This is a genomic window from Acinetobacter sp. ANC 4173, assembly GCF_004331255.1.
Taxonomy (GTDB): Bacteria; Pseudomonadota; Gammaproteobacteria; order Pseudomonadales; family Moraxellaceae; genus Acinetobacter.
In genome coordinates, this window is record NZ_SJOF01000015.1 from 57,672 (window position 1) to 110,935 (window position 53,264).

The window sequence follows — 53,264 nt, forward strand, 5'->3', positions numbered from 1 at the left end:
ATGTCCCCATCATATGAAAAATCCTCGTAGTGGCCTAGACGCAATGCTCCCTAATTGATGTCAGCCTGAGCGTACAAGACTGCTCAAAACTTACCCCAAGGTTTATCCACAGAAATTGCGGATAGTTTCCGAAGTGCAGGCATTGAGTTATCAGGGAAAAGTTAAAATATGAGCGTTTTTTGATCTATTTTATGGGCATGAAATATCAAAATTGCTCATAAAAAAACCGACTTGTTTCAAAGTCGGTTGAACGAGATCGTTCCAGAGGGTATGAAGCAAGATAAGCTGCTGATCTTAAAGTAATATTAAAAATGTGTTTCGTATAACCACCATTATGTTAAATGGGATATGATTTTGTTTAAAAAAAATCAATAAACGATGTAATATATTAAAATCAAATAAACAAGATGACTAATAAAAAGATAGATTTTGTATAAAAATTTAGCATTATGTTTATTAAAAATAATTAATAAATCAATAAATTAGAGTGTATAAATATGCGTAAAATCACGTTTGTCAAAGCAGGAGACAATGATGTCTCCGAAGTAACTATCAGTTCTGGAACTCATATTGCAAAAGTTGCACCAATTGTTGCCCGCGAAACTTATACAATTTCATATCCAGGCGGTGGTGGCGCAGTAGCTCTCAAGGAAAAATTTGCAGCGGCCGCACAGGCGGTGATAGATGATGCTGCTGCCCGCAATGTAGAAATTGGTGAGGAATGATCATGGAGTTTTCTGGTATTAGAAAATTATTTGGGAACACTGAATTACCAACAGTAGTTAGTGATTCCTCCTATGTTCTTACTAGGTTTTCTGGGTCTGGATTCTGTGTACTTCATATGGATGAAGTGACTAGTAAAAAAATCATTCCACCCACTAAAATCTTACTTATTCCTGCTCTTCCATCAGTTCATCCAAACGAGAATCTTCTAGAGGCATTGAAGCAATCTGCTGTATTGGTGGTACCCTTACTTGCTTTTTCCTCAGGCAATAAAGATGTTGATTATTTACTTGATAGGCTTTCAAGCCTATGTTTTGAATCAACAACTAAAAAAAATTTAGAATTAACTGAATTTATCCAATATTTAGATACTCCAATTATTGTGGAGTCATCTAAATGTAAATTGATGGTAGAGTTGGGAGATGATGTTGATATTATGGTACCAAAGGTTGAAGCCAACATTGCTATTGGGCAATGGGTTAGTATTATTCAATATTTGGAGTTAGGATTGGTTCCTAATGCTAATAATAACTCCTTTAAAGTAAATGGGACTTTGTCTTGTGATGGAGTCACTATCGCTCACCACTTACATTCACATTTTACAGCTGGTCCCTTAGCTTTACAGGCTTGGCAAGTATTTGAAGAGTTACGTGCGAATAATCAATTTCCCCTTATACTTGAAATTGAACAATCAATATTAAAGTCTATTTTAACTAATGATGGTATAGAAGTACTTCACCGTATTTTACCTCTTACTGATGAAATAATGAGAGGAAGTTTAACTGAGGTTGCATTTGCTGCATTATCTGCAAGTGGAGATACTGACTGGAGCATAAATTCTCAGTTAAATGAGCCAGCTGGTGGATTTCATATCGGTATAGGAGCAGGTGAACAAGCTGCCCATATTGATTTTGTTTCACCTAATGCAATCTATCAATAATTCCAACTTGTGTAGAGGATTGTATAAAAGTGCTTTAAGTATTTTTAGATTTACTAAAATTAACATAATGCACGTTATACGAAATCAAAAATGTAAGCCCCAAATAGAAATGTCCGGTTTCTCCAAAGAAAAAATGTCCGCTTTTAGAATATGCGTATTTGCAATTTTCTTAGCGGACTGTTTGAAATGTTGGACTTTATCTAAAGCTGTTAGAGGAGTCATTTGACTGTTAACTTAATTAATCAATTTTCTTAACCATCGACGTACAATACCCCCAAAAACCGGTTGTATCTGATGGCTTTATAGAGATAATTGGCACTGTTGCAAATAACCACGAATGGTAAGCTGAAGACTGTTTTAGCTAAATGTCCACCAGACCTTGAGCACAGGCAGGTTAAGTACAAAATTAACGTGATCGAATGTGATCATGGCAAGCTAAAGCGAATCATCAGGGCCATGTTAGGATTCAAATCCATGAAGACGGCTTATGCCACAATTAAAGGTATTGAAGTCATGCGTGCACTACGTAAAGGACAGGCTTCATCGTTTTATTATGGTCAGCCTCAGGGTGAAGTGTATCTAATCAACAGGGTTTTCGGTCTCTAAGCTTTTTTGAAGGGAATATAATTGTCTTAGATGTCTATTTGCAACAGTGCTAAAATCACTGACAATTAATTTCATAGTTTTAGCCTGAAAATTATTTCCAAATTGGCTTTGAATAATGATTCAATTTCCAAAGTCTCAAGCGGCTTTAATATACCATTATGAATCATTCCCATCCAAATTGGTGCTAGGATTAATACAGCCACTATACGAGGTTCATAATTAATAAAAAGCTCTTCTCTCTGAATTGCGATACAAATTAATTTTGTAATTTCATCCAAACTCGGTTCATATATCTTAGTTACATATAATTCTCGAATGTCATCAAATTTTTTTCCCTCGCTTAAAACTAAACGAGCAATATCTGCTCGACCAGCCGACTCAATATTATTAATACTTTTCCTCATCTTATTCCATATAAATTCCGACACTTTTTCATCGTTTTTTAATTCTGAGCTTTGAATGGGGTGATAAGTTTCGTTAATCAAATAATCAATTACGCCCTCAAATAATTTTTCTTTAGTTTCAAAATATGAATATATTGTTCCTTTCCCAACACCAGCAAGTACTGCAATTTCAGCAATTTTACTTTGAGAAAAACCGAATTTTTTAAATTCACTTAGAGCAGCAACAATGATTTTTCTTTTTGTTTCCGAAGTCTTTGCTAATGAAGGGCTACGCTTTCTCATCCCACTATCTCAAAATAAAATTGACTCAAAGTTCAATTTTATTAATCCAAAATGCGCCCCTCCCTCGCACTAGTTGACTATGTGATTCTAGCCATAAGTCTTTGTTTAGGAACACTAAGTACAGCTTTAGCAAGTCCATTATACTCTCTCTATATCCTAGATTGGCATATTACAACCACACAAATTGGTTACGCATTTATCGCATATATGTTTGGTGTAGTCTTTACACTAATGTTCTTCAACCATTTAACACTTAAATATGGTTTTAAAAAAATCGTCATCAGTGGGCTAGTCCTCATTGTTCTCGGATTGATTTATTCAGCTTTAGCACAGAACATTGTTGAACTTTCCCTCGCTAGATTTATGCTTGGAGTAGCATCAGGATTTATAAATACAGCGACTATAGTCGGACTGAATTTAAACTACCCTTTTCAAAATAAAATGAATTCTGCAAAGATTTCTTCAATTATTACTGTTTTTGGCTTTGCCTTAGGTCCAATCATTGGAGGCATTATTGCAGATAATACTCAATTTCCATTAAAGACCCCCTACTACATCATTTCACTAGCATCAACGATCACCCTTATTTTCTGTTTTTTTATTCGTGAAAAGAATAACTTAGAAACCAATAATATTAGTCTAAAGTATTGGAACTATCCTAAAATTAAATCTAATAAAAATTTATTTTTAGTCAGCAGTTTAAGTGCCTTTTGTTGCTTTTCCATATTTAGTTTATATGCAGCTTTAGCTGGTACATTTCTATCCAACTTATCTTTAGAAAAAAATGCAACATTTACTGGCTTATCTATTTCAATAATTTTATTAATTTCAGCAATCACTCAGCTTTCAAGTAAAAAAATGCAAGAGTTTTTTAGCTTGAAGTTTGGCTTAAAATTGATAACCATAGGGTGCTTCCTACTAATACTCTCTTTAGTCACACATAATATTAAATACCTTACATGCAGTATTTTATTTATTGGAATTGGTCATGGATTAGCCTTAGCGCCTTCATATTATTTTATAGAAAAAATTGTAAATCATGAAACTTCTTCAATTTTTTCAACATTTTTACTCATAAGCTATCAAGGAACTATTTGGCCCATTTTAATTACAAGCTACTTGTTTGATAAAATTGGAAATATATATGCCTTAACTATATTTTCATTATTTATTCTCGCAATTGTCATTTTTTTATTGCACCTTATTAAAAAGACAGGCTTAAAGGCATAAGAATACAAAACAAGATTGTTTCAATCGATATATTCAAAATTACAAAATCTATAAGCTTTATCTCAGTTTAACTTTCCTACCTCAACAAGAAGATCCCTAATAATATTCTTTAATTCGGAAGAAATAGAATAATACACCCATGTCCCATGCTTAGTATTTTTGATGATGCCAGTTTTTCTCAGGATCGCTAGATGATGCGAAACCGTAGACTGTTTCAACTTTAGCTGATCCGAAATTTCCGTTACTGAAATCATCTCACTTTCCAAAACAACTTCAACAATAGTCATTCTTATTTCATTTGACAAACATTTAAAAAAATCAACAGAATTCATATTTTCCTTTTATAACAACAAATTAAATATAAAATAAACTAAAGAAACATGGCTAGAAAATCTTACCAAAGCAAGAATATCACACCACATTAAAATTATATATTGTGCAAAGCAATTGTATATTGTATAAGTATATAAGTTTAGCTAGTTTCTTAGCTATTCATTATTTAGTCTTCATATTTGGAATTTGAAAAATAGATAAGGAGTATTTCACAATGACTATTGTAATGACTAAGCCATTTGCATCCTCAGCAGATCTGACAGAAAAAAAGGAAACTCTAGAAATACTTTCTGAAGGAGTGTTTGCACTGACCGCTGAAGGTGATCCAAATGTTGGCGCCTTTGAAGGAGAGGATTTTATTGTCGCAATTGAAGCACGTGCTACTCCATCTGCCGCTCAGGACTGGTTAAAACAATTAAGACAGCATACCAATAAGCCAATTAAATACCTCATCCTGACTCACTATCACGCAGTACGCGTATTAGGTGCTGCTGCTTTTGAAGCAGAACATATTATTGCTAGTGAAACTACCAAGAAGCTTATTGATGAACGTGGTATTGAAGATTGGAAAAGTGAGTTTGGTCGGATGCCTCGCCTTTTCAAAGAGCCAGACTCAATTCCAGGCTTGACTCAACCAACGGAAACATTCAAAGATAGCTATGAAATCGATCTAGGTGGCGATAGAGGAAAACTAGAACTAAAATTCCATGGCCGTGGTCATACCGCTGGAGATATTGTCGTTTGGCATGAGAAAAGTAAGACTTTGTTTGCAGGTGACTTGGTAGAAGCAGAAGCTGCATTATATACAGGAGATGCTTTCCATTTTGAATGGTCATCGACTACCCTAGATTCTCTAAAAGAATATAAAGCAGAATATTTAATTGGTGGTCGAGGAGCCGTAGCTAAAGGTGTTGAAGCAACTGATGCTGCGATTGAACAAACACGCTCATTCCTAAAAGGTATGATTGATAACGTTGGTGAAGTTCACAAACGCGGTGGAACTTTAAAAGAAGCTTTTGAAGCAACATATACAGCTTTAGAGCCTAAATTTGGCAAATGGCCTATTTTTGAACACTGTTTACCATTTGATGTGCAACGACTATGGGATGAATTTGATGGTATTGACTGGCCACGAATTTGGACAGAAGAGCGTGATCGTGAAGTTTGGGCAGAACTACAAGATTAATTTTTTTGCATATAAAATAGTTTAAGCACTACTTAAAAAGTTATCCATTATGATTAGGTTATTAACTCCTACTCAAAAATGGGTAACTTTTTTGCTATATAACCGGATTAATATGATCACCATAAAGAGCCTCGCACACTCATGAAACATCACCTTTACTAATAATCACCATGATTTAATCCCACCACCTACTGGCTTTTTTGCACAAAGATTTAAAAATTAAAACCAGCCCATTCTGTTCAAATTTAAGTTACAACTCGGGTATGAGGTCGGTCTAATTCCGTAAATTTATTCAGTACGGCTATACGGGCATGTATCTCATTTACTTAACTTGAAAAATGCCTAGCTGACAACTTATCGCCTAATAATTTAATGCAATGCATTTTGGTTTCGACCAAACTTCGGCGATGATAGCCTGACCATTTTTTCCAAATCGTTCTCCCTAAACGTTTGACCGTTTTTAGTAATTCATTTCTCTCTATAGATCTCGCTTGCTTGTCTTTCCAAGGCGTTGCATTTTTTTCTTGGCGGAATCACTGCATTCGCTTGTCGATCTGCAATGACCTGTCAGCATTGTTTTGTGTCATAAGCCCCGTCTGTATAAACTGAATCAATTTGCTCACCCAACGGGATTTGATCAAGTAAATGCCCAAGGACTTACGAATCACTGATATTATTCGTCGTGAGCTGAACTGCCCGTATTTACAAGGTTTTAGCATCTATACCAATATGTAGTTTACGCCATTGGCGACGATATTCAGGTTGATGTTTCTTAAGTTTCCATTCACCTTCACCTAGAAATTTCAAACCAGTGGAGTCGATAAGTAGATGCAGCCCAATCTAATCCGCAAAGTTTAATCAGGCTTTGTACAAAGCCAGTGACCATACGTAAAGAAAGTCGAAATATGGCTTTAATCATTAAGCAGCATTGGATGGCTGTGTCAGAGTAAGTTTGATTTCGACCATGTTTGCTTTTTGATTGGGCGTACCATTGTGTTTTGGGATCAAACTAAATGGCAATATTCCCACAATTAATGAGAGCTCAGTTGTATGTGGACCAATTGGTTGTACGGTAGACTTTAGGTGTAGGCTTATTCATCTCAAAATTATATTGTGGAATAAGACTTTAGAGATAGGTTTGTGCAACAAAGCCACTAAAAAATAAAAACTGCTCTAATTATTAAACCAATCAAAGATGACTCGCCACAATCACTTAACTCACTTTTATTACAATAAATACAATTAAAACAATAATATAAAACACATTAAGTTAATTTGCATATAAATTACAACAAAGCACCAAGCGTCATAATCAATCAAATAAAAAGGATTAATAGTTCTAAAAAAAAATTGCAAAAAAAAATAAAGCTCAACCAAAATTGAGCTTTATTTTTAGAGATATCTGAATTAGAAGCTTAGTGGATATTCAACGATAAATCGAATCTCATCAATATCGACATAACGATATCCTTTTGTTGCACGATGTGTTGCTTGTCTTAACTTCACATCTAAGCCCTTAGCAAATCCATGTTGAATTTTATATTGCAAGGTAAAGTTCCGCTCCCAATGCTTATTATCAACACTTTGATCATAAATATGTCTTTTTGTATAAAATGGGTTAGTGCTATCACTATTATCCATATCCCAACCATAGAGATACCTACCCATAAAGCTTAAACCTTGAGCACCATATTTACTAAAATCGATTTCATATTTGACTTGAATTGATTTTTCATTTGCCTCACTAAAAGTTGCATACTGAGCAGCATTTAGTAAAGATACATTCGCACCCATTGTCTTAAACGCTACCCAATCAATGGGTTCATCACCTAAGACTTGTTGATACCCCAAAGAAAATGTGTGTGCATCATATTGATAACTTCCCAATACTGAAATTGCAGTAGTATCAATACTCCCACCTTTACTTGCCCCCTCATCTTTATTTGAATAATTTGCTGTAGCTAACTTAGCTGAATTTTCATTTGAAAATTTATATTGATAATTTCCTCCTAGATAATATTGCATCCAAACATCATCTAATTTAGAAGTATAAACTGTTACTGAGTTTTGCTTATTATCAAACTTATAACTCCCTCCTAAAAACTGAATATTATCTGCTTTAATACCTACAGCATAATCTGTAGTAAAGTAATTCAGATCTTTTGTTGAATCCACTGGATTCATACTATAAAAATAACCAGCATTTAATGCTAAGTTATCAAAGCTTTTATCTTCGATACTTAAGCCAGTGGCGACTGAAGGAAGTAACCTAACAGTGCTTGTAGCAATTACAGGAACATTAGGGAACTGATTACCATATCGAAGCACGGTATCTTTGTATCTAACTTTTAGTGCGCCACCTATTTCACCATAAGCATTTTTTGTTTTACCAGTAACTGGATCAAACTCTAAAAGATTAGTCCCTGTAGTATATTCATCACTATGTAGCTTCATTCCAAGTAATCCGTAGGCATCAAATCCGAATTCCAAAGGGGTATCAGTATAACCAGAATTGTAATTTACTATTACGCCATGAGCCCATTCATTTCGATATCCTTCACGCTCCTCAAGCGGTAAAGTTGAATTTATTCCAGATGGATTTGCCTCACCATTACGGAAATCTCTGTAAAAATAGAAATTTCTATTTAATACTTGTAAGCTTTCTTCTTGATCGCTAGTGAAAGGTCCTGCATAAATTGTTGGTGATAAGGCATAAAAGCTCCCTATCACCAATGATAAAAACATTGGCGATTTCATTTCATTCTTCCATAAATGATGTTTAGTTTTTTAAGAATTATTCTTGACTTACATGAATTGCAGATTTAGGAACAAGCAGCGCCATAATGACAGCAGATAAAAACATGATTAAAGCAATGACTAAAAAAGCATAATTATTGTTATGAGTAGCTTCTCGAACCACACCAATAATCCATGGTGCAAATAGACCAGCCATTGTCGCTAAAGTACTGACCATGGCAATACCAGCAGGAGCCTCTGATTGTTTAAAGTAAGCTGCTGGTAATGACCACGCCACAACCACAGCTCCACTGAATCCAAAACCAGCTAATCCAAGCAAAATAAGTTTTAGAATTAGACCGCCTTCGATATATGCTGAAGCAACAAACATTAAGCTACTAAACAACATACTAATCGTATAATGCCAGCGTCTTTCTCTAAATTTATCAGAACTTTTACCCACAAATATCATGCCGAGACCAGCAAGAGAAAAAGGAATGACAGAATAAAATGAAATATGTGCGATGTTAGTAATACCCATTTCCTTAATGATTGTTGGCATCCAAAAATTAAATGCATATGACCCACAATATGCTGCAAATGCCAATGAAGCCAATAAGTAAACTCTAATATCAAGTAAACATTTTAGAATGAGTGATAGTGAATGGGAGTTATGACTTTCATTACTATAGCGATTATCCGCCATCATGATTTTACGGTGAACAGATTTTTCCTCTTGGCTCAACCATGACGCTTCACTTGGATTATTTGTTAGATAAAAGATACAAAATATACCTAAAAGCACCAATGGGAAGGCTTCAAGCATAAACATCCATTGCCAACCAGCTAAACCGTGAAACTGATCCAAATTAGTCATAATTAAGCCTGAAATTGGACCACCTACAATTGGAGCAGCAAGTGTTGCGAGTAATAAAAATGAAATGACTCGTGCACGCATATAACTAGGAAACCAATAACTTAAATAAAGCATGATTCCTGGAAACCAACCAGCTTCAAAAATTCCAAGCAATAGTCTTAATATATAGAGTTGATTCACTGTGCTTACAAATAATGTAGCCATTGAAACCAAGCCCCATAAAACCATAATGCGGGCTAATGTTTTTCGAGCGCCAATTTTATGCATTAAAATATTACTGGGAATTTCAAAAATTGCATAACCAATAAAGAAAACACCCGCAGCTAATGCATATTGTGAATCAGTAAAACCAACTGCATCTTGCATTTGTAGTTTTGCAAATCCGATATTCACCCGATCAAGAAATGCAAAAAAATGGCCTATAAAAATAATTGGTAAAATTCTAAATAAAATTTTACGCAAAATCCTTTGTTTTTCCTCTTCCCTTACTTGAAGAAAATTAACGTCTCTATCCAATAGGTTTTCCATACCTTTTTCCTTATGCAGCAGACTTCCTAATCTTTATTTAAATTCTAAATAATACAAAATATTTGTACTATGATTAAATTATCACAACACATTACACCAGTAAATATGTTTAAATAGAAATAATTACAAAACAATAATTCATTATATATCAACATTTTATCAATTTCTAATTTAGATATTAACAAATTGTTTTGCACAGTATGTAAATTATGATTAGTATGATAACTAGGATTTTATGAGCCAAATAGGGAGTCAATATGAATAAAATTATCGAATGTGATGTACTTGTTCTTGGATCAGGAGCATCTGGCTTAGCAACAGCTGTTACCGCAAGTCACCAAGGTCTGAAAGTCGTAGTGCTAGAAAAATCGGATAAGTTTGGTGGTACAACAGCTCGTTCTGGTGGGTGGCTCTGGATCCCTTGTACAAAAGAAGCAAAAGCTTGGGGGCATAATGATACGCCAGAGACCGTCAAGACCTATTTAAAGCATGAAGGTGGCGATGCCTATAATGAGGAACGGGTAGATTCTTTTTTAAAACATACCTCTGATGCTTATGATTTTTTCACACAGAAAACAGCTGTTAAATTTGATATGCCTTTGGTATTTCCTGACTACCATGCTGAAGCCCCTGGAGGAGCACAAGGTGGCAGATCAATGGTTACAAGACCATTTGATGCAAAAGAATTAAAAAGTGAATTAAAGCATTTAGAACCTCCCTTACCTGAACTCACTATCTTCGGCATGATGATGGGATCTGGTGCTGAAATCCGACACTTCATGCGTGCAACCCGATCATTTGAATCATTTATCTATACAGTTAAACGATTCGGTAAGCATTTTCTTGAAGTATTACGATATGGACGCGGTATGGTCCTAACAAATGGTAATGCTCTCGCTGGTCGACTCATGAAGTCGGCAATGGATCAAAATATAACAGTCATGCGCAATACAGCGGGCAAAGAGTTAATTGTAGAAAATGGCGTAGTAACTGGTGTAATTGCTCAATCTGAGAGTAATGCGATTACCATAAAAGCGAAAAAAGGTGTAGTACTTGCAGCTGGAGGCTTCCCTCACAATCTAGAGTTAAGAAAGAAATATTATCCGCATGCTGTTACAGGTAAAGAACACTGGTCTCCAATGAAAGAAACCAATACTGGTGATAGTGTTCAATTAGTAAAACCATTGAATGTAATACAAGATACACATCTACCTCACCCAGCCGCATGGTGCCCTATCTCTATACTACCGAGAAAAGATGGCTCAACTGGAATTATGCCGCATTTTATTGATCGTGCTAAACCTGGTGTTATTGCGGTTAATAAAGAAGGACAGCGCTTTGTTAATGAAGCAAACTCTTATCATGACTTTATGCAGGGCATGATGAAGAGTGCCAATATAGGAGGAGATCTTACATGCTGGCTAATTTGCGACCATAAAACATTAAGACTTTATGGAATGGGATCTGTACCACCACAACCACTTCCAATTCATAAATATCTTAAATCTGGTTATCTTAAAAAGGGAGCAACCCTTGAAGAGTTAGCGAACAAATGTGGAATTTCTAGCAATGGCTTAAAAAAATCAGTACAACGCTATAATGAGCTTGCTAAAACTGGAAAAGATCAAGACTTTGGAAAAGGATCTAAAGCATATAATAGATATCAAGGTGATGCTCTTCTAGCACCTAACCCTTGTCTCGCATCAGTTTCTGAAGGTCCTTTTTACGCCATTCTGATTCGACCTGGCGATATTGGAACTTATGCAGGGCTTCCAGTTGATAAACATAGTCGAGTCTTAAATAGCAGCGGTCAACCAATAAAAGGGCTATTCTCCGTAGGAAATGATGCAACTTCAATTATGGGAGGGAATTACCCAGGTGCTGGCATTACACTTGGCCCAGCTCTTGTTTTTGGTTATCAAACAGGTCTCTTTCTCGCTAAGAATAAAGACAATAATCAAGATTTAGATACTGATGTAAATAAAGAAGTAGCATAAAAGTCAAAAGAAAGGATTCTACCCATGATCAATTTATCCGAAAAAATAATTGTAGTGACAGGTGCAGCTCAGGGAAATGGGGCGACTATAGCCAAAGGTTTAAGCAGCTTAGGTGCAAACTTGATTTTAGTCGATCTCAATACGACCAAACTGCTTGAAGTTAGAGATGAAATAATTCAATCTGGCCGAAACGCTCATGCATATACATTAAACATTGCGAATCATGAAAGTTGTTTTCATCTTGCTGAAAAACTAACTTCCGAGTTTGGTAAGGTTGATGTTCTTGTTAACAATGCAGGTATTTTAAGACGTAGTACTTTTGAATCGAGTTCTACCTTTCAAGATCTTGAAGATACCTTAAATGTTAATGTTAAAGGTGCTTATTATTTAACACACTCCTTATTGCCTTTACTTAAAGAAGCCAAAGGTAATGTGGTAAATGTTGCCTCTATTCAATCTTTTGTAGCATCACCAACAGCCACAGCATATTCCATTTCTAAAGGTGGTATTGCGCAAATGACAAAGACTCTAGCAGTTGAGTTAGCACAATACAAGATCCGAGTGAATGCAATTGCCCCTGGTATTATTAACACGCCTATGTCTGAAGTGACTAGAAGTAATAATGATGCACTGCAAAATTTTCTTCGGCATGTCCCGTTATCCAGAGAAGGTCAACCTGATGAGTTAATTGGTCCAGTTGCCTTTTTATGTTCAAATGCAGCATCATATGTCACGGGTTGTATTCTTCCAGTAGATGGAGGTTACTTAACAGTCTAATCGTTTTGAATTTAATTTGGGGAGAAGCATATTGGAGAACAAGCGCGGCATTCAGAGTGTAGAAGTAGCTTCGGAAATCTTAAAAGTTATTTGCTCCTCCCCTAAACCATTATCCTTAAGTGAAATTGCGGATATTCTACAAATTGTGCCTGGCTCAGTTCATATTTATTTAGTGAGCCTAATGCGAACAGGTTTATTAAAGCGCGATGAAACCACCTTAGAATATGAACCAGGTGCATTAGGTCTTCGCTTGGGGATATCTCATTTTAATAAAAATCAATTAATTATAAATGGAAAGATCAGGCTTTCAGCATTTGCCGAAAAGTATGAATTAAATGCTTTCATTTCAATGTGGTCAAATGAAGGACCATCTGTCATATTCTATAAAGAATTTGCAGGTTTCTTAAACATTAGTTTTAAACTAGGTCTAACATTATCACTATTAGAGACTACTGTTGGACAACTTTATTGTGCTTATAAATCTCCTGAAGAAGTATTAAACATCATAGAAAAAAAACCTCAAAAGAAGTACAAATCCTCTCATTATTCAACTGCCGATTTTCAAAATATGCTCAAAGACATTAGAAAAAATAAACATCTTATGTTAGACAACACACCTACAAATGGAATCACAGCGATAGCTGTTCCAGTATTAGACAAAAGTAACTCAATCAGCTTGGCTTTGACAGTATTTACAGAAACTGAAAAATTGAAAACCATCTCAACACCAATTAATCAGTTAATTGAAGAGTTAATTTATATTTCTGAAAATTTATACGAGTAATGTTTATGGAAGATTTAAAACAAAGTAGAGGAGTACGTTCTGTTGACTATACAGCTGAAATTCTAGAATTATTCTGTGGAAAGTCACCAACATTATCTTTAAAAGAGATTTCTACAAGTATGGGAGTCAGCTCAGCTAAACTCTATCCTTATCTTGTAAGCTTAGTAAGATGTGGCTTATTAAGAAAATGTGATTCTAATAACTATGATATTGGTCAACTTAGTCTAGATCTTGCATTTAAAGCATTAAACTATCTTGATCCATTTGAAGAAACCTCAAAAGTTGCAAAAGAGATTAATCAAATCACGTCTTACCCTGTTGTTTTAAGTACCTGGGGTTCTTTTGGCCCTACAGTCATACAAATTAATGAAGCAAATAGCAATTTATCTTCTAAAATACGTGTAGGCTCAGTTATGTCTATTGTTAATAGTACGATTGGAAATACTTTTGCTAAGTTCTTACCTCTTAACATCATTCGTGATGCTCTAAAATTTGAAGAATATAGATATGCTGGCTATAAGTTTTCATCAGCTGAAAGAAAAAAATTTTTAGACGATATTAAAAACAATGATCAAGATATTATTACAATCATTGAAAATCGTCCAGTTAAAGGCCTAACTTCTCTGAGCATACCAATTTTCAATATTTCAAATGAAATACAGTTTGTTATTACCATTTATGAAGATACAGAAATTTTATTAGAGAATTTAGATTTCATAAAAAATATTTTATTTGTTAAATTAAATGAACTTTCACGAACATTAGGCTTTAAGTAAAGAATTCAATTATATCAATGTAATCTTACTTTTAAGAGGCTTTGTTGTATAAACATTCAAAAGCCGAATTTTTTACCAAGGCGTACAAGTTTAACAGACTGGACTGCCACCTCTCTCCTAGACAAATATGGTCTATTCTTTTTGCATAGGAGAAAACATTATGAGTGGACAACGTTATACCCCAGAATTTAAAGATGAAGCTGCCTAACTTCTACTTTCAACTTAGGTTTTTTAATGGGAGAATTACCAAGGACAGGATTAAAAAGGAGGATAGAGCAACTTAAAATTTAATTATGAATCCTACTAACATTGGATATAAATTCCATTATGTTAGTAGGAGTGACCTTAATAGTTAATTCTTATTCGTCTTAACTGCATTATTTTCTAGCTCGGCAGCATGCAAAAAATGTGTATGGTGAGGAGCACGCTTAGTTTTAGACCATTCTTCAAGCATTTCTTTTTTCATACCTTCTGTAATCATTGAGATCTTTTCATGAGAAGTTTCATCATCATAAGTCAATTCAATACGATGTCCATTAGGATCAAAAAAATAAATTGAATGAAAAATTCCGTGATTTGTTACGCCTAAGACTTCAATACCATTATTTTCTAAGTGATCTTTAGCTGCCAATAAAGCAGAGCGATCTTTTACTTTAAGTGCTAAATGTTGTACCCATTTAGGAGTATTTTCATCACGCCCCATTTCAGGCTGATTTGGTAATTCAAAAAATGCAAGAACATTACCATTCCCAGCATCGAGAAAAATATGCATATATGGATCAAAAGCTTTAGTAGAAGGAACGTAATCTTCGGCAAATGCTAAAATAAAATTCATATTTAAGTTTTTGCTATACCAATTTACAGTTTCTTGAGCATCTTTGCATCGATATGCCACATGATGTATTTGTTCGATATGAAAAGTCATGTTAAATGTCCTTATTTAAATTTCATCAATTTGTACTTCAGGAGAAGCAGTATTAAATTCTGGTAATGCTATACAATGGTTGTAAATCGCTTTAATCATAGGAAATTGAGTTAAATCAATATTAAAACGCTGTGCATTATAGACTTGCGGAATTAAGCAACAATCAGCCAATGAAACATTATTACCAAAACAATATTTTTTATTTGACTGAGATAACTGTTTTTCTAAAACGTTAAAACCTGTAATTATCCAATGTTCATACCATTTATTTATTTCTTCATCAGATATGCTTATAGTTTTTTTTAGGTACTGTAGAACCCTTAAATTATTTAAAGGATGAATGTCACTGACTATAGTTTGACAAAATGAGCGAATCAATGCGCGGGATTGGATATCTGATGGTAATAATGGAAAAGATGAGTATTTTTCCTCCAAATATTCTAGTATGCTCATGGACTGAGTTAATGTAACATTTTCATCAATCAATGTAGGTACTAATTCACCAGGGTTGATTTTTTTATAGTTAATACTATGTTGTTCACCACCATTTTTTAATAAATGAATTGGAATAACATCAAAAGGTAAATTTTTCAAATTTAAGGCTATTCGTACTCGATATGAGGCTGAGCTTCGAAAATAACTGTAGAGTTGCATAATTAATTCTCTCAATATTTATGTTCAGAATTAAATTGAAATGCTGAAGTTATTTTTCCTGAAACTTCACCAAAACCAACTCTAATACCTTCTTTTTCACAATAGCCCTTGATAATAATGGTATCTCCATCATTCAGAAAACTGCGCTGTTGCCCATTTGATAATGTTATCGGCTTTGTTGTATTCCATGTAAGTTCAAGTAGAGAACCATAGGAGTTAGGTTCTGAACCAGATATTGTTCCAGAACCCATCAAATCACCAATTTGAACATTACAACCACTAATTGTGTGATGTGCTAATTGTTGAGCCATTGACCAATACATATATTTAAAATTAGTTTTGCTAATGACATCGGCAGTATCAGAATCTTCAGTTTTAAGTTCTACAGAAAGATGGATATCGAAACTATTATGAATATTATCTTCTACTAAATAAGATAAGGGCTTAGGCTCTTGAATTGGACATTGGGTTCTAAATGGTTCAAGTGCTTCTAGTGTAACAATCCAGGGGGAAATTGAAGAAGCAAATGTTTTTGAGTTAAAAGGTCCAAGAGGTACATATTCCCATTGTTGAATATCACGGGCTGACCAGTCATTAAATAAAACGACACCAAATATATGATTCCAAGCACGTTCAACTGAAACTGGTTCACCCAAATTACTTGGTTTACCAATAATAAATCCTGTTTCTAATTCAAAATCTAATTTTCGACTCGCAGAAAAAATTGGCCTTTCTGAATCTGGAAGTTTAATTTGGCCAGAAGGGCGTACAACATCAGTTCCGCTAATCACTACAGAGCTTGCTCGACCATTGTAACCTACGGGTAATTCTGACCAATTTGGTAATAGAGCATTTTTAGGATCACGGAACATACATCCAACATTGGTGGCATGCTCTTTTGAAGAATAAAAATCTGTATAACCAGAAATAGATACTGGTAAATGCATAATTACATCAGATTGTTTAATGAATACTTTTTCACGTAATTCTAAATTATCTCGCAAAATAGGGTTTTGCTTCTTAAGTAAGCTTTGTAGTTCTTTTCGAATTTTAGACCAAAAACTTTTACCTGTGCCTATGAATTTATTGAGCGTAGGTTGATTAAAAAAAGTTTCATCAGGTTCAATTTGTAAAAATCCATTTTGTTCTAAGATTGCAAGATCAATGACGTAATCTCCTAGAGCGACTCCAATATGACGTTCGCTATCATAGAAATGACTGAAAACACCGTATGGAAGGTTATGTAAGGAAAAATCTGAGTTTTGGGGAATAGTGATATAGGTTTCCATTTTTCACTTTTAATTATCTATAGTGCAAATATTTTATACCATATATAAATTAAAGTAGAAAACAAATTTTAAAATAACAATTTAATATATTGATATTAATATATATTTTATCAAATGGTTTTATATTTTATTTAAATTTGTATTTCTACAAGGTGGACTTCTCCCAGTATCCTAGACATGAGACAGCCTCATTTTGAAGCTGCTTCAAAAGCTTCTGGACTCATCCCATCGAGATGCGAATGACGCCTGATTTGATTGTAAAACATCTCGATATAATCAAACACATCTGCACGTGCCATTTCGCGTGTTTTACAGATTCGCTTTTTAATTCTTTCCTTCTTCAAGCTGCTAAAAAAGGATTCAGCAACAGCATTATCCCAACATGAGCAGTGTACTGCGCAAGGCTGCGGCTCATACTGGGAACCAAGTTATGCTTCTGACAGAATTTCTGCCAGTCTCCACTGCTGTATTGTGAGTCTTGGTCTGAGTGTATGATCACAGGTTCATTAGGCCTGCTTCGCCACACTGCCATGAGAAGTGCATCTAAAACGATATCCTTGGCAAGCGTAGGTTTCATTGACCACCTGATGGCTTTTTTTCGAAAATAAATCAAGAACCATAGCCAGATATAACCAACCTTGCCATGTGCGAAAATAAGTTATATCGGTCACCCAAGAGGTATCAGGTGTGTTTACAACAAACTCTCGATTTAAATGGTTAGATGGTACAATCTGAGGACGACCACGACCATAGCTTTTATGCTTCTTATATCCTCGAACAGCAGCAATACCATTGTTCTTCATGATCTTTAGCACACGGTTAGGTCCACAACTTTCACCTAACTCTTTAAGATCCAGCGTAATGCGACGATAACTGTAGATGCCATAACTAGCATCGTAAGAAGCACGGATGAGCTGTAATAACCTCTTATCTTCAATTGTTCTGTCTGATTCGGGTTCATGCAACCAGGCGTAATAGCCAGCACGAGCAATCCTAAGAACCCGACACATCGTTTTAATTTTAAATTGATGGCTATAATTCAAGGATAAACTGATACTTTACTCTGGCAGGCTTGCAAAGTACCTTGCTGCCTTTTTTAAGTTATCCCGTTCGTCTTCAGTTTATTTAAGCTGACTTTTAAGGCGAAGGATTTCTTTCTTTGCCTCGAGCAGTTCATGTTCATCAGCGTTGTTGTGTAATGGATGTACAGCTTTAAGCCATTTATAATTTATAAATTCTGCGCTGTGATACTCTCAAGCGTTCTAGGACATCTGGGACAGAATAACCGTGTTCAGTAATCAATTTAACAGCTTCATCTTTAATTTCTGGGGTGTATCGTTGTCCACTCATAATGTTCTTTCCTATACAAAAAGAATAGACGAAATTTGTCTAAGAGAGTTTTGGCAGTCTACCTTTTAAAATTCCAGAACGGTGTGAGCTTTACCAAGAGAAATTGAACAAAAATAATCACATATTAGATGTGTAAAAATAGGTCTATTCTAAAACTTTAGCTTCTATGGATTAAATCTAGAACCCTGTTGCCCTGCGACAACCTGTAACATGTCAATCACCGCACGAACTTTAGGTTGTAAATAATGTGACTTCGGCCAAATCACATGAATTGGCATTTCCCCACCGGCAAAGTCATCGAGCAATGAAATCAAACTGCCTCGCTGTAATTCAGCATGCACCAACCATGTTGGCATTTGCATAATGCCACAGCCTGCCAAACCTGCTGCAAGCATCGCCTCACCATCACTAAATTCATGACGCACCCGAATCTCTTGCTGCATAAATTTCCCTTCTCGGGTACGCAGCAGCCACGTCTGTTTTTGCTGTCGGCGCGAACCAATAATACAATCTCGATGTTGTAACTCTTCAGGAGTCTCGACAGTACCATATTTTTGCAGATAACTCGGTGCTGCACAGATCACCAAACGCTGTGTTCCCAGTCTTTTGGCAACCAGATTACTGTCATCAGTCAACTCGCCAATTCTGACCGAAAGGTCATAGCCTTCCTCGACCAGATCCATCGTTCGTTCTGTAAATGACACAGTTAAATCCAGTTTCTCAAATTGGGTGGCCATATTCAGCAGACTGGGTAATACATGGCGTCGCCCAAAAGCACCAGGCACGCCAATATGTACACGCCCCTGTGGTACCCAGTCTTTCGGCACTAATCCTGTTTCTGCGGCATCCAACTCATCAATCGCCCGCAAACACGCAGTCAAATAGACTTCGCCTTCTGGTGTCAGTGTCAACTTTCGGGTGGTGCGATGAAACAGTTTCAAGCCTATGCGAGCCTCAAGTCGTGTCACACTCTTTGCCACCCCTGATGGTGTCATCTCCAGTATTTCCGCAGCCAATGTAAAACTGGCAACTTTTGCAGTGGCAACAAAGGCATCAATCCCTGCAAAACGATCTAGTGAATGCTGCATTTTGTCCTCTGAGTCTTAAATCATTGGAATTTTTCATAGATTATCTTTGATTTAAATCATAGTAAAGTCATTCTCAATTGCTGATCTAGATCAGCCGCTATCGAATTGCAGCTAGCACTCACCCGATATTGTAGAGAAAAATATGACACAAACTTTGTTTCACACACATGATTTAGCTGGACTTGAACTCCCAAACCGCTTGGTGATGGCACCGATGACCCGTTCACGTTGTGCCAATGGTGTTCCCGATCTGTTGACGGAACGCTATTACAGCCAACGTGCTTCAGCAGGTCTGATCATTACCGAAGGGATTAATATTTCACAACAAGGCACAGGCTATTTATTTACTTCGGGCTTGTACACCGATGATCATGTCGAGGCGTGGAAGCGTGTCACCGATGCGGTTCATGCCAAAGGTGGACGTATTTTCGCTCAATTGTGGCATGTCGGTCGCCTGTCGCATGTGTCGATTCAACCCGATGGCGCTGCGCCAGTTTCTTCGGTTGATCGTCAACCCAACAATGTCAATGCCTATGCTTGGGTGTCGGCAGGCGTACCAGGCAATGTTGCGACCAGCGAACCTCGTGCGCTCAGTACAGATGAAGTACAAGGCATCGTTGCACAATTTGTTGCTGCGGCACAACGTGCTATCCAAGCAGGTTTTGATGGTGTTGAAATTCACGGTGCAAATGGCTATTTGTTTGAACAATTCATTAATGGTGAACTCAATACACGCCAAGACTGTTATGGCGGCTCAATTGAAAATCGTCTGCGTTTGGTTTTAGAAACTGTCGATGCGGTCAGTGCTGCGATTGGTGGTGAGCGCGTGGGCATTCGTATTTCGCCTTTTGGACGCTTATATGATATGCACCCTTACCATGATGAAAAACAAACGTGGCTAACACTGGCTGCCGAATTGGGTCAGCGTCAATTGGCGTATGTACACCTGAGTGACCAACGCACGATTGGTGCAGATTGTGAAACATCATTCTTCATTGACTTCCGTAAAGCCTACGCTGGCACATTGATTGTGGCAGGTGGCTTCGATCAAGACAGCGCAGAAGCTGCATTAAATGTAGGCAAAGCAGATCTAATTGGTTTTGGTCAACCGTATATTGCCAATCCTGATTTGCTAGAGCGCATGGTTAATGGTTGGCCATTGGCAAAAGCGCAACGTGAAACCTTATATGGCTTACACGGCGCACGAGGCTATACCGATTATCCAACCTACCCTGCAAGCGTAGACACCCATGAGTGATCATGACTTACACCATCGCTTAGCGATGTTCACGGATCACTTTTTGCAGGCGTGGTCTGAGGGGAAATGGGATGCGCTTGCCCCTCAACTCAGTGCAGATGCCACACTCATCAGCAGCCAACATGGTCAAGCGCAGGGTCTAGCACACTGGCAACAGTGCTTAGCACAAGATACGGCACTGCTGGTGTGGATGCGTAGCAGCAATCATGCGCTTGTGCTTGGGCAAGAAGGTCAAGCTGTCGGCAGTGCCTATGTGATTGGTTTATTTGAATATGAGCAACAGCAGTTTTTATTTGGTGCCAGTCTAACCCTACGCTTTGAAGCTCAGCAAAACACAGATTGGCGTTTGCATGAAGTTCGAATTCAAGTGCAATGGTGCAAGGGTCAATTGAGCTTAGCCCGTCACTGGCAAGCGCCGCCAAGCGATGCGGGTTGGCAACTCGGTGATGTCGCCCCCGTGATTGTCAGCGAACTGGATTCACCATGGGCACAAATTCGCAATGCCGTGCCACAGCAAGATGCCATGATTGCGGTACAGCAACTGTATAGCAAATATTCATGGGCGATTGATCAAGGTGACATTGCCCTGCTCAGTGACAGCTATACCGAAGATGCCGCAGGTGGCTTTAGCCCTATGGGACAACTCCACGGACGACATCAAATTATTGGTCAACAAAAGAGTTTCCGCAGACATTGGCCGTGGATGCAGCACTTTGCCGATGTACTGCGGATCGAACTTGAAGATGATGGTCAACATGCACGCATGATCGTTGGGCGGATTATTCCTGAACGTTCAGTGGATGAAACAGGACAATTGCTCTACGGCGCACATTATCAGCTTCGCACTCGACTTGAGCAGGATCAACAATGGCGAATTTGTTGGTTTGACTATCGCTCAGGTTGGTTCAATGCCTCGCAAATTCCTGAATTTGAAATTGGCATTACCCACGCCTGAACGTGATTGCCCACTCTCTATCTTGTGAAAAGGTTAAAAACATGAACAGTGAAAAAATCCAACAACTGATTGATTACGAAGAAATTCGTAACTTACGCACCCTTTACTCGCATTATCTCGACAGCAACAACATTGCCAATCTTGATCAAATTTTCTCAGCCGATGCCGTGGTCGAAGTGACTGTCGGAAAAATGCAAGGCATCGCTGAGATTCAAGCAGGTTTGCAAGATGCTTTTGCATTATTTGACCGTGATCATCGTGGTCACTACCCATTTATGCATGTGATTGCCAATCACTGGATTCAACTGACTGGCCCAGACCGTGCTGAAGGTCGTTGTTATTTGGTGGATTTCGAAACAGCGTCTAAGCCTGATCCAAATCCATTGTTATTGCTCGGACTCTATCACGACGAGTACCAACGTATTGATGGTCAATGGCGTATCACCCGCACCGCATTGCAAGTGGTGTGGCCTCAAAGCCCTGAACCTGAAGCCTAAATGATGACCGTATTGGAGTTTAAAACATGTCTGATGCTAACTTGCAACTGAGTATTTTAGATTACGCCCCTGTCGATGAAGGTCTGATGGCCAGTGATGCTTTGGCTGCCAGTGTGCGTCTGGCGCAATCTGCTGAACAACTTGGGATTTATCGTTATTGGGTGTCGGAACATCATGGTATGCCTGCGGCTGCCAGCAATTCACCTGAAATTTTAATGTCTCGAATTGCCTCTGCCACTCAAAACATTCGCGTGGGTTCTGGCGCAGTGTTATTGCCGAACTATAGCAGTTTGAAAATTGCTGAAAATTATCAACTGTTAGAATCCTTGTTTCCAAACCGTGTAGATTTGGGCATTGGGCGTGCGCCTGGTGCTGACCCTCGAACAGGTGCGGCATTGAATGAGGAAAAAGGCAGATCAGTTCCTTACGGACAAAAAGTATCGGATTTGATGGGCTTTATTACAGGACAGCATCCTGAAAATTCACGTTATGCAGGAATGCGTGCACATCCCGAAACCCAAAGCCAATTGCAACCGTTTGTCCTCGGTGCATCGGGTTCTACCGCAGAATTTGCCGCTGAAATGGGCTTAGGTTTTACTTTTGCACACTTCATCAACCCTAGCAGTGATGGACCGAACGCAGCCGATGCCTATCGTGATGCCTTTAAAGCCCGTCATTTTGCAGCACAACCGACCGTTGTCGCATGTGTATTTGTTGCAGTCGGTGACACGGAGGCGGAAGCCAAAGCCTTCGCCGATGCTTTTCATCTATGGTTGATTTATGCAGAAAGTGCACATCCTTTTGATCGTGTGCCATCGCTTGAAACCACTGCTGCTCATACATGGACAGCCAGTGAACTGGCGATACGTGAACGTAATCAAGGGCGTTTGATTTCGGGCACACCTGATCAAGTGGCTCAGCAACTGCGTCAGCTTGCACAAGATTATGGAACCAATGAAGTCATGATCAATCTCATGATGCCGAATGAAACTGCCCGTCTTCGTGCACTGGATACATTAACAACCGCACTCAAGATTTAAGCCACTTCCCCCATCCAACAACTGCATGGGGGAATGCCCTTTTAGACTCAATTCAACAACAGGGTAGCTATCCTTATGCTTGATTTTCAACGCCAGTATATGGCTTTGCATTTGGCACATCGTTGGTTTGCATTTCTCGAAGCCCCTGTGGGTGATCTGCATAGCCATCTGTCCATCTTCCATCCCCAAGTGAGATTGTCAGGTCATCGGGGGCATCATTTATTTGCCCATGACCACGACAGCCTAATCACTTGGTTTGCAGCCGTCCCTGATGAAATCAGTTCACATCATATTGTGCATGCAAATTTTGCCACCGCTCAAAATGGCGAAGGTCACTTGAATATGGTGATTGCTTATCAGACCCCAACAGCATCAGGGGTACATGGTTCGATCATCAGCTATGAAACACGGATTGAGTTTAGTGCTGAAGGTGCTCGTTTCATCGCACTCGATAAAACCCCAATTCTAGCTAACACCCGACCAGAATATGAAACGTCATGGGCAATGAACCGTGTCTTAGCGCGTGTTTATGCTGAACTGGCAGTTATTACTGAATCTGATGGTCAGCTGACTCAGATATTGGGTGAAGCGGTAAGCCAAGTCACCGTCCATGCACCTGTAGCCGAAGCCAGCACCGACTATGTGGCGCAGCTCAGTTGTATCAGTGGTATACCTGCAAGCCAGCATACCCTACAACTGACAGTGCATGATGATGGTCATAGCAGTTTGCCAAGCTTTGTTGAGATACAACGCTGTTTGCCTGTGCCCTAAGCAACGGTATAGGCAAGATTTTTTCTAGTTCTCTAGTCAATCTCTTATAATTACCAAAATTCAAACACATTGAATGAAAAGGAACTTTTGTTCCTTTTTAGGCTTTGTTGCCTAAAGCTTTAAAAACTATATCCAGCCCATTGCAACTCTTTTCATAGTTAATTTGAATATCAATATGCGTTTGTCTTCTGTAAATGGTCGAGTAATCTGGTGCAGCCCAATCTAATCCGCAAAGTTTAATCAGGCTTTGTACAAAGCCAGTGACCATACGTAAAGAAAGTCGAAATATGGCTTTAATCATTAAGCAGCATTGGATGGCTGTGTCAGAGTAAGTTTGATTTCGACCATGTTTGCTTTTTGATTGGGCGTACCATTGTGTTTTGGAATCAAACTAAATGGCAATATTCCCACGATTAATGAGAGCTCAGTTGTATGTGGACCAATTGGTTGTACGGTAGATTTTAGGTGTAGGCTTATTCATCTCAAAATTATATTGTGGAATAAGCCTTTAGAGATAGGTTTGTGCAACAAAGTCTATCACGTGGTAAAAGTTCGATCGGCTGGTTTTATGGCTGTAAATTGCTTATCGCGATGAATCAATTGGGTGAAATCGCTTGTTCTGCCTTGTCTAATGGACATGTGGCTGACATAAAAATGGTAGAGCATTTAGTTGATGGTTTAGAAGCAAAACTTTATGCGGATCGTTGCTATATCAGCCAATAATTAAAAATTCAAGATATTGATTTTATTGTCTATTATCGAAAGAATATGCTGTCTGTTCAACTCTGTGAATCAGATGAATATCATTTAAAACAGCGTAATAAAATAGAAACGTTATTCAGCTTATTGAAAGGTCAATACAATTTAGTGACGAGTAAGGCACGTAGTATTCATAGATTTCTAAGTGGGATTTACGCAACGTTATGCGCATACCAATTAACCTAACGAAATAAACCAAAAATTCAAATTATGGAATCATTGCCTTAAACAGGATTCGGGTTAACTAAGCTACTAAGATTAACCCACTTTGTTTATGCAAAAAGTGGACTGCCACCACTCTCCTAATCAAATATGTTGAGCCATTTTATAAAGACCTTTGCCGACCTTTTAGATTTGAAAGTATCATATAATTCTATGCAATATATTGAGGTATAGATTCCCCAATGTGCTCAAATTACCTATTTCCAAGTAAAAGAAATTTGACACGCTTGGGTGTCGATACCAGTCAGTTTGATCTAGAAATTAAGGATCATGTATTCCCTTCTTACCATGCCCCAATCATCCTGAATGGAGCTGACCACTTAGAACTTGATATCGCAAAGTTTGGATTACTGCCGAGCTGGGCGAAAGAATTACGATTTAGCAACCACACTTATAATGCTCGGTCAGAGTCTGTAGCGGATAAGCCAAGCTTTCGCCATGCATGGAAGTACAGTAAGTTTTGCTTGGTGCCGGTTCAGGAGTTCTATGAACCCAAATATATTAATGGGAAGCCACATTGGTACACCATCAAACGTGCAGATGATCAACCTTTTACGGTTGCAGGGATCTATGATGATGCTGTGATTGATGGGAATAAAGTTCGCTCGTTTTCTATGCTGACCATTAACTCAGATCATCACCCCTTCATGAAGCAGTTCCATGCACCTAAGGATGAAAAACGATCCATCATCGTCATTCCAGAGCAGTACAGAAAAGATTGGCTGACTGCTGATCATGAACACGCGCATGAATATTTCTTTCAAATGCCAGATGAATTCGTCACATTTCCACGCGATGAGCAGAAACAAAACGTCTTATTCTGACGCGCCCTTGTTTATTCACAATTTTTTGTATTTGAATTTTAAACACTGTTAGTAATATCCTATTTATACAAATTCTACTTCCAAACACGCCTCGTAGCGTAGGAGTATCACATGTCTAAGAAGTTGCCTATCTACTTCTCTGACGACGCATGGTCATCTTTACAAGAGCTCATGGGTCCAGAGGGTAAGCCAAGCCCAACAATCAATACCGTTCTAGAACAAATCGCTGTTCAAAATGAACTTGTCGAGAAATTGGGGCTTACTGCAGTACTACCAAAATCCAAAGTTTCTATTCCAGTCTCTTTAGAACGTATCCCTGCTGGTCCCGCTTTCAGCACCAAGGATGAACAAGACAAAGCGCTTGATCTCAATGAATTCCTGATTCATAACCCTATTTCTACATTCATTGCATATGTAGACAGTGAATCCATGCTGGATGCAGGGTTTGAAATCAATGACCCGATCATTGTCGATCGCAGCATCGAAGCTAAACATTACGACATTGTAGTTGCCTTAATCGATAATAGTGCTTCAACCATTAAGCGGTTAATGATTACAAGCAAGATGTTTAAGTCTGAAATCAAAGAGTTTTTTGGAGACGAAGACTACCCGCTTCCACAATTTTGGTTAAAAGCCGAGAATTCTAACTACAATCACATTATCCCCGATGACAGCCAAACGATATCTGTCTGGGGTGTAGTGACTTTCAACTTAAAACGTATTCATCACCGCTCATAAAAAGAAGAATAAAAATGAAAAGTGAAAATGAGATATTCGCGTTAGTCGACGTGAATAATTGCTACGTCTCGTGTGAACGTGTGTTTAATCCTGCCCTAAATGATCGCCCGACCATTGTGCTCAGTAACAATGACGGTTGTGCTGTAGCTAGAAGCCAAGAGGCCAAAGATCTAGGCATCAAAATGGGTGTTCCTGTATTTCAAATTCAGGATCTGATCAAACAACACAACATTCAGGTTTTATCGAGTAATTTCTCTTTGTATCGGGAAATGTCCAGACGATTTATGGAACTGCTTGGTGGCCATGTAGCACCAGGAGAACAAGAGGTCTATTCGATTGATGAGTGCTTTCTAAAGCTAACAGCCTATGAACACTTATTCGATCTCACTGAATACGCGCAAGATATGAGAATAAAGGCATTTCAGTGGTTGGGCCTACCCTGCTGTATTGGGATTGGCCGCTCGAAAACCGAAGCCAAAATTGCCAATCATCTCGCCAAGAAGAATAAATTCTTCAATGGTGTATGTAATCTAGTGCATACGGATCCATGTTCTACTGAGACACTACTCGCGCAAGTTGATGTGTCTGAGGTCTGGGGTGTCGGTAGACAAAACTGTAAGAAGCTCAATGCTATGGGCATCCAATCTGTTTTGGATCTCATCAATGCCAATCCTAAAGAAATTAAAAAGCAGTTCAGTGTCGTGATGGAAAAGACTGTGCTTGAGTTACAGGGCCTTTCCTGTATCGATCTGACTGACGATGCAGTAGCGAAGAAGCAAATCATCAGTAGTCGCTCATACGGCACCCCTGTGTATGAAGTGGATGATATTAAAGCTTCGGTACGACTCTATGTAGCCAGAGCCGTAAAGCGAATGCGAGATGATGGTTCAATCTGCAAGATGATTGGGGTTTATATTCAAACCAGTCGATTTGATAAGACTCAGCGCTACTCGCCCTATATCGTCGTTCAGATGCACGAACATACAGATGATTTACTGCAAATTACCAAAGCCGCGATGAAAGGTATCGATCAGATTTTTAAGAAGGGTTTTAAGTATAAAAAGACGGGAATCGTGCTGCTTGAAATTACAGATAAATCAAAGTTTGTACCCGACTTATTCACTGACTATTCACACAAGCAAGAACGCGAAAAACTTTCAGATGCAATCGAAGCCATCAGTGAAAGATTTGGGAAGAATCTCCTCACGTTAGGTATTGCCAACAGTCAAGAAGCCTCATGGCATATGAATCAAAACCTTAGATCACCATCATATTTAACAAAATGGTCTGACTTACCAAGAATAGGATAAAACATGCACTTATTTAAACTTACTGACGAACAACTGGCTCAGATCTTAATCCCGAAACGATTTGTGCCACCGACACCGACTGAACTTGAAGGCAAGAACATGGTTTATGTTTTTGATAGTGAAGATAAGTTTGAACTGACTTACGAGGAGTTGGTGGAAATTATCAGCAAAGCGAGGATGGCTGGACCAAAATTGATTCCTGTGCTGGGAACAGTAAATTAAAACTTATTTTCATAACCGAAAAAGGCAAAAACTGTGAAGGGATTTTTTTGATGATGTTTTTACTCTTTTAAAATGAATAGTATTCAAGTAGCTCTGCTTCTAGCCAAAGTTGATGGATTTAACGTACTTTCGTGCAGGACATTTTTTTTGTTATATAACCTTTAATATGTTAGCTATATAGATAACTTTATATATCTTATATAGAATATATTAGCCATATGGCTAATATATTCTAATCAAAATACTATGGCAAGCAGAGCTGAAATTGGCAAAAAAGTGCGTATAGCGCGTAAATCCCTTGGTTATACGCAACAAAAGTTATCCGAATTGACTCGAATCAATAAGACCACAATTTCAGAGATTGAGAATGGACGCTTTACGGGTTCTTTTGACATATTTGAACGTGTAATTGATGCTGTTGAGTTACAGTTTGATGTATCTGCAAAGCAACACACACTGCCCCATTGGGATGAGATTGAAAATATGTTTGCTGAGGAGGATGAATGAATATTTCGAGTAATCTTCCTACAAAAATTACCAATATCACAGTCTATGCTAATCAGACTGAATTAGGCGTATTGACCTATGGTTCAGTGCACCACTATCAACCAACACAAGAACAACAACATGTGTCACTCACCATGACCCAAAAAGGCATGGATGGGTATTCATCAGACTCAATTCACCCAATATTTGCTCAGAATATACCAGAAGGCGTTAATCGTAGATTTATTGCTGAAAAGCTTGCCAGATATGCCAAAGTTAATGACATGTATTTATTGGCACTTCAAGGAGATCAAGGCATCGGCATGCTCTCATACAAAAGTGAGCTAAATCTTCCTGAAGTTGAATCCTTGAGTCTAAATGAAATTTTATCCTACCGTAGCAATACTCCCCTTTTTCCTCAGCTTTTAGATAAATACTATCTCAGGACTTCATTGGCTGGGATTCAACCTAAAGTCAGTATTCCTAATGCAGAGACTATTCAGACCGATCAAACAATTCAGCAAAGAGATTTGATTGTAAAGTCATTTGAGTCTGAATTTCCATTACTCACCGTTAATGAATTTGTCTGTATGCAGGCTGCACAGTATTGTGGGCTTGAGCCTCCACGGACTTACTTATCTGATAATTTAGAAACATATGTCGTAGAAAGGTTTGATAGATCCAGTGATGGTACAAAACTAGGCTATGAAGACTTTGCGACGCTCATGAAAAAGTCAAATGACCCTTATGCCAAATATACCGGTAGCTATGAAAAGTTATTGAAAGCGACCTATCTATACACTGGTAGCGTGGCTGAAGTTGAGAAAATGTATAAATACATTGTATTCAACTGTTTAATCGGCAATGGTGATGCACACCTTAAAAACTTTGCACTGCAATACACCTCAGATATGAAGAGTATTTTTGTGTCACCACCATTTGATATTACGCATACGCTGATCTATGACTCAATTGATCATAAAATGGCACTCAAACTGGCTGGTAGTAAAGCATTTCCAGATCTTTCACATCTCATTAAATTGGCTGAAAGCGACCACTTTAGAATTAGAAATCCTAAAGAAATCATAGAGTCCTTGAGTGAAAATATATTGATCTATCTTCGAACCTCAAATGAAGTTCAGCTATTTGATGGATTACGAGCATCAATTGAACGTTCAATATCAGATATTATGACTTCAAGCTCTGAGAGCTTCAAACTACCGAAATGATAAAAAATGAAATAAGTATTATTTATCTAAATTACCTAAGACAAAGTTCAAAAGAACTCCTCATCAACTCGCTACCAATTATATTAATCTACAAAAATAGAGATAACATAATTTAATCCACTGATGTTATGCCAACAAAAATGGCAGAATAAAATTTATGTAAACTTTATAATTAGTTATGAAGTTTTAAGTATTAGAAAATCATTTTTTCATTTTAGGCTATTATGGATATACGACCAAGTTTACTCAGCTACATCTTTGCAGGATCTACCAAGTGGCGAATTAATTATACTTTTCCTGAGCTGATACTCGAACTGGATACCAAAAACATAAAGCTTAATCCAGAACAAGTGCTAGAAACACATATTCATAAAGGTTGGGTATGGTCATCATTGACACTAAAAACCCTCGATCAAAATTTTCAGTTCAAAGGTATATTCAATTCACAGGCTGAAGAGTTTCAAATCAAACTTCATAATGATGCAGAATTCCTAAGAAATAAAAGAAATGCTGAAAAAATTAAGGAAACTTTAAAACCATTCTTACTCGAATACCAAAATTTTATCCAACAAAGTATTTACCTATCCTATCATCTATGCAACCTGTTCAGATCAGACTTATCACAAAGATCAAAAGCCTTAGTAGAACAATTTAGCAGCCTCATTCAAAGGGATAGCTATTTGGAATTTGAGCCTGTACTACAAAATCAGTTTGAACAACTTCGACAATTTATTGAGTTATCGATTCAGGCAAACTACTCTATTGATGCCCAAAATAAGCGCTTCGTTGAAAGTGAATTAAAAACTCATAAGAAATTTTTTGATCAGGTAGAAAGTACCCCCTTAACTAATGAACAACGGGTTTCCTCCATCATCTTCGAAGACCGCAACCTATTGGTTGCTGCAGCGGGTTCGGGGAAAACATCCACGATTGTTGGGAAAGTGGGATACGCCCTATTAACTGGGCTCTATAAACCAGAAGAGATTCTTGTTCTGGCATTCAATAAAAATGCAGGCGAGGAACTGAGTGAACGCATTAGCTTTAGGCTAAATGATATTCTCACCCAGTTTAATACTAGTGTTGAAGCACTTAATTTCCATAAATTTGGTGTCAAAATTATTGGGAAAGCTACTGGTAAAAGCCCATCTGTATCCAACGATGCAGGAAATCCTCGAGCCCTCCTGAATCGGATTATTCAACAATTATTAGAAACAGACCCTGACTTTCAGGAGAAGTACCGTTTATTTAAAACAGCTTATTTAAGACCACCATTATCACCTTTCGCTTTTAAGACCAGAAATGATTGGGAGAAGGCACAGAAAAGATCATTTGACAGATTTAAAGATGGTTTCGAAACCTATCAAGGAGAGATTGTTAAATCCCATGGCGAAAAAGCAATAGCCAACTGGTTATATAGCCAAGGAATTCCTTATCAGTACGAAAGAAACTACGAGCATGAAACAGCCGATGAAGCTCACCGCCAATATAAGCCTGATTTTTACCTTCCTGAAATAAATCTATATCTAGAACATTATGCTGTAGACCAGCATGGTAAAACACCCGCACATTTTGGGCAAAAATATCTGGATGACATGAAATGGAAGTCAGAAACTCATCAAAAGTATAAAACTGATTTAATCAGTACAACCTTTCATGAATTTATTACAGGTACTATTTTTAAGAAATTGGAACATGAGCTGAAATCAAGGGGACAAGCATTTAAGCCACGTAGTCTCGCTGAGATTAACGCCAAGGCACAGTCTATTTATGAATTTGATGCTAATGATCTTTATGCCAGCTTTTTAAGTCATTACAAGTCAAATCAAGCCAATATTACCAGCCTATTAGCCAGAACATCCCTCACCCTACGCGAAAGTCTTTTTTTACAGTTATTTTCTAAGGTTTACCAAAAATATGAACAGTTCTTGAAAAATAACAATGAATACGACTTCGATGACCTGCTAATTGAGTCTGCTCAGTTAATTAATGAAATGAAATACCAAAGCCCTTTCAAACTTATTATAGTTGATGAGTTTCAGGATACATCTCAAGCTAGAGCCAGACTCATTCTGTCCTTATTGAATCAGGTACCAGAAGCAAAACTGTTTTGTGTTGGGGATGATTGGCAAGCTATATACCGTTTTGCAGGCTCGGACATCAGTATTTTTACTCAATTTGAAAAGGTCTTTGGCTACACAAAACAAACTCAACTTACTCAGACATTCCGCTCAAATCAGGGTATTGCCAATGTCGCTAGTGGCTTTATCCAAAAAAATAAATCCCAGCTTCAAAAAGTGGTCAATGCTGTTGATCAGACCAGCCGTAAAGTAGTCGAAATAAACTTCTCCACTAAGAATCAGGAAATTAATGAATACCTGATTAAAACCATTATGGAAATCAATAATGCCAATACTGGTTCAGGCAGGAAAAAATCTATTTATATTTTGGGTCGCTATAAACACCACAAACCGAATTTAGACAGTATTTTGCCATTTCTTAGAAATTGTACTTTTGAGTTTAAAACCATCCATTCTTCCAAAGGCTTACAAGCAGACTATGTCATTCTTCTAGGCTTAAATAGTGGTGGTAGCGCATTCCCTGCTGAAAAAGAAGATGATCCATTACTAAACTTAGTCTTACCACAGCCAGAAACACATGCTTTTGCGGAAGAACGCCGTTTGTTCTATGTTGCACTGACTCGTGCAAAGGAAAAAGCTTATTTAATTGGCGAACGTGGTTCAGTTTTTCTTGAAGAAATTACCCAAAATCCTAATTTTAAGGAATTTATTGATATACCTCAGGACGAACATAGATCGATCAATCATGACATCCCACCTGAATGGTTGTGTCCAAAATGTGGGCAAGGCAGACTCAGGAAAATAACTAGCGGACCTTATGGAGCATTTTTAGGTTGCAATCGCTACCCAAATTGCGGATACAAAAAGAGTTTAAAGCGTCGTTGAATTCTGATGAATTTGTTGAACAGAAAAGTTAGCAATTTTTAGACACCCTAAAGTTAGCTAAAATAGCTAATAAACAAGGTGTTTAATTAGTGCGATGAAAGGCTAAAATTTGCTAAATCTCCTCTCTCCTGATCATCAGATTCCTCATTAGAACTAATTTGGACAGATTTTTCTAGAAAGCATTCTGTTCATTTACGGCCCCTTTCACAAAGGACAAAGGCATAAATGATTGTAGAAAATGTAAGGTTAGCATAAGATATCTTTATAAATTGCAGTGAAGTCATAGTTCCTTATATGCGATTTATACTAAATGGAACTTACCCTCAATAGTTACTGCTATTGTGTATCGGGTAAGTTCCAAATTATTATCTTCGATAAAGAAAATACCCTGCCATTAGATTAATTCCAAAAAAAACGTGCTAAACACATAATTTATTTTTTATGAAAACTGGTTGTAAATACGATGTGAAGTTTTCCCTGGTAAAGTAAACTTAATCTTTTTCTTCAATCTCTTCTGTATATTCAAATAATTCATTCATCGTACAGTTAAAGTATTTACACAACTTATCAGCAACAGGCAATTCAATACGTACAGCTCGGTCATAATACATATTAGTGAGCGTATTCCGATTGATTCCTGTTGCATGCACCACATCACTTAATTTTAAAATTTTTCGATCGCCCATTAGGCTGGATAACTTACAAGTAATCATATATAGATTTAATTACAAAAAATAACCTGCTGTGGGTTATTTTTAGTTGTTGGCCAAGTAATACTTTGCTAAATTTAACCTACAGCAGGTTATTATATCTTTTAGAAAGTATAGTTTATCAATTTCAATTAGATTATAACTTTTTAAATATAAGGATTGAACCAGCATTCGATTATTTTGTGGAGATACCCTACTGTGATGCCAGATGAGTTATTGATCAGCCAGCAAGCTCGTGATTTAGGAAATCAATTGATTAAAGAAATAAACATCAATAAGGGTTTTGGAATGGCATGCTTTCTTGGTGTTAATTCTTGTTATGATAATCACCAAGCCGTACTTGTTTGGACATTTCAATTATTAGAAAATGAGCCTCAATTAACTGAATTAGCAGAAATTAAAAAATATTTTCTTTCATTCTTTCCAGATAGCGTCTATCAATTAGCCTAAGCTGTATGGAATACATTTTTTTTATACAAAAATTTATTAGAATCAAATTTAATTCAGTAAGAATCCGTCAAAATAACAAAAAAATAAACACCTTATGTAAGGTATAACTGCACGAACAGTAATTTTCATTACGAAAGCACTTACAACATTATTTAAATATTTTATTATTAATTTAAAATAACTTATATAAATATAAAATTATCACTGAACAGTACTTAAATAATCTCCCCACCACTGCATCATTTCAGTTCGTTGAATTAAATAATCAGCATGATTATAGCTGGCACGTGTACGATTCTTATCAATATGTGAAAGTTGTGCCTCAATCCAATTATCTTGGAACAAACCGGAGTCATTCAAAATAGTACTGAAGGTAGAACGTAATCCATGGGAAGAAAGTTGATGTTTGCCATACCCCATCTTACGTATAGCCATATTTAATGTATTAAAATGAATCGGGTGATTCTGCTTTCGTGGACTAGCAAAAATGAATTTTTCACCCAATGACCATTGCATAGCATCTTTTAAAATCTCTAAAGCCTGATCTGAAAGTGGAACTAAAAAATCTGGAATTTCATGCCCCAGGATAACTTTACGTCGAAACTGTTTAATATGTAGGGCTGGAATCCGCCATATTTTATCTTTTAAATCAAAATGATGAGGTTCAGCCAATAACAATTCTGCTCCTCGCACCCCCGTATGCAATTTAAACATGAGTGCTTTTTTAATGATGGGATGCGCATCCAACTTTTGTAATTTATACATAAAATCTGAGATATCTTGCGCTTTTAAATAAGGGTAGTTCTTTTTGATTTTATTATTAACAGCAATTTTATTTAAACCATGCGCGATATTGAATTCGCAATAACCCATGGCGACAGCATAGTCATAAATTTGGTTCAAATAACTACAAGCTTTTTTGACAGGTTCTTTGACTTGACGTGACTCTATTTTTCTAATTATCGAAACTAGGTCATAGCGCTTAATGTCTTGAAAAGAGAAATCCTGTAGATCCGGATAAATATCTTGTTGTAAACATTTTTCTGCTAACTGGAGAACACCACAGCGTGGTAAATCATTGAAAGCATTTTTAAGTTTGAACTGTAGCCACTCCTCTCCGACCTGACGAAAGGTAATTAAATTGGAAACAGTCTCATTTTCAAAACAGAAATTATTGTCTCTAAAATCATCTCTGACTTGTCGTGCCTTTTTCAGCGATAAATCCGGATAAAGCCCTAATTGAATTCGGCGGCGTTTCTTGGTTTTTGGATCGGTATAGCGATAACTCCAAGATTTTCTTCCATTGGGTTCAATTTTTAGACTAAGTCCATCCTCATCGGATAAAAAACAAGTTTTTTCCTTGCAATGAGCTTGGCGAACTTTAATTTCAGTAAGACTCATGAGATTTGAATGAAACCTATCAATGGACTGATCAGATCAATTATATCAAAATAGGAGAAAATATATATGATGCGTATGGTACGCATCATATAAAATTGTAATATATTGTTTTACATATTTATTATTAACAATTCTAAGGTTTTAGTAACCATCATGAGTACCACTTCTACTTTTAGTTCCCAACAATGAACTTTTATGTAATCAATTTTAAATACGTCTTATGAAGCTAATTATTTAAATTCCTAGATGACTTCCTCTACCTTTTATTAGCATTTTCATATTTGGATGAGACTTTGAACAAAGCTAGTGACCATACGTAAAGACAGATGGAATAAGGATTTAATCACTAAACAACATTAGATTGCTGTGTCAGAGTAAATTTGATTTCGACCTTGTTTATCAGTTATTTGCACATACCATTGAGCTTGGGAATCAAACCGAACGGCAATATTTCCACGATAAAAGAGAGCTGAGTTGTATGAAGAGCAGTTGAGAGTACGGTAAATTTTAGGGGTAGGCTTATTCATTTGAAAATTATATTGTCAAATAATTTGTTAACGGTAGGTTTGTGCAACAAAGCTATTTTTTTAATAAGCAATTGATTGTCTTAGAGTCTTCACTAAAAGGTCATATAAATGATCAACCGCTTTTGAATTCAAAGATGCTCGACTTCGATAAACAGAGGTTTCCATGGGCTCTAATGGGCCTAATCCATGCTCTGCTCCCAAAATCTCTAAATGTTTAGGTGCACTACATTGAGTAAAGACAGCTACAGCCAACCCACTTTCAACCGCTGCAATTTGTCCAATTAGACTTGAACTATTATAAACTACACGATATCGACGACCTTGCAATGCAAGTGAGTTGATTGCACTTTTTTTGGCTAAACTTGTACTCTCATAAACGGCAATTGGTATCGGATCTTCACGCCATAATTCAAATTGTGGCGAACCAACCCAAACCATAGGTTCATGGAACAATAAGGTACCTTGACGAACGTTATCTCTTGAAATTAATGCTAAGTCTATCTCCCCATTTTCAACACGCGGGATTAATGAAGTAGATTGTTCACAAATCAATTCTATTTCAACCCCACTATAACGAGGTGCAAAACGCTTAAGTACAGGAGTTAAATATTTTGCTGCATAGTCATCGGGTACACCAAGTCTAATCCGACCTGTTAATTCTTCACTATGAAATGCCATTTGTGTTTCATGATGCAAATCTAATATACGCCGTGCATAACCTAAAAGAATTTGTCCTTCAGACGTAAGCTGAATTTGTCTATGAGTCCGAATCAAAAGTTGACATTCTAAAGCTGCTTCTAATTTTTTTAATTGCATGCTGACCGCTGATTGTGAACGGTATAGCTCAGGTGCCGCACTTGAAAGAGAACCTGTATCCACAACTGTGACAAAACATTTGAGCCAATCAATCTGTAAGTTTTGTAGATTCATGCTTGCGATTATTTATTCGATTTTCGAATAGTATATAAGAAAATTATGCGCTTTTCTTTACTAATCTTTAAATTCATAATTCATCTGAAGGCACATTAAATGTTGCTTTTCAGCTTTGTAAACAGCCTATCCCTCTTTAATACCCCCCACAAACCATTTAAATAGCTAAGGAAATCATGGTGCATCATATCGAACAGAATACTTATTCATTAAATTCTGCTGAAATTTGGTCAGGTTTTAAGAGTCTTCTGCCAATTTCATGTTTTGTGGCAATTTTCGGTGCTGCCTTTGGATTAGCAGCAACCCAAGTTGGACTCGACAACAGCACGATTATGTCGATGAGTACATTTGTCTTTGCGGGCGCATCACAATTCGCCACTCTAGATCTTTGGGGTGAAAAAATATCGCTCATCCCCTTAATGGTCACTGTTTTTTTTATTAATGCTCGACATCTATTAATGGGGGCATCTCTTTATCCTTGGCTTCGCCATTTACCTCCTATTAAACGATACAGTATTTTACTGGTCATTTCTGATGCGAATTGGGCACTTTCCTTACAAGCATTTAATCGTGGGGAATCAGGTATAGGGCTTCTGTTTGGTGGAGGCATTGCCCTCTGGCTTGCTTGGATTTTGGGCACTGGGCTTGGTTTATATTTTGGCAATGTTATACACAATCCAACATTGCTGGGATTAGATATGGTAATGGCCTGTTTCCTACTCTCCATGGTTGTAGGTGGTCAAAAAAATCTGAGAATACTCATCATCTGGACAGCCGCAGCTTGTAGTTCATTATTGGCTTATTGGTATTTACCCGAAAACAGTCATGTTGTTGTAGGTGCCTTAGTGGGTGGAATCGTAGGAATTTTCTGGAAAGAGAAATAAGCATGAATGTAGAAATTAGCACCACTTATACGTTGATTATTATTTCTATTATGGCCATTGTGACATTAGCCACGCGTTGGGGTGGTGTTCTGATTATGTCCTATGTTCCGATTAGTGATCGGGTACAACGATTCATTAATGCGATGTCTGGATCTGTACTCGTGGCACTTTTAGCACCAATCGCTATTGAAGGTGATCATGGCGCACGTTTAGCATTGCTCACGACATTAATCCTGATGTTAGTATCTAAAAAACCACTGTTGGCGATTGCAGCAGGAATATTAGCAGCAGCATTATTTCGCCAATATACAACATAACCAATTGAATAATTTTAATTATTGTTAAAAAATTAAAACAAAATAAATTTAATATGATTCAATGTTAAAAAATAAAAAAGCCTGTCATCAAGCAGGCTTTTTTAAATTAAGTCGAATAAATTAGTCTCTCATTTGAATAAGATAATCCCAACTTGCTTTTTCAATACACGTCGCAATAATTTCTATTGTTAGCTTTAATTCATCTAACTCTGGATATGATGGTGCAATCCTAAGCTGAGCATCTTCAGGGTCTATGCCATATGGAAAACAAGCCCCCGGGGTTGAAAAAATAATTCCTGCTTGTTTTGCAAGTTCAACTATTTTTTTGGCCGTACCAGAAATCACATTCAAACTAATAAAATAGCCTCCGTTCGGACGAGTCCAATCAGCAATTCCATATGGGCTAAGCTTAGAGCCAAAAATATCATGGATCATATCAAACTTGGGTTTTAAAACTTTACGATGTTCTTGCATGAGGAGTTTAATATGAGAAGCATCTTTTAAAAAACGGAATTGTTTAAGCTGATTCACTTTATCTGGCCCAACATTACGAATAGACGCCGCTTTTAACCACCAATTTATATTGGCTTTAGACCCAGCTAGAAATGCAATACCATGTCCGGGTAATGTCATTTTAGATGTTGATGCAAATATCAGAGCACGGTTTTCATGATTGTATTGAACACATGCATGATAAATATTTTTGATTTCTTTCTCCGTTTCACCAATGTCATGAACCATATAAGCATTATCCCAAAACAGCCTAAAATCTTTTGCTGCTGTCGGCATGGAAGCTAAAGCATCTATGACATCATTCGAATATACAGTTCCTGTTGGATTACTATACTTTGGCACACACCACATCCCTTTAATAGACGCATCATTTGCAACCAATATCTTAATAGCTTCGATATCTGGCCCATCGTCAAGCATAGCCACTGAAATCATTCGGATACCCAAATGTTCGCAGATTGCAAAATGTCGATCATAGCCGGGAACTGCACAAATAAATGCGATACCCTGTTCTTCATTACACCAAGGCTTTTCACTATCGGGTGTGCCAAACAGCCATGCTTGAACGACACATTCATACATCAAAGCCAAACTAGAAGGAGCATGTGCCACGATTTGCTCAGCTGGCAAACCTATAAATGATGAAAATAAACGACGAAGTTCAATTAATCCTTGATGACCTCCATAATTTCGGCAGTCTAAACCATCTTCATTAAGGTAGGGTTCTATCAACGGCTGATCTAATAAAGTCTGCGAAAGTCCAAGTTGTAATTGGGATGGAATGCCACGAGAGATGTTGATATTTAGGTTCAAATTACAGTAATTTTCAAACTCTGCATCTACACGTCTCTTTTGCTGGATTAAAAACTCTTTTGAAAACAAAGGAAGTGGAAAATTCATTAGATAACTCTTATATAAAATAATCTATTAATTCATTTTTGGTTTTTTCAAACGATGTAAGCTAAAAATACAACCTAAAGCTGCACAGATACTCCCCAACCATATTGCGATTTCAGGTCCATCCTGATTCCATATATGAAAACATTGAGCCACTAATGCAGCGCCACAGGTTTGTCCTAATAATCGAGAAACTGCAACGATGCCACTGGCTCCGCCACTTCTATGTGTCGGTGCATTACTCATGATTGCTTTCATATTCGGTGCTTGGAATAAGCCGAATCCAAGCCCACAGACCGTCAAACGCCACACAATGGAAAAGGACTCAGGGCTTAGTGATAACGTTGTTAAAGACCACATTCCTAAACTGAGTATGAATAATCCGAGGCTACAGAGAATGCCCGCAGAAAATCGATCACTTAATGGACTCACTACGACTGCCATGACCGCAACAACAATAGGCCACGCGGGCAGTAGAAAGCCTATACTGATGAGTGAGATCCCTAGAGTATTTTGAAAAAGAAAAGGTAGTGAAATAAAGGCCAATGCTTGTGTTGCAAAAGCACTGATCGATGTCAATGAGGACAAACCAATAATCGGAATACGTAATAAATCAATGGAAAGAATGGGTGCAGAATGATTGGCTTGTAATTTAAGCAAACCCAATAGGCAAGCTATACTCAGTATCATTGACATCACTGTTTTAGAGATATCATCTGGGTTTTCAAATGAACACAAACTAAAAGTGAACAGCCCCAGAAAAGCAGTACACAGTACACCTGATAAAATATCAAAGCGTAAAGCCTGCCCTTTTACAAAAGGTAGATAATGCACGGATAAAATAAGTGCAATTAATCCGACTGGCAGGTTCAATAAGAACAACCAGTGCCAAGTCGTAAACGATAAAATAATCGAAGCAAATAATGGTCCTAATGCAAAACCTACCGCAACCACTAAGGCATTTAGGCTTAAACCTCGACCTAACCGTTTAAGCGGATAAATATGCCGTATAAAGGCCGTATTTACACTCATGATGGCTGCTGCGCCAATCCCTTGAAGTACTCGACCAAAGACCAATCCATCTAGAGATGTTGCAAGTCCACAAATGAGAGATGCTATACAAAATAGGATTAGACCATCAATATAGATGCGTCGATAACCAATTGATTCACCTAAAGCTGAAAAGGGTAATAGTGTAGCAATCATTGCAATTTGATAAGCATTTGCTACCCAAATCACTGAAGCTTCAGCAACTTGTAAATCCTTCACAATATGAGGAAGTGCTGTATTACTTATCGTTGTATCGAGACTTGCAAGTGTGACAGCTGTCATTAATGCAAACATAGCCATTCGACGTTGATGAGCATTGATATAAACTTCGTTGTCTATAGCAACAGAGGTTGAGAGATTCATGATGCATTCAGAATGATGTTTGCGATTAGACATTATCGCCATGCAACTACTATCTTTCTAATGAATATTAAATATAGTAAAATTCATAAAACAAATAGTGGTTAGATTTAAATCTCGTGAATCTAAGAACAATAGATCTGAATTTGTTAGTTGCACTAGATGCTTTGCTGACAGAAAGGCATGTGACCCGTGCCGCTGCAAAGGTTTGCTTAAGCCAACCTGCCATGAGTAATGCATTAAAGCGCTTACGTTATTTATTACAAGACGATCTGCTGATTCGTACCTCACAAGGAATGGAAGCAACGCCGCGTGCCTTAGAACTCATTGAGCCTGTTCGCCAAATTTTACATCAGGCAGAAAGATTACTTGAATCAGCAATGTTTTTTGACCCTTACCAGTCTACGATGCAATTAAGACTGCGGATGTCCGATGTTTTAGAATATTTGTTATTGCCCGGTCTATTTAAAATTTTAGAAAAAGAAGCACCTAAAATCCGATTAGACATTACCCATATCTCCCCTATTGATACCATTTTGGCATTAGAAAACGACCAAATCGATTTAGCCATCAGTATGGATTTAAATCACTCCAGCACCATCAAGTCAGAAGACTTGTTTCAAGATCGTATGGTCTGTGTCATGTCTGAAACCCATCCTTTAAGCAAAGAGAAACTCACTTTAGAAAACTTTTTAGCACAAGAACATTTAAAGGTTTCAATGAGCCCAATTGATGGTCGTTATGTTGACACAGCATTATCGAAATTAGGTCGTTTCAGAAATGTTTCTGTGAATACCCCTCACTGGTTAGTTGTGCCTCAACTATTAAGACATTCATCAATGATATCGGTCATGTCAGAACATCTGGTCAAAAAAGCAGGTCGAAAACTCATTTATAAAGAACTTCCTTTTGATAGTGATAAGTTTAACTGGTCAATGTATTGGCACCGTCGTAATGATGCTACACCTGCCCAGTGTTGGCTACGATCTAAAATCATGGAAGTTGCTCATAATATACAGTTTGCGAATGAGGACAGTAAAAAATGATTTCAATGAATGAGAATCAGGTATCTGTGGTCTTAATTCCGGGTTTTATGTTGGATGAATCGCTTTGGGATGAAGTGGTTGATGAAATGCCTAAAGAGTGGAATACGTTAAGAGCAAATTTATCGAAAGGTGAAACCATCGCAGAGATTGCTCAAAACATTGCTCAAAATGCTCCACAAAAATTTATCGTCATTGGTTTTTCATTAGGCGGATATATTGCAAGATCTTTAGCTGAACAATTTCCTGAAAGAGTTGCAGGCCTTATACTGATTGCTTCTTCAATGCGTCCAGATAGTCAGCAGCAAAAAGAACATAAATTAGCTGCGATTAAACTGAATTCTAAAGAAAAATTTCGTGGCTTAAGTTCGATTTCTATTTTAAAAACACTACATCCATCAAATACGAACAATAAATTTCTTGTAAAAAGAATTCAGGAAATGGGCAAAAAATTGGGCTATGACGCATTTGTTAAGCAATCCATGCTCAACAGAAATGTATATGACATGAGTAAAATTAAATGCCCAACCTTGATTATATCTGGTGCTCAAGATCAGGTTCGCTCAACTGAGGAAGCAATCGAGTTAAATGATCAAATTCTAAATGCTCGTTTAGAGACAATCGATAATACTGGTCATATGATTCCGATTGAACAACCTAAGGTACTGGTATCTCTCATCTTTAATTGGCTAAAAGATCTAAATTAGACATATCGACACAATATTTTCTTTACTTTAAATACATCAAAATTTAGTATCCGCAGAATATGCAACAAAAACCCTGACACCCTATCAGGGTTTTTGTATTTGATGTTTTGGTATAAATTATAACTATAGAAAAATGCTTAAATTAAAGACTGAAAAATTAGTAAATATATTGATGCTTTTCACTTGGAAATGAACCATCTTTAACAGCCAGTACGTACGACTTTATAGCATCTTGTACAGTCAATTGTCCTTCCATAAAATTACGAACAAACTTGGCTGTTTTTTCATTGAGCCCCAACATATCATGTAATACTAAGACTTGAGCATCTGTTTCTGCTCCAGCACCAATACCGATAACGGGAATATCTACAGCCTTGGTAATTTTTTCAGCCAAATTGGATGGTACACATTCTAATAACAACATTGCTGCGCCAGATTCTTCTAATTTCTTAGCCGATTCTAATAACTGCTTGGCTTTTTCTGCTGTTCTACCTTGTACTTTAAATCCTCCTAGTACATTGACTGCTTGAGGTGTTAAACCGATATGTGCACACACAGGAATCCCATTTTTTGTTAGGCGGGTAATGGTGTCACAAAGCCAGATATCACCTTCCAGCTTAACCATATGAGCGCCTGCCTGCATCAATACACCCGCATTTTTTAACGCTTGCTCAGGTAAAGAGTAAGTCATAAAAGGTAAATCAGAGATGATAAATGCTTGGTTATTCCCTTTTTTAACACATGCTGTGTGATATGCCATATGTTCAATTGTTACAGGTAAAGTACTATCGTGACCTTGTAAAACCATTCCTAGAGTATCCCCAACAAGCAAAGCATCAATGCCAGCTTGATTTGAAATTTTGGAAAAAGTTGAATCATAGCAAGTTAAAACTGCGATTTTGTCTCCATCCTTTTTCATCTTTTTTAATGTCTGTAATGTAACTTGTTGCATGATTTTTCCTCACGATTTCATCTATTAAATTTTTTGCGCTTATCCAAAACTGTAATGTTTAACCTGATCTATGATTAAAATAATGGCGATTAAAACCATTAAGCCTCCTGAAATTTGGCTAACAATCTGTGCTAAGCGTGGACGCGTTTTTAATAAGATTTGGGCGCTAAAACCTACTAAAATATAAACTACGGCACAGCTAAGAATATGGATTAATCCCAAAGAAATAATTTGTGTAGAAATAGACCACGATGCAGATGAATGAATAAACTGAGGTAATAATGCTAGGAATAACAGAAAGACTTTTGGGTTTAGTCCACTTACCCCAAATCCTTTAACAACCCAGTTCCACCCTTGTTTATTAGCATCTAGGTTTAGGTTATTTTCACTAGATATAGTTGCTGGATAAAGAGATAAACCAATCCCCATCCATAATAAATAAAGTGATCCAATAATCGTGAGCACCATAAGGGCTATAGGTTGACTCGCAACAAGTGCCCCTACACCCGCAGCAACTACAAGAGTCGCTATAAAATGGCCAAGCAGTAACCCAGAAATAGCTGGTAAAACTCTGCCTCTAATTCCAGCTGAAATCGCATATGCCCAATCAGCACCCGGAGTGATTACAAAAAGAATGGATATACTCCAAAAAGCGATAAGTGTATTAAATGTCATAAATTAAAAAATCATCCCATCTTACAAGCTGGAAAGAATAAGCCTTAAGATTTAGAATGTGCTTTCAAATAGTTCCTCATAACTCAATTTAAATGGAAGATTTTTCCAAATGGATAAGATAGATAGAAAGATTCTTGCGGAATTGCAATCTAATGGGCGTTTATCCATTACAGAATTGGCAGAAAAAGTAGGCTTGAGTCTTTCACCATGTCATCGAAGACTTCGGACTTTAGAGGAGTCTGGGATAATAAAAGGATATTGTGCTCAACTCGAAGCTAGTCGTATTGGGCTGAATTTTTCGACGATTGTATTTGTGACTATGAAGGATGGAGACAAAAAAACCATTACTCATTTTGAGGAAGCTATTCTTGATATTCCTCACATCATTCAAGCACAGCGTTTATTTGGAGATCCTGATTATTTATTACATGTGATAGTGAGCGATTTAACTAGTTTTCAAAAACTATATGATGAAAAACTTTCTGCTCTTCCGGGAGTTCAACGACTTACATCCACGATGGTCATGAAAAGTGTGATTTCTAACCGATTATTACCCTTATAAAATATGTTCAGTGACTCAGTGAAATTTGGACGAATGAATCTTTATTTAAACCAATTATGTCAAGAATACATATTTAGTTTTTACACTAAATATCAAAATCTTAGGATTTATTGCATAAACATAGAAGAATTAAGGCTTCCCTAAAAAACTAAAATTTAAGTGACAATTCACACAAAGATTTGAAGATTAAATTTGCCCTAGCTGCATTAGAATAGGTTTGATTTAGTCTGTGTTTACCTTGTGGTTGAGCTTACCATATCGGTATGTTTCCTCGATTGTGTAAGAGCACCAATTCGTTGTACGGTAGACTTTAGGTATCGGTTTATTCATTTGGAAAATATATTGCTGAATAAGTCGTCATGGATTGGTTTGAGCAACAAAGCTGTTTACTTATAACTAAAAGAAATTTTTAAAAAATATCTTTTAGTTAGCTTAGGCTATTTAATCCAAAGTTCATCTTCCTGCATAATTTTTAACATTAGATTAAATAAAACCAGAACAGTCACATTTTTATTAGAGTCTATTCTTTGAAAACTGAATTGAACTGTTCGCTCAGGTGCATTCATATTAACTGGATAATTTTGTTTGCCTAAATTTAGCTCTTCTCCTAATATTGGCTTCATTCCAGCAATAAAAATTCTAATTCGTTGCTCATCATCTTGATCTCGACATACAAAATGCAAAAAATTCTTACGTAACTTACCAAAGTGTAATAATATTTTTAGAGCATCAACCGTGTTATTTTTTTGATATATTTCAGGCCTCGTCTCTTCTTTATCGTACAAATCAAGGAAAGTATTCCGTCCATGGGAACGAGTCAATCTCATGGCTTTATTGTGAAGATCCTCAAACCAACTTTCATCTATAATCTCTCTCTCAATATTTTCAACTTTTAAGTTATATTTTTGGGGGTTCATCCATTTAGTACACATCAATTGACATCGCTGCAGCCATACTTGAGCTTGGGTATCCTTGCTTAAACGGCCATCGCTAAAATTTATCAAACGTTGATAAGGTGTCAGAGTACTATTCTCGATACTAAACTTCTTTTCTTGTTGGTCAGCCATCGTGAATGGCTGTGTTTGCTGATGATAAAAATCAAACCATTTCTGCTGTTGGATATAACGACTTAAGTCAATATCTTCTATCCTTAAGTTCACTTGGCCAAAACACCGTTCTAGAACATTTTTTGAAATAATACACGGCGAATTATAAATTCGATCGACTGCTAATAAATCCAAAACATGAAGGTAATTTGAAGCCGTCTGTTCAATACTGCTATGCCCGATCCATGCAGCAAGCACCTGCCACTTATGTTGGATGATTTCTTCATCAGACCGCGCTTTTTCACCGAACAATAAATCCCGCATCTTTTTTGCTTTTCCCCAACCGCAATCAGTATACGTATGGACCATTTCTTTTGACCCAAGCAACGTTATTGCTAGATAGTTCGCTGCACTATGACGCAGTGTGTGAAAACTAAAACCATGGTGTATACCCAATATTCGATTAAACAAATCTACTGTAATTTTACTAATACATTGATCAGTTAATACACGTTGATTCACACTAAAAAGTAGGTCATCTTGATGATCGGTCATATACTGCTTATATCGATGTTGGATGTAATGTTGTACTACTAAAAATTCATGATATGACAACGCAATTTTCAATGGTATTTGACGATTTGCACTTTGCGACTTCAAACGACGATACGAATTGTCTCGGATATGAAGCGTGATATTATTAAAAATTGAACTTTTACCCTCTTTAAAGAGTAATTCTGGACAGATAACATCTTGTATTTTAAGACAACGGACTTCATTTAATCGAAGTCCAGTTCTATAACTCAATAAATACATCAACTTTAAACAACTCAGATGATCGCCCCATTCTGATGCTGTTGGTTCTTGGCTTAAGTTTTCTAATTGTTCCAGCAGCTTACCAAATAACGAAGGACTCACTAAGCGTGCATTGCAAATTTGTAAATGTTTAAAATTTGAATTCTGTAATACCAATACCTCTGGCGCATCATAGTGCTCTTGGCAAAATTTATGAAAATCTTTCAGACGCCCAAAACGGTATTGTGCGGTTTGATGCATCTTCTTAGAGGTTTTTCCTTTCACTGATTCACGTTGAGTTGCTTTTTCATCACGCTCACTACTGTAGTTCAACAGCTGCCGATACAAATCTTCATAATCATCACTAGATTGTTGCTTTAAATCTAATTTATTGAGCCAAATTTCAAATATAAATTCTTTACCAAAAGATCCTAAATAGCTTTCAATGGTTGATAATTGAAGTCCTTTATTTTTCAAATGTAATAACCATTGAATTAAGCGTAGTTGCGCCTCGATTAAAAATCTTTCATCAGTATTAGCATCATGCATCTTCTGCTCTAGAGCACTCTGTGTTTCTTTCCAATGACGAATCGTACGCTCTTCTCTGTTCTTCTTTTTATGTAAACGTTCAACTTTTTTAGCTCTACTCTTTTTTTGATCAAACAACATCAACTCGTACGGAATCGTTTGTAATTTACGATGAACTGTAGGAACTTCAATATGTAACTGCTCTTGCTCAAATTGAATAGTTTGATTGACTGGTTCAACGACTTGATCACGCTTGTGACTCCACAGCAAGCTTGATTCAGATGGTCTTAAAGAAACAGTATGAATCTCTTGTTGTAGCACATTACTCAAAAAAATATCTAAACTGAGTTTTGGATTAAACTCGAGCACCATATGCACATCATTAAATGCACGAAAGCCACGACGTTTAAATTGATATTTTAAATCTCCCAAACTTTTGTTTGGGCTCATTTTATTCAGGCTTTCTAAAATACAATCATGTATTGATGCTTGCAGACGATATTCTTTATCAGTCGCTTTCAATCTTTTCAAATATTGCAAGATTAACTGAGCATATGGATTTAAAAAGACATGCCTCCACTGGTATAACTTCTGCTGTTCTACGTCATTACCGTATTGGGAGTTTTCAACACGATAGTGCAGTAACAATGGATTCGTGATCTTTTTGTAGCGGGAATGATATAAACGTAAACAATTCAAATCTGTATCAAATTCAATAGCCTCCTGCAATTGCTTCTGGATGACAATCAGATGCTGTTCGTCCGCACAGCCTGAAATATAGATCAAACTTAAGCATAAATTCCCCCATAAACTTTGATAATCATCCCAATATTCAAGTGAATCTTTCCAATATCGTTTCAACTCATTGAGAACCTGTGCATGTAACTGCCCCTGTTTTAACCGTGACTCCGTACTTTCAATTTTTCGAGGAAGCACAATACGCTTTGTATTTGGAATTAGCTTTATTTTGTATGGTTTTGCATTTAGCTGCGTCAGGTTGACTTGCTTTCTTCTTTTCTTAAATTCATTTTCAGTAAATTGCATCAGCTTGGATTGTTCAGCTCGGCTCAATTTACGACTCAAATATTCAACACCATCTTTAAGCTCGTGCCATTTTTTCCTGATCTGCTGATCAAGTTCGTTTTGCACATCTTGTGGCAGTACTTCAGGTGAAGAAAGTTGTCTATCTAGCGACTCATTCACCAATTCCTCAATATCAACAAATAGCTTATCTTGTTGCGTATTTATTAGTTTTTTAATTTCTTGCATACAACTATTTTCGCTCTAAGTGTTGAATTGATAAAGATTTAATATTCTCTTGAAGCTGCTGACGGACTTGTTGTACATATACATTCGGAATAACTGAAGAATGAGGGTGAAACGCCTCGCGGTCGCGTTGGTCATGACCATAAAGGGCTTGAATTAAATGAAATGCTAATGATGGTTTACCCTCTTGCTGCTCATGCATCAAAAAATTCATATCAAAATGACGTAACCAATTCGAATACATATTTTTTGGAAAGATCCCTTGCATATAGGCATTCACCCAGCCCCTCGATAATGGGATTAACTTAATTTTCCTACTCTGCCACTGTCTAGCAGTCATCGGCAAGATATCTTTACTATCAATAACCTTTCCAAATAAGTCATGGATAGTAATTGTTTTCTTGGCAAATACTTGTTTTAGATATGAACCATACGCTTCGATTATTTGTTTTAAAAATACAGTGTAATTTTGCAATGATTTGATGAAAAAATCAGTTAACGGAATAAAACGACCATCCTTTCTTGCCTTGCTATTATTTTTGTCGTTTACATATAAAATTTTAAGCTCAAAGCAATAATCGTCCAAATCACCCAACAGATTTTTGTTCGGCCGTCTGGTCAAGCTTAGCAAGCTAACATGCCACATCCAGCAGGCATATGCATTCAGTTGATTAATGATATGTTGATCTTTTTGAATACTTTCTTGGCAATGTCTATGTAAAATTGCAAACTGTTCTTCCACAAAATTGGGGTTAAATGCCAGTTGGCTCCCTATCCGTCCTACAGATACGGGTCTCACTTTAAATTGTTGTTGTAATATTTTAAGTTCTGCTGTGTCTTCTGTAAATTGAGCTGAATGCAGTGTAAGCACTGATTCTAAATAACATAAATATGTTGTGTCGAGTTGAGCCTTTGGAAGCCCGCCATAAAAAATACCTGGCATATGATGCTGACTATCCCGGCCCGCGATCACATGTGCAAGATATTCATTAAATGTTTCGTAACATATATGAAAATATAATTGTGCTTGAAGTTTTTCAACGGTGATCGAACCCACAAACTGACTATCAAGCCATTTCTTAAGCTTGGTATTAATATAAGCTGAAGATATAGATGGATTAGCTCCTTGCTCGATGTAGTCAAACCATGCCGCAGGTAGATGTAGTTGATGCGACATCTCTTCATTCCATCGCACATGATTTAGACGCTGTATTTTCTGCTCTGAAATTTTTAAATCTAAATTGAGTAAATATTCCCGTCGTTTTCTTGAACCTTTTTGAATCAAAATTCCATCTTGAATAAGCTCGTTAAAATTCATCAGTGCAATAGGAGATAATCCTGTCAACAGTGATAATAAACATGCAGCAGCTATTGCAGCATCTTTCCAGTTTCCAGATAATTCAGCTCTAAGTACATATACAATTTGCTTCAGTACGTCCGGCGCTAAATAATGAGGATTTGTAATAAATGGAGCATGCCGGCGTTGGCGATGACGCGTGTAATGCGCAACATAATCACTAATTATATGATTAAATTTTTTAGCCTTTTCATCTTCCGAATACAACTCCACTTCAGCGTCTAATAGATCAACTTCACCATCTTCATCTTTATGAAGAGAGGCATCATGAAAATTGATTTTTGCGTTATATCCAATCTCTTCTTGCTTACCTGATTTTATTTCACGAAATATTCTGACTTCGTTTTGAGTTGGCCATTTTAAAGCTTTACCTTTTTTTGACTTACGTTGACGAAGAACAACACGACCTTTATCTAGTCGTATAAATATGATCAATAGTGTCGATAAATATTCTATTACTTGTGTTTCTTGAAAATCTTTAATATTAAAAAGTTGATTGCGATCCACCTTTTTCAAGCTAAGTTCGTACATGACATAACGATTTAATAACTTACTGCATTCTTCAAATAATTCAGCATTACTAGAATGCAGCACATATCGTGATACATAACGTAAGAGATCACAGACCTGTTTTTTCTTATTCTCACCTTTAGGAATTTTTGAAAAATCTTGATAATGTCGATAAGTTAAAAAACTTGCTTGCAGAATCAGATAACGTTGAGACGTTAAATTTTGCGTATTACTAGTATCCGGAGATGCAAAAAAACTTAAAGCAGCTAGAAAAAAATACTTACCAATTTGTCTAGTACTGCCTATATAGCCATATATCTGTTGTGCCATCTCATATAGCGCATGAACTTTTTTATGTAAATCACTGGATATATCAGCAAATTGTGTATTCACAACTTCATCACGTAGCAGACAATAATCTTGTTGAAATTTTTCTGCTAATTCTAAAAATTGCTTTTCTCGTTCAGTCATTTGCATATTCATTTTCAATTAAATTTTTTATCGAGTTGTATGTGTAAAATTCATTTATATCGGCACAATTTGGTATGAGTTGATCTTTTATTGAATTCTTTGTCAGCTTAAAAAATCGAGCAAAAAATTTTGCATCTAACTCTTTTTGGACTTTTCTCTCAAAGCATGAATGTTGCTGTGATTTTTCGATAAAATAATCCAGATTTTGTATCAACTGTAAGATTGCAACATAATTAGAATGCACACGTAAGCCTGATTCCATTTGCATCAATAACAAGATTTTCTGCCAGATTCTCACATAAATTATTTTGAACTTTGCTTGTACTACGACTTTCTGACTTTGTTTGATCTTTTTGATTTTCAGTAATTCTGAGTTGATTTTTACTATCTCAAGTTGAACATTTTGTCGGTCAAAGCAAAAAGGCAAGATAAATTGCCCCATAAAATTCTCTATATTTTTTACTAAATAGTCAAATTTTAACATTTTTATCGATATAAAAAATGAGCATATCTTTGTATATGAAAATTCATTTAATTTATCAACAAAATTTTCTCAAAATTACAATTATCAACAAATACATAGAGTTTTATTATTAAAGGTAGTCTAAATTCTAGAAATTCTTCCACTTTTTTTTAGTTTTCTGTTATTACATGAAATAATACTGTTGCATTCTATTTTGAAATATTATGTGCAAGGCATTGATCAAAAGATTCTCTGCTATACTTACTTCACATGTAACATCAGAGGAGGTTAGAAATGCTCAGAACCACTGAACAGAAAAAAAAATATATCCAAGCGACACGCGCGCAAAACTATCAAGCCAGCCTAAAGCTTGAAGGCATTACAACGACAGCTCAAACAACCCAACAGAGTAAAGCTGAAATCTTGCAAAAATATAATAAGTATTCGCAACCCGAATCTTAGTCAGGTGCATGTATGGATAAATATGGGGAAATGGGTGATAGCCTATATTGTTACCCTGGCACAAACACCCTAAAGAACAAACTCAATATCCGCGATGAACGTATTTTAGAGCAAGCCGAACTGGAACTCTCTGGATTGGCGAGCAGCCTAATTGAATATGCTGAACCACCCTACGACTTAAAATACTTAAAATCAATTCATACACAGCTTTTTAGCGACTTATACGACTGGGCAGGAAAATTAAGACAAATCGATATTTCCAAAGGTGACACCCGTTTTTGTAATTTTTCCAGTATTGAAATTGAAACCAATAAATTACTTAAACCACTTCAAGAAAAAAAGTATTTTCAAGGCTTAGCGCCACAACAACTAATTCCTCAACTTGCTGACTTGTATTGTGAGCTTAATGTCATACACCCATTCCGTGAAGGTAATGGACGCACACAACGGATTTTCTTTGAGCATCTGATTGCTCATTGTGGTTATGGTATTGATTGGTCTCTCATTGACTCTCAACAACAATGGATTCAAGCCAATATTGAAGGTTTTTATGGTAATTTAAATACATTAATTCAGATTTTTGAAATATGCTTTATCCAAAATACCTAAAACTTAGGTAGTCGGAGCCCACAATCTTTAACGAACCACCATCGTTGCTTCAATCCACTGATTAATTTCCCAAATAGACCAACAAACACGATTCTTTGAAATCTTAATACGCTTCGGGAAATTAGGATCGGAATATGCTGATTTCTTATCTTTCATTGAATAGATCGTTAATTTAGATAAGCCTGTTAGTGATACAACTTGCTGAATATTAATCAACTGATGTATCCAAAAAGTCTGTCCCATACATAGATTTATGGTGTTTATTTATTATGTTTCGGATTAATCTACGTCTGACGACCAGAATGTTCGTTCCAGACTACATGCAGGTGAATTGCTCTGTGGCTGTATCGTGGCTTTTGTGCAATCCAATCCATTTGATCCAAATGTTCCCTTTTCAATAAACAGCCTCTTATACTTTTCCTGAACCAACGGACAGTATCACCGAGTCGGTTCAAGCTACAACAGTGATGTTGAATCACCTCTATAAAGAAGGCATTAAATTCAAGGAATGTAGGATGATATTGACAGGTCTAGCGCCTAAAAGTAGTCATAGCGTTGATCTGCTTACGGATCTAACTGATATAGATCGAAAGGAAGAACTCATATCGGCACTAAAGGAATTCATGAAAAGTTTGGAACGAAAAATTCGGCGTTGGCATTTGATTTCTGCCTAATCGTAACTGGTCTATGAATCGCGATAAGTTAAGTAAAATCAATTTGAGTGAAAGGAGCTACTACGCATTAACAACAGAAATAATAAAAGTTAAAAAGCCTTAGTGAATATAAATAAGAGAATGTAGACTCACCTGTTGTAATACCCCCCAAACAACAACTTTGTGCTTCTCTGCCAAGATTAAAAATTGGCAACTAGAATTCACTTTTAACCATGATGGTCTTGGCGCATATACAAAATCACCCGCTACTATGACATTTACATTCGACCCTCAGAACCGTCAGCAGAACCGTCAGCAAAACCGTCAGCAGAACCGTCAGCAGAACCGTCAGCAGAACCGTCAGCAG

The 53,264-nt window shown here is 36.9% G+C and carries 47 protein-coding genes and 7 pseudogenes; 30 read left to right on the top strand and 24 right to left on the bottom strand.

The features are described 5' to 3' along the window. Nucleotides 1–497 precede the first annotated feature (497 nt). The 3 genes and pseudogenes from E0H94_RS15440 to E0H94_RS15450 all read left to right on the top strand — a co-directional run. The gene (locus tag E0H94_RS15440) at nt 498–725 is read left to right on the top strand and encodes a hypothetical protein (protein ID WP_131327316.1); all 228 of its coding nucleotides are present in this window, start codon (nt 498–500) and stop codon (nt 723–725) included. Nucleotides 726–727: 2 nt separating this feature from the next. Beyond that, entirely contained in the window at nt 728–1,663 is a 936-nt protein-coding gene (locus E0H94_RS15445; RefSeq protein WP_131327317.1) for a hypothetical protein, read from the top strand. Nucleotides 1,664–2,026: 363 nt separating this feature from the next. Continuing rightward, nucleotides 2,027–2,269: pseudogene (locus tag E0H94_RS15450) on the top strand (DDE-type integrase/transposase/recombinase); the annotation flags it as partial. 71 nt (nt 2,270–2,340) lie between these two features. Here E0H94_RS15450 and E0H94_RS15455 read toward each other — a convergent pair. Continuing rightward, nucleotides 2,341–2,955, bottom strand: a complete 615-nt coding sequence (locus E0H94_RS15455) for a TetR/AcrR family transcriptional regulator (protein WP_131327318.1) — start codon at nt 2,953–2,955, stop codon at nt 2,341–2,343. 81 nt (nt 2,956–3,036) lie between these two features. On the opposite strand from E0H94_RS15455, the gene E0H94_RS15460 reads away from it, so the two are divergent. After that, nucleotides 3,037–4,185: an MFS transporter gene (locus E0H94_RS15460; RefSeq protein ID WP_227548657.1), complete on the top strand. Its 1,149-nt coding sequence runs from the start codon at nt 3,037–3,039 to the stop codon at nt 4,183–4,185. A 62-nt stretch (nt 4,186–4,247) separates the two neighbouring features. Here the strand turns inward: E0H94_RS15460 and E0H94_RS15465 are convergent, their stop codons facing one another. Next, on the bottom strand, nt 4,248–4,517 hold the full coding sequence (locus E0H94_RS15465; protein ID WP_131327320.1) for an ArsR/SmtB family transcription factor: 270 nt from the start codon (nt 4,515–4,517) through the stop codon (nt 4,248–4,250). 215 nt (nt 4,518–4,732) lie between these two features. On the opposite strand from E0H94_RS15465, the gene E0H94_RS15470 reads away from it, so the two are divergent. Further along, nucleotides 4,733–5,704 carry an MBL fold metallo-hydrolase gene (locus E0H94_RS15470; RefSeq protein WP_205679306.1) on the top strand — a complete coding sequence of 324 codons (972 nt, stop codon included), beginning with the start codon at nt 4,733–4,735 and terminating at the stop codon, nt 5,702–5,704. A gap of 245 nt (nt 5,705–5,949) precedes the next feature. Here E0H94_RS15470 and E0H94_RS15475 read toward each other — a convergent pair. From E0H94_RS15475 to E0H94_RS15485, 3 genes and pseudogenes are all read right to left on the bottom strand, one after another. Further along, nucleotides 5,950–6,803: pseudogene (locus E0H94_RS15475) on the bottom strand (IS5 family transposase). Between the two features lie 308 nt (nt 6,804–7,111). Further along, the gene (locus tag E0H94_RS15480; RefSeq protein WP_131327321.1) at nt 7,112–8,461 is read right to left on the bottom strand and encodes an OprD family outer membrane porin; all 1,350 of its coding nucleotides are present in this window, start codon (nt 8,459–8,461) and stop codon (nt 7,112–7,114) included. 37 nt (nt 8,462–8,498) lie between these two features. Then, a complete protein-coding gene (locus E0H94_RS15485; protein ID WP_131327322.1) occupies nt 8,499–9,845 on the bottom strand; it encodes an MFS transporter in 1,347 nt (448 codons plus the stop codon). Nucleotides 9,846–10,102: 257 nt separating this feature from the next. Between E0H94_RS15485 and E0H94_RS15490 the strand changes: the two genes are divergently transcribed. From E0H94_RS15490 to E0H94_RS15505, 4 genes are read left to right on the top strand one after another with little or no spacing between them, the layout of a single operon-like run. Continuing rightward, entirely contained in the window at nt 10,103–11,842 is a 1,740-nt protein-coding gene (locus tag E0H94_RS15490; RefSeq protein ID WP_131327323.1) for an FAD-dependent oxidoreductase, read from the top strand. A 24-nt stretch (nt 11,843–11,866) separates the two neighbouring features. Continuing rightward, on the top strand, nt 11,867–12,619 hold the full coding sequence (locus E0H94_RS15495) for an SDR family NAD(P)-dependent oxidoreductase (RefSeq protein ID WP_131327324.1): 753 nt from the start codon (nt 11,867–11,869) through the stop codon (nt 12,617–12,619). 31 nt (nt 12,620–12,650) lie between these two features. Next, on the top strand, nt 12,651–13,403 hold the full coding sequence (locus E0H94_RS15500; protein ID WP_165495622.1) for an IclR family transcriptional regulator: 753 nt from the start codon (nt 12,651–12,653) through the stop codon (nt 13,401–13,403). Nucleotides 13,404–13,408: 5 nt separating this feature from the next. Further along, entirely contained in the window at nt 13,409–14,179 is a 771-nt protein-coding gene (locus E0H94_RS15505) for a helix-turn-helix domain-containing protein (RefSeq protein ID WP_165495623.1), read from the top strand. A 352-nt stretch (nt 14,180–14,531) separates the two neighbouring features. Here the strand turns inward: E0H94_RS15505 and E0H94_RS15510 are convergent, their stop codons facing one another. The 5 genes and pseudogenes from E0H94_RS15510 to E0H94_RS15530 form a co-directional block, all read right to left on the bottom strand. Continuing rightward, nucleotides 14,532–15,104 (bottom strand): VOC family protein, encoded by a 573-nt coding sequence (locus E0H94_RS15510; RefSeq protein ID WP_131327327.1) that lies wholly within the window; start codon nt 15,102–15,104, stop codon nt 14,532–14,534. A gap of 15 nt (nt 15,105–15,119) precedes the next feature. Next, nucleotides 15,120–15,758 (bottom strand): maleylacetoacetate isomerase, encoded by a 639-nt coding sequence (maiA, locus tag E0H94_RS15515; protein WP_131327328.1) that lies wholly within the window; start codon nt 15,756–15,758, stop codon nt 15,120–15,122. Nucleotides 15,759–15,769: 11 nt separating this feature from the next. Next, nucleotides 15,770–17,047 (bottom strand): fumarylacetoacetase, encoded by a 1,278-nt coding sequence (fahA, locus tag E0H94_RS15520; RefSeq protein WP_131327329.1) that lies wholly within the window; start codon nt 17,045–17,047, stop codon nt 15,770–15,772. A 188-nt stretch (nt 17,048–17,235) separates the two neighbouring features. Further along, nucleotides 17,236–18,397: pseudogene (locus E0H94_RS15525) on the bottom strand (IS3 family transposase). Between the two features lie 164 nt (nt 18,398–18,561). Next, nucleotides 18,562–19,485, bottom strand: coding sequence for a LysR family transcriptional regulator (locus tag E0H94_RS15530; protein ID WP_131327330.1), 924 nt, complete (start codon nt 19,483–19,485; stop codon nt 18,562–18,564). A 142-nt stretch (nt 19,486–19,627) separates the two neighbouring features. On the opposite strand from E0H94_RS15530, the gene E0H94_RS15535 reads away from it, so the two are divergent. The 5 genes from E0H94_RS15535 to E0H94_RS15555 all read left to right on the top strand — a co-directional run bounded on the left by E0H94_RS15535 (nt 19,628) and on the right by E0H94_RS15555 (nt 24,006). Next, nucleotides 19,628–20,743, top strand: coding sequence for an alkene reductase (locus tag E0H94_RS15535; protein ID WP_131327331.1), 1,116 nt, complete (start codon nt 19,628–19,630; stop codon nt 20,741–20,743). Then, nucleotides 20,736–21,698 (top strand): nuclear transport factor 2 family protein, encoded by a 963-nt coding sequence (locus tag E0H94_RS15540; protein WP_131327332.1) that lies wholly within the window; start codon nt 20,736–20,738, stop codon nt 21,696–21,698. The genes E0H94_RS15535 and E0H94_RS15540 overlap by 8 nt, the downstream gene beginning before the upstream one ends. Before the next feature lie 41 nt (nt 21,699–21,739). After that, complete coding sequence (locus E0H94_RS15545; protein WP_131327333.1) at nt 21,740–22,195, top strand: nuclear transport factor 2 family protein; 456 nt, start codon at nt 21,740–21,742, stop codon at nt 22,193–22,195. A gap of 26 nt (nt 22,196–22,221) precedes the next feature. After that, the gene (locus tag E0H94_RS15550; RefSeq protein ID WP_205679307.1) at nt 22,222–23,235 is read left to right on the top strand and encodes an LLM class flavin-dependent oxidoreductase; all 1,014 of its coding nucleotides are present in this window, start codon (nt 22,222–22,224) and stop codon (nt 23,233–23,235) included. A 75-nt stretch (nt 23,236–23,310) separates the two neighbouring features. Next, nucleotides 23,311–24,006, top strand: a complete 696-nt coding sequence (locus tag E0H94_RS15555) for a hypothetical protein (RefSeq protein ID WP_131327334.1) — start codon at nt 23,311–23,313, stop codon at nt 24,004–24,006. Between the two features lie 103 nt (nt 24,007–24,109). Here the strand turns inward: E0H94_RS15555 and E0H94_RS15560 are convergent. Beyond that, a pseudogene (locus E0H94_RS15560) lies at nt 24,110–24,487 on the bottom strand (transposase); the annotation flags it as partial. 47 nt (nt 24,488–24,534) lie between these two features. Between E0H94_RS15560 and E0H94_RS15565 the strand changes: the two are divergent. The 8 genes and pseudogenes from E0H94_RS15565 to E0H94_RS15600 form a co-directional block, all read left to right on the top strand. Next, nucleotides 24,535–24,951 (top strand): annotated as a pseudogene (locus E0H94_RS15565) (transposase); the annotation flags it as partial. A gap of 218 nt (nt 24,952–25,169) precedes the next feature. After that, on the top strand, nt 25,170–25,811 hold the full coding sequence (locus E0H94_RS15570) for an SOS response-associated peptidase (RefSeq protein WP_131327335.1): 642 nt from the start codon (nt 25,170–25,172) through the stop codon (nt 25,809–25,811). Nucleotides 25,812–25,922: 111 nt separating this feature from the next. Further along, the gene (locus tag E0H94_RS15575; RefSeq protein ID WP_131327336.1) at nt 25,923–26,549 is read left to right on the top strand and encodes a LexA family protein; all 627 of its coding nucleotides are present in this window, start codon (nt 25,923–25,925) and stop codon (nt 26,547–26,549) included. 14 nt (nt 26,550–26,563) lie between these two features. Further along, on the top strand, nt 26,564–27,859 hold the full coding sequence (locus E0H94_RS15580; protein WP_131327337.1) for a Y-family DNA polymerase: 1,296 nt from the start codon (nt 26,564–26,566) through the stop codon (nt 27,857–27,859). Nucleotides 27,860–27,862: 3 nt separating this feature from the next. Next, nucleotides 27,863–28,081 carry a hypothetical protein gene (locus E0H94_RS15585; protein WP_131327338.1) on the top strand — a complete coding sequence of 73 codons (219 nt, stop codon included), beginning with the start codon at nt 27,863–27,865 and terminating at the stop codon, nt 28,079–28,081. A 246-nt stretch (nt 28,082–28,327) separates the two neighbouring features. Further along, nucleotides 28,328–28,588 (top strand): helix-turn-helix domain-containing protein, encoded by a 261-nt coding sequence (locus tag E0H94_RS15590; RefSeq protein WP_131327339.1) that lies wholly within the window; start codon nt 28,328–28,330, stop codon nt 28,586–28,588. Continuing rightward, nucleotides 28,585–29,796 (top strand): type II toxin-antitoxin system HipA family toxin, encoded by a 1,212-nt coding sequence (locus tag E0H94_RS15595; protein ID WP_131327340.1) that lies wholly within the window; start codon nt 28,585–28,587, stop codon nt 29,794–29,796. Before E0H94_RS15590 ends, E0H94_RS15595 begins: the two co-directional genes overlap by 4 nt. A 224-nt stretch (nt 29,797–30,020) precedes the next feature. Next, the gene (locus E0H94_RS15600) at nt 30,021–32,759 is read left to right on the top strand and encodes a UvrD-helicase domain-containing protein (protein ID WP_131327341.1); all 2,739 of its coding nucleotides are present in this window, start codon (nt 30,021–30,023) and stop codon (nt 32,757–32,759) included. A gap of 491 nt (nt 32,760–33,250) precedes the next feature. Here E0H94_RS15600 and E0H94_RS15605 read toward each other — a convergent pair whose 3' ends face one another. Beyond that, complete coding sequence (locus E0H94_RS15605; RefSeq protein ID WP_032019221.1) at nt 33,251–33,472, bottom strand: helix-turn-helix domain-containing protein; 222 nt, start codon at nt 33,470–33,472, stop codon at nt 33,251–33,253. A 195-nt stretch (nt 33,473–33,667) separates the two neighbouring features. On the opposite strand from E0H94_RS15605, the gene E0H94_RS15610 reads away from it, so the two are divergent. Beyond that, nucleotides 33,668–33,919: a hypothetical protein gene (locus tag E0H94_RS15610; RefSeq protein WP_004882744.1), complete on the top strand. Its 252-nt coding sequence runs from the start codon at nt 33,668–33,670 to the stop codon at nt 33,917–33,919. 201 nt (nt 33,920–34,120) lie between these two features. Here the strand turns inward: E0H94_RS15610 and E0H94_RS15615 are convergent, their stop codons facing one another. The 3 genes and pseudogenes from E0H94_RS15615 to E0H94_RS15625 form a co-directional block, all read right to left on the bottom strand. After that, complete coding sequence (locus E0H94_RS15615) at nt 34,121–35,320, bottom strand: tyrosine-type recombinase/integrase (protein ID WP_131327342.1); 1,200 nt, start codon at nt 35,318–35,320, stop codon at nt 34,121–34,123. A gap of 278 nt (nt 35,321–35,598) precedes the next feature. Further along, nucleotides 35,599–35,847, bottom strand: a pseudogene (locus tag E0H94_RS15620) (transposase); the annotation flags it as partial. Nucleotides 35,848–35,907: 60 nt separating this feature from the next. Continuing rightward, nucleotides 35,908–36,777, bottom strand: a complete 870-nt coding sequence (locus E0H94_RS15625; protein WP_131327343.1) for a LysR family transcriptional regulator — start codon at nt 36,775–36,777, stop codon at nt 35,908–35,910. Between the two features lie 176 nt (nt 36,778–36,953). On the opposite strand from E0H94_RS15625, the gene E0H94_RS15630 reads away from it, so the two are divergent. Together E0H94_RS15630 and E0H94_RS15635 are read left to right on the top strand one after the other, a co-directional pair. Continuing rightward, complete coding sequence (locus tag E0H94_RS15630) at nt 36,954–37,661, top strand: AzlC family ABC transporter permease (RefSeq protein WP_264757563.1); 708 nt, start codon at nt 36,954–36,956, stop codon at nt 37,659–37,661. 2 nt (nt 37,662–37,663) lie between these two features. Next, a complete protein-coding gene (locus E0H94_RS15635) occupies nt 37,664–37,978 on the top strand; it encodes an AzlD family protein (protein ID WP_131327344.1) in 315 nt (104 codons plus the stop codon). 120 nt (nt 37,979–38,098) lie between these two features. Here E0H94_RS15635 and E0H94_RS15640 read toward each other — a convergent pair whose 3' ends face one another. After that, complete coding sequence (locus E0H94_RS15640; protein ID WP_131327345.1) at nt 38,099–39,391, bottom strand: aminotransferase class I/II-fold pyridoxal phosphate-dependent enzyme; 1,293 nt, start codon at nt 39,389–39,391, stop codon at nt 38,099–38,101. Between the two features lie 27 nt (nt 39,392–39,418). Then, nucleotides 39,419–40,801, bottom strand: a complete 1,383-nt coding sequence (locus E0H94_RS15645; RefSeq protein WP_131327346.1) for an MFS transporter — start codon at nt 40,799–40,801, stop codon at nt 39,419–39,421. Between the two features lie 143 nt (nt 40,802–40,944). Between E0H94_RS15645 and E0H94_RS15650 the strand changes: the two genes are divergently transcribed. Then, nucleotides 40,945–41,844 carry a LysR family transcriptional regulator gene (locus tag E0H94_RS15650; RefSeq protein ID WP_264757564.1) on the top strand — a complete coding sequence of 300 codons (900 nt, stop codon included), beginning with the start codon at nt 40,945–40,947 and terminating at the stop codon, nt 41,842–41,844. A 5-nt stretch (nt 41,845–41,849) separates the two neighbouring features. Further along, nucleotides 41,850–42,548: an alpha/beta fold hydrolase gene (locus tag E0H94_RS15655; protein WP_131327362.1), complete on the top strand. Its 699-nt coding sequence runs from the start codon at nt 41,850–41,852 to the stop codon at nt 42,546–42,548. A 157-nt stretch (nt 42,549–42,705) separates the two neighbouring features. On the opposite strand, the gene panB is transcribed toward E0H94_RS15655, so the two are convergent. Further along, the gene (panB, locus tag E0H94_RS15660) at nt 42,706–43,500 is read right to left on the bottom strand and encodes a 3-methyl-2-oxobutanoate hydroxymethyltransferase (protein WP_131327348.1); all 795 of its coding nucleotides are present in this window, start codon (nt 43,498–43,500) and stop codon (nt 42,706–42,708) included. A gap of 39 nt (nt 43,501–43,539) precedes the next feature. Continuing rightward, a complete protein-coding gene (locus E0H94_RS15665; protein WP_131327349.1) occupies nt 43,540–44,175 on the bottom strand; it encodes a LysE family translocator in 636 nt (211 codons plus the stop codon). 109 nt (nt 44,176–44,284) lie between these two features. On the opposite strand from E0H94_RS15665, the gene E0H94_RS15670 reads away from it, so the two are divergent. Then, nucleotides 44,285–44,737 (top strand): Lrp/AsnC family transcriptional regulator, encoded by a 453-nt coding sequence (locus E0H94_RS15670; protein ID WP_131327350.1) that lies wholly within the window; start codon nt 44,285–44,287, stop codon nt 44,735–44,737. A 154-nt stretch (nt 44,738–44,891) separates the two neighbouring features. Here E0H94_RS15670 and E0H94_RS18780 read toward each other — a convergent pair. The 4 genes and pseudogenes from E0H94_RS18780 to E0H94_RS15685 form a co-directional block, all read right to left on the bottom strand. Continuing rightward, nucleotides 44,892–45,067: pseudogene (locus E0H94_RS18780) on the bottom strand (IS5/IS1182 family transposase); the annotation flags it as partial. Between the two features lie 107 nt (nt 45,068–45,174). Further along, complete coding sequence (locus E0H94_RS15675; protein WP_131327351.1) at nt 45,175–48,375, bottom strand: site-specific integrase; 3,201 nt, start codon at nt 48,373–48,375, stop codon at nt 45,175–45,177. Between the two features lie 4 nt (nt 48,376–48,379). After that, nucleotides 48,380–50,716 carry a hypothetical protein gene (locus E0H94_RS15680; protein ID WP_131327352.1) on the bottom strand — a complete coding sequence of 779 codons (2,337 nt, stop codon included), beginning with the start codon at nt 50,714–50,716 and terminating at the stop codon, nt 48,380–48,382. Next, on the bottom strand, nt 50,703–51,194 hold the full coding sequence (locus E0H94_RS15685; RefSeq protein WP_227548658.1) for a hypothetical protein: 492 nt from the start codon (nt 51,192–51,194) through the stop codon (nt 50,703–50,705). The genes E0H94_RS15680 and E0H94_RS15685 overlap by 14 nt, the downstream gene beginning before the upstream one ends. Nucleotides 51,195–51,467: 273 nt before the next feature. Here E0H94_RS15685 and E0H94_RS15690 point away from each other — a divergent pair, with 273 nt between their 5' ends. Beyond that, nucleotides 51,468–51,635, top strand: coding sequence for a YhfG family protein (locus E0H94_RS15690; RefSeq protein WP_131327353.1), 168 nt, complete (start codon nt 51,468–51,470; stop codon nt 51,633–51,635). A 12-nt stretch (nt 51,636–51,647) separates the two neighbouring features. Then, nucleotides 51,648–52,244, top strand: a complete 597-nt coding sequence (locus E0H94_RS15695) for a putative adenosine monophosphate-protein transferase Fic (RefSeq protein ID WP_131327354.1) — start codon at nt 51,648–51,650, stop codon at nt 52,242–52,244. Between the two features lie 27 nt (nt 52,245–52,271). On the opposite strand, the gene E0H94_RS15700 is transcribed toward E0H94_RS15695, so the two are convergent. Continuing rightward, nucleotides 52,272–52,487: a helix-turn-helix transcriptional regulator gene (locus tag E0H94_RS15700; protein ID WP_413773023.1), complete on the bottom strand. Its 216-nt coding sequence runs from the start codon at nt 52,485–52,487 to the stop codon at nt 52,272–52,274. Nucleotides 52,488–53,264 lie beyond the last annotated feature (777 nt).

Bases quoted from the DNA above. Each gene is read 5' to 3' on its own strand.
- E0H94_RS15440 (WP_131327316.1), top strand. From the start codon at position 498: ATGCGTAAAATCACGTTTGTCAAAGCAGGAGACAATGATGTCTCCGAA.
- E0H94_RS15445 (WP_131327317.1), top strand. From the start codon at position 728: ATGGAGTTTTCTGGTATTAGAAAATTATTTGGGAACACTGAATTACCA.
- E0H94_RS15455 (WP_131327318.1), bottom strand. From the start codon at position 2,955: ATGAGAAAGCGTAGCCCTTCATTAGCAAAGACTTCGGAAACAAAAAGA.
- E0H94_RS15465 (WP_131327320.1), bottom strand. From the start codon at position 4,517: ATGAATTCTGTTGATTTTTTTAAATGTTTGTCAAATGAAATAAGAATG.
- E0H94_RS15470 (WP_205679306.1), top strand. From the start codon at position 4,733: ATGACTATTGTAATGACTAAGCCATTTGCATCCTCAGCAGATCTGACA.
- E0H94_RS15480 (WP_131327321.1), bottom strand. From the start codon at position 8,461: ATGAAATCGCCAATGTTTTTATCATTGGTGATAGGGAGCTTTTATGCC.
- E0H94_RS15485 (WP_131327322.1), bottom strand. From the start codon at position 9,845: ATGGAAAACCTATTGGATAGAGACGTTAATTTTCTTCAAGTAAGGGAA.
- E0H94_RS15490 (WP_131327323.1), top strand. From the start codon at position 10,103: ATGAATAAAATTATCGAATGTGATGTACTTGTTCTTGGATCAGGAGCA.
- E0H94_RS15495 (WP_131327324.1), top strand. From the start codon at position 11,867: ATGATCAATTTATCCGAAAAAATAATTGTAGTGACAGGTGCAGCTCAG.
- E0H94_RS15505 (WP_165495623.1), top strand. From the start codon at position 13,409: ATGGAAGATTTAAAACAAAGTAGAGGAGTACGTTCTGTTGACTATACA.
- E0H94_RS15510 (WP_131327327.1), bottom strand. From the start codon at position 15,104: ATGACTTTTCATATCGAACAAATACATCATGTGGCATATCGATGCAAA.
- maiA (WP_131327328.1), bottom strand. From the start codon at position 15,758: ATGCAACTCTACAGTTATTTTCGAAGCTCAGCCTCATATCGAGTACGA.
- fahA (WP_131327329.1), bottom strand. From the start codon at position 17,047: ATGGAAACCTATATCACTATTCCCCAAAACTCAGATTTTTCCTTACAT.
- E0H94_RS15530 (WP_131327330.1), bottom strand. From the start codon at position 19,485: ATGCAGCATTCACTAGATCGTTTTGCAGGGATTGATGCCTTTGTTGCC.
- E0H94_RS15535 (WP_131327331.1), top strand. From the start codon at position 19,628: ATGACACAAACTTTGTTTCACACACATGATTTAGCTGGACTTGAACTC.
- E0H94_RS15540 (WP_131327332.1), top strand. From the start codon at position 20,736: ATGAGTGATCATGACTTACACCATCGCTTAGCGATGTTCACGGATCAC.
- E0H94_RS15545 (WP_131327333.1), top strand. From the start codon at position 21,740: ATGAACAGTGAAAAAATCCAACAACTGATTGATTACGAAGAAATTCGT.
- E0H94_RS15550 (WP_205679307.1), top strand. From the start codon at position 22,222: ATGTCTGATGCTAACTTGCAACTGAGTATTTTAGATTACGCCCCTGTC.
- E0H94_RS15555 (WP_131327334.1), top strand. From the start codon at position 23,311: ATGCTTGATTTTCAACGCCAGTATATGGCTTTGCATTTGGCACATCGT.
- E0H94_RS15570 (WP_131327335.1), top strand. From the start codon at position 25,170: ATGTGCTCAAATTACCTATTTCCAAGTAAAAGAAATTTGACACGCTTG.
- E0H94_RS15575 (WP_131327336.1), top strand. From the start codon at position 25,923: ATGTCTAAGAAGTTGCCTATCTACTTCTCTGACGACGCATGGTCATCT.
- E0H94_RS15580 (WP_131327337.1), top strand. From the start codon at position 26,564: ATGAAAAGTGAAAATGAGATATTCGCGTTAGTCGACGTGAATAATTGC.
- E0H94_RS15585 (WP_131327338.1), top strand. From the start codon at position 27,863: ATGCACTTATTTAAACTTACTGACGAACAACTGGCTCAGATCTTAATC.
- E0H94_RS15590 (WP_131327339.1), top strand. From the start codon at position 28,328: ATGGCAAGCAGAGCTGAAATTGGCAAAAAAGTGCGTATAGCGCGTAAA.
- E0H94_RS15595 (WP_131327340.1), top strand. From the start codon at position 28,585: ATGAATATTTCGAGTAATCTTCCTACAAAAATTACCAATATCACAGTC.
- E0H94_RS15600 (WP_131327341.1), top strand. From the start codon at position 30,021: ATGGATATACGACCAAGTTTACTCAGCTACATCTTTGCAGGATCTACC.
- E0H94_RS15605 (WP_032019221.1), bottom strand. From the start codon at position 33,472: ATGATTACTTGTAAGTTATCCAGCCTAATGGGCGATCGAAAAATTTTA.
- E0H94_RS15615 (WP_131327342.1), bottom strand. From the start codon at position 35,320: ATGAGTCTTACTGAAATTAAAGTTCGCCAAGCTCATTGCAAGGAAAAA.
- E0H94_RS15625 (WP_131327343.1), bottom strand. From the start codon at position 36,777: ATGAATCTACAAAACTTACAGATTGATTGGCTCAAATGTTTTGTCACA.
- E0H94_RS15630 (WP_264757563.1), top strand. From the start codon at position 36,954: ATGGTGCATCATATCGAACAGAATACTTATTCATTAAATTCTGCTGAA.
- E0H94_RS15635 (WP_131327344.1), top strand. From the start codon at position 37,664: ATGAATGTAGAAATTAGCACCACTTATACGTTGATTATTATTTCTATT.
- E0H94_RS15640 (WP_131327345.1), bottom strand. From the start codon at position 39,391: ATGAATTTTCCACTTCCTTTGTTTTCAAAAGAGTTTTTAATCCAGCAA.
- E0H94_RS15645 (WP_131327346.1), bottom strand. From the start codon at position 40,801: ATGAATCTCTCAACCTCTGTTGCTATAGACAACGAAGTTTATATCAAT.
- E0H94_RS15655 (WP_131327362.1), top strand. From the start codon at position 41,850: ATGAATGAGAATCAGGTATCTGTGGTCTTAATTCCGGGTTTTATGTTG.
- panB (WP_131327348.1), bottom strand. From the start codon at position 43,500: ATGCAACAAGTTACATTACAGACATTAAAAAAGATGAAAAAGGATGGA.
- E0H94_RS15665 (WP_131327349.1), bottom strand. From the start codon at position 44,175: ATGACATTTAATACACTTATCGCTTTTTGGAGTATATCCATTCTTTTT.
- E0H94_RS15670 (WP_131327350.1), top strand. From the start codon at position 44,285: ATGGATAAGATAGATAGAAAGATTCTTGCGGAATTGCAATCTAATGGG.
- E0H94_RS15675 (WP_131327351.1), bottom strand. From the start codon at position 48,375: ATGCAAGAAATTAAAAAACTAATAAATACGCAACAAGATAAGCTATTT.
- E0H94_RS15680 (WP_131327352.1), bottom strand. From the start codon at position 50,716: ATGCAAATGACTGAACGAGAAAAGCAATTTTTAGAATTAGCAGAAAAA.
- E0H94_RS15685 (WP_227548658.1), bottom strand. From the start codon at position 51,194: ATGTTAAAATTTGACTATTTAGTAAAAAATATAGAGAATTTTATGGGG.
- E0H94_RS15690 (WP_131327353.1), top strand. From the start codon at position 51,468: ATGCTCAGAACCACTGAACAGAAAAAAAAATATATCCAAGCGACACGC.
- E0H94_RS15695 (WP_131327354.1), top strand. From the start codon at position 51,648: ATGGATAAATATGGGGAAATGGGTGATAGCCTATATTGTTACCCTGGC.
- E0H94_RS15700 (WP_413773023.1), bottom strand. From the start codon at position 52,487: ATGGGACAGACTTTTTGGATACATCAGTTGATTAATATTCAGCAAGTT.